Annotated in this window: 55 protein-coding genes and 1 pseudogene (2 of these 56 running past the window's edge); 28 read left to right on the top strand and 28 right to left on the bottom strand. The window is 37.6% G+C overall.

The features are described from left to right. From AsFPU1_RS18855 to cimA, 5 genes are all read right to left on the bottom strand, one after another. On the bottom strand, positions 1 to 894 hold the 5' portion of the coding sequence (locus tag AsFPU1_RS18855; protein ID WP_124972703.1) for an FkbM family methyltransferase. The gene continues 267 nt to the left of window position 1, outside the view; only the first 894 of its 1,161 coding nucleotides appear in the window; it begins with the start codon at positions 892 to 894; the stop codon falls past the left edge of the window. Positions 895 to 899: 5 nt separating this feature from the next. Continuing rightward, a complete protein-coding gene (locus tag AsFPU1_RS18860) occupies positions 900 to 3,887 on the bottom strand; it encodes a glycosyltransferase (protein WP_124972705.1) in 2,988 nt (995 codons plus the stop codon). A 459-nt stretch (positions 3,888 to 4,346) separates the two neighbouring features. Beyond that, on the bottom strand, positions 4,347 to 4,559 hold the full coding sequence (locus AsFPU1_RS18865) for a glycosyltransferase (protein WP_124972707.1): 213 nt from the start codon (positions 4,557 to 4,559) through the stop codon (positions 4,347 to 4,349). Between the two features lie 115 nt (positions 4,560 to 4,674). After that, entirely contained in the window at positions 4,675 to 5,655 is a 981-nt protein-coding gene (locus AsFPU1_RS18870) for a transposase family protein (RefSeq protein ID WP_124972709.1), read from the bottom strand. A 143-nt stretch (positions 5,656 to 5,798) separates the two neighbouring features. After that, positions 5,799 to 7,421: a citramalate synthase gene (cimA, locus tag AsFPU1_RS18875; RefSeq protein ID WP_124972711.1), complete on the bottom strand. Its 1,623-nt coding sequence runs from the start codon at positions 7,419 to 7,421 to the stop codon at positions 5,799 to 5,801. Between the two features lie 247 nt (positions 7,422 to 7,668). Here cimA and AsFPU1_RS18880 point away from each other — a divergent pair, with 247 nt between their 5' ends. Then, positions 7,669 to 7,920: a hypothetical protein gene (locus AsFPU1_RS18880; RefSeq protein WP_124972713.1), complete on the top strand. Its 252-nt coding sequence runs from the start codon at positions 7,669 to 7,671 to the stop codon at positions 7,918 to 7,920. A 368-nt stretch (positions 7,921 to 8,288) separates the two neighbouring features. Here AsFPU1_RS18880 and cysH read toward each other — a convergent pair whose 3' ends face one another. Beyond that, positions 8,289 to 9,110, bottom strand: a complete 822-nt coding sequence (gene cysH, locus AsFPU1_RS18885) for a phosphoadenosine phosphosulfate reductase (protein WP_124972715.1) — start codon at positions 9,108 to 9,110, stop codon at positions 8,289 to 8,291. Positions 9,111 to 9,545: 435 nt separating this feature from the next. On the opposite strand from cysH, the gene AsFPU1_RS18890 reads away from it, so the two are divergent. Next, the gene (locus AsFPU1_RS18890; protein ID WP_124972717.1) at positions 9,546 to 10,469 is read left to right on the top strand and encodes an NAD(+) kinase; all 924 of its coding nucleotides are present in this window, start codon (positions 9,546 to 9,548) and stop codon (positions 10,467 to 10,469) included. On the opposite strand, the gene AsFPU1_RS18895 is transcribed toward AsFPU1_RS18890, so the two are convergent. Continuing rightward, complete coding sequence (locus AsFPU1_RS18895) at positions 10,454 to 10,783, bottom strand: hypothetical protein (protein ID WP_124972911.1); 330 nt, start codon at positions 10,781 to 10,783, stop codon at positions 10,454 to 10,456. The genes AsFPU1_RS18890 and AsFPU1_RS18895 overlap by 16 nt on opposite strands. 244 nt (positions 10,784 to 11,027) lie before the next feature. Between AsFPU1_RS18895 and AsFPU1_RS18900 the strand changes: the two genes are divergently transcribed. Then, positions 11,028 to 11,855, top strand: a complete 828-nt coding sequence (locus AsFPU1_RS18900; protein ID WP_124972719.1) for a photosystem II manganese-stabilizing polypeptide — start codon at positions 11,028 to 11,030, stop codon at positions 11,853 to 11,855. A gap of 160 nt (positions 11,856 to 12,015) precedes the next feature. Here the strand turns inward: AsFPU1_RS18900 and AsFPU1_RS18905 are convergent, their stop codons facing one another. Together AsFPU1_RS18905 and AsFPU1_RS18920 are read right to left on the bottom strand one after the other, a co-directional pair. Continuing rightward, positions 12,016 to 12,699 carry an IS630 family transposase gene (locus AsFPU1_RS18905; RefSeq protein ID WP_124972721.1) on the bottom strand — a complete coding sequence of 228 codons (684 nt, stop codon included), beginning with the start codon at positions 12,697 to 12,699 and terminating at the stop codon, positions 12,016 to 12,018. A gap of 978 nt (positions 12,700 to 13,677) precedes the next feature. Further along, complete coding sequence (locus AsFPU1_RS18920; RefSeq protein ID WP_227873419.1) at positions 13,678 to 14,070, bottom strand: DUF1622 domain-containing protein; 393 nt, start codon at positions 14,068 to 14,070, stop codon at positions 13,678 to 13,680. Between the two features lie 155 nt (positions 14,071 to 14,225). Here AsFPU1_RS18920 and AsFPU1_RS18925 point away from each other — a divergent pair, with 155 nt between their 5' ends. The 8 genes from AsFPU1_RS18925 (at position 14,226) to AsFPU1_RS18960 (ending at position 18,863) form a co-directional block, all read left to right on the top strand. Continuing rightward, positions 14,226 to 14,939, top strand: coding sequence for a V4R domain-containing protein (locus AsFPU1_RS18925; protein WP_124972725.1), 714 nt, complete (start codon positions 14,226 to 14,228; stop codon positions 14,937 to 14,939). Next, entirely contained in the window at positions 14,939 to 15,307 is a 369-nt protein-coding gene (locus tag AsFPU1_RS18930; protein WP_124972727.1) for a hypothetical protein, read from the top strand. Before AsFPU1_RS18925 ends, AsFPU1_RS18930 begins: the two co-directional genes overlap by 1 nt. A gap of 9 nt (positions 15,308 to 15,316) precedes the next feature. After that, positions 15,317 to 15,811 carry a globin family protein gene (locus AsFPU1_RS18935; protein WP_124972729.1) on the top strand — a complete coding sequence of 165 codons (495 nt, stop codon included), beginning with the start codon at positions 15,317 to 15,319 and terminating at the stop codon, positions 15,809 to 15,811. A gap of 2 nt (positions 15,812 to 15,813) precedes the next feature. Further along, entirely contained in the window at positions 15,814 to 16,488 is a 675-nt protein-coding gene (locus AsFPU1_RS18940; RefSeq protein ID WP_124972731.1) for a V4R domain-containing protein, read from the top strand. A gap of 18 nt (positions 16,489 to 16,506) precedes the next feature. Then, the gene (locus tag AsFPU1_RS18945; protein WP_124972733.1) at positions 16,507 to 16,989 is read left to right on the top strand and encodes a 2Fe-2S iron-sulfur cluster-binding protein; all 483 of its coding nucleotides are present in this window, start codon (positions 16,507 to 16,509) and stop codon (positions 16,987 to 16,989) included. Between the two features lie 71 nt (positions 16,990 to 17,060). After that, positions 17,061 to 17,534: a bilin-binding protein gene (locus AsFPU1_RS18950; protein ID WP_124972735.1), complete on the top strand. Its 474-nt coding sequence runs from the start codon at positions 17,061 to 17,063 to the stop codon at positions 17,532 to 17,534. 42 nt (positions 17,535 to 17,576) lie between these two features. Further along, positions 17,577 to 17,900, top strand: a complete 324-nt coding sequence (locus tag AsFPU1_RS18955) for a 2Fe-2S iron-sulfur cluster-binding protein (RefSeq protein ID WP_124972737.1) — start codon at positions 17,577 to 17,579, stop codon at positions 17,898 to 17,900. A gap of 45 nt (positions 17,901 to 17,945) precedes the next feature. Then, positions 17,946 to 18,863, top strand: a complete 918-nt coding sequence (locus AsFPU1_RS18960) for a tetratricopeptide repeat protein (RefSeq protein ID WP_124972739.1) — start codon at positions 17,946 to 17,948, stop codon at positions 18,861 to 18,863. Positions 18,864 to 18,975: 112 nt separating this feature from the next. Here AsFPU1_RS18960 and AsFPU1_RS18965 read toward each other — a convergent pair whose 3' ends face one another. From AsFPU1_RS18965 to AsFPU1_RS19010, 10 genes are all read right to left on the bottom strand, one after another. Further along, positions 18,976 to 19,416 (bottom strand): DUF29 domain-containing protein, encoded by a 441-nt coding sequence (locus AsFPU1_RS18965; protein ID WP_124972741.1) that lies wholly within the window; start codon positions 19,414 to 19,416, stop codon positions 18,976 to 18,978. A 66-nt stretch (positions 19,417 to 19,482) separates the two neighbouring features. Beyond that, a complete protein-coding gene (locus AsFPU1_RS18970; RefSeq protein ID WP_124972743.1) occupies positions 19,483 to 20,280 on the bottom strand; it encodes a type 1 glutamine amidotransferase in 798 nt (265 codons plus the stop codon). Positions 20,281 to 20,285: 5 nt separating this feature from the next. Continuing rightward, positions 20,286 to 21,464, bottom strand: a complete 1,179-nt coding sequence (locus AsFPU1_RS18975) for an LptF/LptG family permease (protein WP_124972746.1) — start codon at positions 21,462 to 21,464, stop codon at positions 20,286 to 20,288. Positions 21,465 to 21,476: 12 nt separating this feature from the next. Next, on the bottom strand, positions 21,477 to 22,205 hold the full coding sequence (lptB, locus tag AsFPU1_RS18980) for an LPS export ABC transporter ATP-binding protein (protein ID WP_124972748.1): 729 nt from the start codon (positions 22,203 to 22,205) through the stop codon (positions 21,477 to 21,479). Positions 22,206 to 22,380: 175 nt separating this feature from the next. Then, positions 22,381 to 22,887: an LptA/OstA family protein gene (locus tag AsFPU1_RS18985; RefSeq protein WP_124972750.1), complete on the bottom strand. Its 507-nt coding sequence runs from the start codon at positions 22,885 to 22,887 to the stop codon at positions 22,381 to 22,383. 285 nt (positions 22,888 to 23,172) lie between these two features. Then, a complete protein-coding gene (locus AsFPU1_RS18990; protein WP_124972752.1) occupies positions 23,173 to 23,811 on the bottom strand; it encodes a cadmium resistance transporter in 639 nt (212 codons plus the stop codon). 54 nt (positions 23,812 to 23,865) lie between these two features. Then, positions 23,866 to 25,341, bottom strand: coding sequence for an SLBB domain-containing protein (locus AsFPU1_RS18995; RefSeq protein WP_124972754.1), 1,476 nt, complete (start codon positions 25,339 to 25,341; stop codon positions 23,866 to 23,868). Positions 25,342 to 25,427: 86 nt separating this feature from the next. Further along, the gene (locus AsFPU1_RS19000) at positions 25,428 to 26,744 is read right to left on the bottom strand and encodes a SpoIIE family protein phosphatase (RefSeq protein WP_124972756.1); all 1,317 of its coding nucleotides are present in this window, start codon (positions 26,742 to 26,744) and stop codon (positions 25,428 to 25,430) included. 32 nt (positions 26,745 to 26,776) lie between these two features. Beyond that, entirely contained in the window at positions 26,777 to 27,259 is a 483-nt protein-coding gene (locus AsFPU1_RS19005) for an ATP-binding protein (protein WP_124972758.1), read from the bottom strand. 20 nt (positions 27,260 to 27,279) lie between these two features. Next, entirely contained in the window at positions 27,280 to 27,633 is a 354-nt protein-coding gene (locus AsFPU1_RS19010; RefSeq protein ID WP_124972760.1) for an STAS domain-containing protein, read from the bottom strand. Positions 27,634 to 27,736: 103 nt separating this feature from the next. On the opposite strand from AsFPU1_RS19010, the gene AsFPU1_RS19015 reads away from it, so the two are divergent. Next, a complete protein-coding gene (locus AsFPU1_RS19015; RefSeq protein ID WP_124972762.1) occupies positions 27,737 to 27,997 on the top strand; it encodes a TIGR02450 family Trp-rich protein in 261 nt (86 codons plus the stop codon). A gap of 1 nt (position 27,998) precedes the next feature. Here the strand turns inward: AsFPU1_RS19015 and lpxD are convergent, their stop codons facing one another. The 4 genes and pseudogenes from lpxD to AsFPU1_RS19035 all read right to left on the bottom strand — a co-directional run bounded on the left by lpxD (position 27,999) and on the right by AsFPU1_RS19035 (position 31,535). Next, positions 27,999 to 29,045, bottom strand: coding sequence for a UDP-3-O-(3-hydroxymyristoyl)glucosamine N-acyltransferase (lpxD, locus tag AsFPU1_RS19020; RefSeq protein ID WP_124972764.1), 1,047 nt, complete (start codon positions 29,043 to 29,045; stop codon positions 27,999 to 28,001). 152 nt (positions 29,046 to 29,197) lie between these two features. After that, complete coding sequence (locus AsFPU1_RS19025) at positions 29,198 to 30,037, bottom strand: alpha/beta fold hydrolase (RefSeq protein ID WP_124972766.1); 840 nt, start codon at positions 30,035 to 30,037, stop codon at positions 29,198 to 29,200. 160 nt (positions 30,038 to 30,197) lie between these two features. Then, positions 30,198 to 30,299 (bottom strand): annotated as a pseudogene (locus AsFPU1_RS23470) (PEP-CTERM sorting domain-containing protein); the annotation flags it as partial. A gap of 429 nt (positions 30,300 to 30,728) precedes the next feature. Beyond that, positions 30,729 to 31,535, bottom strand: coding sequence for an inositol monophosphatase family protein (locus tag AsFPU1_RS19035; RefSeq protein WP_124972768.1), 807 nt, complete (start codon positions 31,533 to 31,535; stop codon positions 30,729 to 30,731). A 363-nt stretch (positions 31,536 to 31,898) separates the two neighbouring features. Here AsFPU1_RS19035 and AsFPU1_RS19040 point away from each other — a divergent pair, with 363 nt between their 5' ends. After that, positions 31,899 to 32,096 (top strand): hypothetical protein, encoded by a 198-nt coding sequence (locus tag AsFPU1_RS19040; protein ID WP_124972770.1) that lies wholly within the window; start codon positions 31,899 to 31,901, stop codon positions 32,094 to 32,096. Positions 32,097 to 32,176: 80 nt separating this feature from the next. Here AsFPU1_RS19040 and AsFPU1_RS19045 read toward each other — a convergent pair whose 3' ends face one another. Further along, positions 32,177 to 33,196 (bottom strand): DUF389 domain-containing protein, encoded by a 1,020-nt coding sequence (locus AsFPU1_RS19045; protein ID WP_124972772.1) that lies wholly within the window; start codon positions 33,194 to 33,196, stop codon positions 32,177 to 32,179. A gap of 175 nt (positions 33,197 to 33,371) precedes the next feature. Here AsFPU1_RS19045 and AsFPU1_RS19050 point away from each other — a divergent pair, with 175 nt between their 5' ends. Continuing rightward, entirely contained in the window at positions 33,372 to 33,638 is a 267-nt protein-coding gene (locus AsFPU1_RS19050; protein ID WP_368665960.1) for a hypothetical protein, read from the top strand. On the opposite strand, the gene AsFPU1_RS19055 is transcribed toward AsFPU1_RS19050, so the two are convergent. Together AsFPU1_RS19055 and AsFPU1_RS19060 are read right to left on the bottom strand one after the other, a co-directional pair. Further along, a complete protein-coding gene (locus AsFPU1_RS19055) occupies positions 33,584 to 36,748 on the bottom strand; it encodes a sll1366 family intein-prone helicase (protein ID WP_124972776.1) in 3,165 nt (1,054 codons plus the stop codon). The genes AsFPU1_RS19050 and AsFPU1_RS19055 overlap by 55 nt on opposite strands. A gap of 82 nt (positions 36,749 to 36,830) precedes the next feature. Then, positions 36,831 to 37,328, bottom strand: coding sequence for a YceD family protein (locus AsFPU1_RS19060; protein ID WP_124972778.1), 498 nt, complete (start codon positions 37,326 to 37,328; stop codon positions 36,831 to 36,833). A 160-nt stretch (positions 37,329 to 37,488) separates the two neighbouring features. Between AsFPU1_RS19060 and hisS the strand changes: the two genes are divergently transcribed. The 7 genes from hisS (at position 37,489) to AsFPU1_RS19095 (ending at position 44,362) form a co-directional block, all read left to right on the top strand. Further along, entirely contained in the window at positions 37,489 to 38,796 is a 1,308-nt protein-coding gene (gene hisS, locus AsFPU1_RS19065; RefSeq protein ID WP_124972780.1) for a histidine--tRNA ligase, read from the top strand. Continuing rightward, a complete protein-coding gene (locus AsFPU1_RS19070; protein ID WP_124972782.1) occupies positions 38,793 to 39,944 on the top strand; it encodes a hypothetical protein in 1,152 nt (383 codons plus the stop codon). The genes hisS and AsFPU1_RS19070 overlap by 4 nt, the downstream gene beginning before the upstream one ends. 324 nt (positions 39,945 to 40,268) lie before the next feature. After that, positions 40,269 to 40,481 (top strand): protein IsiD, encoded by a 213-nt coding sequence (gene isiD, locus AsFPU1_RS19075; RefSeq protein WP_124972784.1) that lies wholly within the window; start codon positions 40,269 to 40,271, stop codon positions 40,479 to 40,481. A 3-nt stretch (positions 40,482 to 40,484) separates the two neighbouring features. Next, a complete protein-coding gene (coaBC, locus tag AsFPU1_RS19080) occupies positions 40,485 to 41,699 on the top strand; it encodes a bifunctional phosphopantothenoylcysteine decarboxylase/phosphopantothenate--cysteine ligase CoaBC (RefSeq protein ID WP_124972786.1) in 1,215 nt (404 codons plus the stop codon). Between the two features lie 86 nt (positions 41,700 to 41,785). After that, positions 41,786 to 42,628, top strand: coding sequence for an alpha/beta fold hydrolase (locus AsFPU1_RS19085; RefSeq protein ID WP_124972788.1), 843 nt, complete (start codon positions 41,786 to 41,788; stop codon positions 42,626 to 42,628). Positions 42,629 to 42,691: 63 nt separating this feature from the next. Further along, entirely contained in the window at positions 42,692 to 43,141 is a 450-nt protein-coding gene (gene psbQ / locus AsFPU1_RS19090; protein WP_124972790.1) for a photosystem II protein PsbQ, read from the top strand. Positions 43,142 to 43,252: 111 nt separating this feature from the next. Then, positions 43,253 to 44,362 carry an NAD(P)/FAD-dependent oxidoreductase gene (locus tag AsFPU1_RS19095; protein WP_124972792.1) on the top strand — a complete coding sequence of 370 codons (1,110 nt, stop codon included), beginning with the start codon at positions 43,253 to 43,255 and terminating at the stop codon, positions 44,360 to 44,362. Between the two features lie 221 nt (positions 44,363 to 44,583). On the opposite strand, the gene AsFPU1_RS19100 is transcribed toward AsFPU1_RS19095, so the two are convergent. Further along, on the bottom strand, positions 44,584 to 44,961 hold the full coding sequence (locus tag AsFPU1_RS19100) for a hypothetical protein (RefSeq protein ID WP_124972794.1): 378 nt from the start codon (positions 44,959 to 44,961) through the stop codon (positions 44,584 to 44,586). Positions 44,962 to 45,116: 155 nt separating this feature from the next. Between AsFPU1_RS19100 and AsFPU1_RS19105 the strand changes: the two genes are divergently transcribed. From AsFPU1_RS19105 to AsFPU1_RS19115, 3 genes are all read left to right on the top strand, one after another. Beyond that, positions 45,117 to 46,469 (top strand): pentapeptide repeat-containing protein, encoded by a 1,353-nt coding sequence (locus AsFPU1_RS19105; RefSeq protein ID WP_124972796.1) that lies wholly within the window; start codon positions 45,117 to 45,119, stop codon positions 46,467 to 46,469. 20 nt (positions 46,470 to 46,489) lie between these two features. After that, positions 46,490 to 47,266: a hypothetical protein gene (locus AsFPU1_RS19110; RefSeq protein WP_124972798.1), complete on the top strand. Its 777-nt coding sequence runs from the start codon at positions 46,490 to 46,492 to the stop codon at positions 47,264 to 47,266. 274 nt (positions 47,267 to 47,540) lie between these two features. After that, positions 47,541 to 49,025 carry a cobyrinic acid a,c-diamide synthase CobB gene (locus AsFPU1_RS19115; RefSeq protein WP_227873421.1) on the top strand — a complete coding sequence of 495 codons (1,485 nt, stop codon included), beginning with the start codon at positions 47,541 to 47,543 and terminating at the stop codon, positions 49,023 to 49,025. A 594-nt stretch (positions 49,026 to 49,619) separates the two neighbouring features. Here the strand turns inward: AsFPU1_RS19115 and AsFPU1_RS19120 are convergent. Beyond that, the gene (locus AsFPU1_RS19120; protein WP_124972800.1) at positions 49,620 to 51,662 is read right to left on the bottom strand and encodes an iron uptake porin; all 2,043 of its coding nucleotides are present in this window, start codon (positions 51,660 to 51,662) and stop codon (positions 49,620 to 49,622) included. A gap of 431 nt (positions 51,663 to 52,093) precedes the next feature. On the opposite strand from AsFPU1_RS19120, the gene AsFPU1_RS19125 reads away from it, so the two are divergent. The 4 genes from AsFPU1_RS19125 to AsFPU1_RS19140 all read left to right on the top strand — a co-directional run. Next, positions 52,094 to 54,256: an AMP-binding protein gene (locus AsFPU1_RS19125; protein WP_124972802.1), complete on the top strand. Its 2,163-nt coding sequence runs from the start codon at positions 52,094 to 52,096 to the stop codon at positions 54,254 to 54,256. 22 nt (positions 54,257 to 54,278) lie between these two features. Then, positions 54,279 to 55,811, top strand: a complete 1,533-nt coding sequence (locus AsFPU1_RS19130; protein ID WP_172957459.1) for an SDR family oxidoreductase — start codon at positions 54,279 to 54,281, stop codon at positions 55,809 to 55,811. Between the two features lie 98 nt (positions 55,812 to 55,909). Beyond that, positions 55,910 to 56,830, top strand: coding sequence for a fatty acid desaturase family protein (locus AsFPU1_RS19135; protein WP_124972806.1), 921 nt, complete (start codon positions 55,910 to 55,912; stop codon positions 56,828 to 56,830). Positions 56,831 to 56,873: 43 nt separating this feature from the next. Then, on the top strand, positions 56,874 to 57,671 hold the 5' portion of the coding sequence (locus AsFPU1_RS19140; RefSeq protein ID WP_124972808.1) for a fatty acid desaturase family protein. The gene runs 336 nt beyond the window's last position; only the first 798 of its 1,134 coding nucleotides appear in the window; the start codon lies at positions 56,874 to 56,876; its stop codon lies beyond the right edge, outside the window.

Genomic DNA, 57,671 nt, shown 5'->3' on the forward strand with positions numbered 1-57,671 from the left:
AATTAGATATCGACCTTTATCAAGAATTAAGGGATTTTTGAGAGAGATTGAACCTTTATTTTTAGTTTCAAAATCTTCTACTATCAGAGTATATATTTCCTGAAATTCAAAGGGAGGTTGATAAGCCACTTCAGCTAACCTATCTTGATGAATATAAAGATTATTCCGAATTCCTGTACCTGGAGGATAATCATTTGAACTCTTAACTTCTTGATAAGTATTCAAATCAATCGAAATATATCCATTTTCTCTTAATAAATCTAAGCAGCGAGTATCATCAGGTTGAGTTTCTAGAATTAAGTGAGGTTTAGCGGTGGTGATGGTATTAATCATCCCTTTTAAAGCATCTAATTCAGCCCCCTCAATATCCATTTTAACAACAGTAGGAACCAGTCCCGTATGATTAACAAAATCATCTAAGGCAATGGTTGAAACTTGATAAGCAGCTGGTGCATTTTGAGGATTACTATAAATACTGTCATTGAGATGACTTCCCAAATAAATAGGAACCTTCCCATAAGATTTGTGATAAACGGCTGTATGAAAAAGCTGCACATTACTACAACCACTTAAGACGATATTTTGCTGACATTTATCCACAATTCGAGGACTAGCTTCAAAGGCACAAACTACCCCTTTTGGCCCTACCATTCGAGACATTAATGTAGTTAATCCGCCAAAATTTGCCCCGACATCAAAAACTACATCACCAGGACGACAGAGATCTCGTAACGCGAGTTGAACAGGAGGTTCCCAAAGGTTTTCTTGATACCATGGGGCAATACCATAGAGTCGAACTTCTTCTAACTTTTGATTGATTTGGAGTTGTTGATCAATTTCTCCTAATAGAAAGCGAGTTAAACGAACTTTTAACCAATTTTTGAGTTTATTCATGATTGTTATTTTTCTATATTAGTAAACCAAAGAAAAGCGTGTTGTTCGTGACGGTTATCATTGAAAATACGATAATTTAGTTGTAGTTCTAAATTATTATGCTGATGCCAATAAACTTGATGTTCTTGTTGAATTTGAGCAGCAATCTTGCGAGTTTCAATGATTCTATTTAATGGAGAGAAACGGGATAATTTAGGAATCCAATCCAAAGACCGATAAGCCTTTAATAAAGTTTCAATTCCTTTAAAATACCGCAAAGCTTGGGACTCAGGATGAACTTCTTTTAGATATAAACTTAGGTTATAAGCATATTCTAAATCCGTACTGATATGACCGCAGTAGGACTTACGATAACCCAGACATAAGTAAATTAATTGTTCAATTTCCTCGACCTTTCTATTGGCAAATCCATAACGAACCCCACCTAAAGTTCGATGAACATACCAGGCCCGCATATCTTCAATTTCGGCTGCGGGACTTTGGGTCGTTCTTTCATCAGGATAGTTCCAAAATACTCCTAATGTTTGGTCAACTACTTTACTGTTAATAAAAGGCAAAATCCGACTCTTAAATTCCGTATCTCCTGCCCCCCGGAAACTACCATCATAGTAACCAAAACGATCATGAATTGAACGACGATATAAAGCACCAACCCAAGACAAATAACAGGTTTCTAAATAAACTAAGTCCTGTTTATAATTCTGGCGATTATAAGACATAACGTCATTGACCCAACTGCCTTGTTTATCAACATTAGTGACTAAACTATGGCCAATGACCCAATCTAATTCTGGATCTTCATCTAATTCTTCGGCTAAAATTTCTAGACAACCAGGTAAGATGGTTTCATCTACTCCTAAAAATGACAAAAAACGTCCACTAGAAAGGTCAATTCCTCGGTTCCAAGCTGTCTGAATTGTTTCTCTTTTTTTGGATCGCGCGTAAACAATCGGGATATTAAGTTCATCCGCTAACTGTTGAAAAACCTGATATTCATCCCCCGGAGAACCACTATCAACTAGGATAACTTCTGCTTCTCCCCGTTGAATTAAAGTTTGATGCTGTAACGTTCTTAAAAACAAAGGAAGTTTATCTGCTGCATTGTAAAGGGAGACAATAACACTGACACGATAAACAGATTTATCTCGGCGATCATCAACAAATTCATAGTCCCATGCTTTATTGAGAACATTGTCTAATAATGACTGTTGAATTAATTCATAACAGCGATTTTCTCTTTCAGAATTTTGGACATACATTGCTTGTACTATCTCAGCTTCTTTAGTGAAACCTTGATGAGTTAAAGCCCGTTTTACATAGGAAATATCGCCGAATAAATCTTGATCTAACAGACGCATTCCCCTGAGTTTATAGGTAGCGGCTACCAGTTCATTCCCTCGTAATTCTTCAATTCTGGCAATTTCTCGCCATAAACGAACCCGATCTATCCGATAGCCATTTCCTAGTCTATCTTCTAAATTTTGATTTTCTCCACCAAAATCTGAACCTAACTTCCAACATTCTTTAACTTTGTTTCCCAAATCTTTTTGGGTTAATTCTGAAGCATTAAAAGTATATTTGTAGCGTTTAACTAATTTAGAAGATTTTAAAGTTTGAGCATTGCGAGTTTCTTCTAATGGTTTTCTAAGTTGCTCTCTTGTGTCTCCAATAGTGTTTTGAATCTGTTTATAAATTGGTTTAATTTGAGATTTAACAACTTTAACTACAGGTATTTTACCTAAACTAAATCCTGATCGATTAGAACCCCAATAAGTTACTAACTGACTATACCATTGAGCCAACTCTTCACTGGTTTCTGAATCAGACACTAAGGAAGAATTATAAATTGTTTCTAAATCGGGATCACTGGTTTCACGATTAGTAGAGAATAGTTGATTGACTAGATATTCTCGATATTCATCATAATTATCTAAAACTTTACTAATGAGAGGAAGAGCAGTATAGATATTATTAACATCAATTTTAATGAAGGGAATTTCTGGGAAAGTTTCTTCTAAAAAGCGACAAACTCCCGCCCCATTACCAATAGCCGTAGGACAACCAGAAAATAGAGATTCTAAAGCCACTAAATTTAAAGTATCGTATCTAGATGGCACAAAAGTAATCGATTTACTAGCAAATAATTCTACCAGTTCTGCTGGATTCATTGGTACACAAATCTTCAGATCTTTGTTTCGATTATTAATCATCTTCATTAGATAATCTTTAGAGCATTGGAGTTCGTTATAATTGAAACTATGAGGCCCAATTATTCTGGCTTCACTATAACTTTCTCTGGGAATCCACCACACTAAATCTACAAAAATATCAGGCCCTTTACGTTTTTCTGTGCGGCCAATAAAATTGATACTTGGGGGTTTTTCTGAGGGTAAACCTCTGGTGGGTTTAGGTAAATCAAGAAAATGGAGAGGATTATAATAATGAGAGTCTAAATCAGAAACTTCTCGCCATTCATCCAAATAACTATTACTAATCCCATAGCGAATATCTGCGGTTTTATATTGCATTTTTTCTTGGATATCTAAGGGAATATTCTCCAAGCCAAAATCAAACCAATCTAATCGCACAGTTGTAGAAATTATGCCATGCATTGAAAGAGCAATACGGTCAAAATTTACCTTAAAATAGTTAAGCGCAGGACGTAAAAAGATGCCCCATTGTTCATAGTCAGGCACATCAACTACATCAAATTGTTGATTAGCTGCGGATGCGGCAATATTACCCGCCATCACAAAAGCCCTTTCTACCCATTTTGGAGGTGTCACCTCGAAGAAATTTTTGAAATTTGTTAACAGAAACTGTTCTTGATAGGGAAGAACATGGGCGTTAGTCGGACGAGGGCTATCTAACAATTCTTTTACAGCAATATAATAGAAATCTATCTGGGGGTTTTTTTTGATAATACTGCGGTAAAAAGTTTGACCACCGCCAAGCTTAATAAATAAATCGAAATCAGCAATAAGGACTTTCATAAGATATTAACTAATTACCTTTTTTATATTTTGATCTTTGGTCACACACTTAATCAATTTTCTTATTAAATTTAGGGACGACATTGGTAAAATATTATGCACAATACGACAATAAGTCAACTAATCAATGGTCAGTAATTTTAATGCTTTACATCATTTTAGTTTACAATAACTAATAACTTTTTTTTGCGGTTTGACTGCAAAAAAACTATACAATGACACATTAATGCTATCCTTGACGTTTGTCCTTTCAGATAAGTTCCCTAACTCATCGAGGACTTAAGCATAGACTCTACCAATAGTGTCACAGTGGGTTACGCTATGATAATCCACCCTACTAATAGCGTATCTGCGTAAGTCGTGTCATCCTAATTTTGCTTGTTCAATCAGATCTTGATATTGACGATATAAGTTACGGTAATCATAATCTTGGCTAAATTTTCGGGCATTTTGTCCAATTTATTGCCGTTTTTTAGGATTATTCAAAAGTTGAGCAATGAGAGAAGGATATTCATCTAAGCGATCGCAGATAATTCCTTCTTTGCCAGATGCGACTGGATAACCCCGAAACGCTACAGTTGTTCCAAGAATTACTTTTCCATAAGCCATTACTTCAAATGTTAGTCTATCACTAACTTTGATTACGGTTTGTAAGAATGCCGAGAGATTCATAGAAAAAGCAATACAGAAGACATCTCCAATAATCTATAATCCAGTTACAGCAATGGAAGTAAGTGGGTTAAGACCTAATTGAAAATTTGGACTCAAGAACGATTTAATTAGAGTTTCAAGTATCAAAATCTAATTTTGCAGAAAAATTATGACTCATTACAACGTCAATTACTTGACCAGTATCAGCCGATTCTATTATTTCTAAAATTAAAGAACCAATTCTTAATCTTACTAAGCCACAAACGGTTAGAATAATTGAATCATATCGACTTTTATGTAAACGAAATCTTTCTTGAATAATTTTAAATATTTTCACGACTCTAATTAGATGTTCAACAAAAATTCGCTTCGATGATAAAATTTTATTTTCTTCTTTTTGTTCTTCAGTTAATTGCCCGTTCTTAGGCTTTTTCTGTGGGGTAGTTATTTGAGATTCTCCTACATAAGCTTTATCTCCACTGAAAGCTTGTTGAGAATCAAATTTATTTAGGGTTTGGCGACAGATTCTAATATCACTCATAGGACCGGGTTTTCCTACAACTACATCCACAATATCCGCTCCCTTTGGTAAAACCACAAACTGACTTTTAAAAGTATGTCTTTTTTGTTTTCCTGAATAATATTTTTTCTGAATTTCATAGTCGGAAGGTCTTTCTATGACTTGCTCAGCACTGTCTACTATCAATTCATGATTGGTTAATTCTTCCCGAATCTTTTCCATTTCTTCTTGACACTTTTTTACTTGTTCTAAGAGACTTGGTGGTAACTCATCTTGAAATATTTTTTGCCAATAATCAAAGAATTTATGAGCGGATGATTCACTGATCTGAAAAAGTAAGCCTAACAATTGAAAACTTAAGTGATGTCTTAGATAAACTAACATTAAAATAATTTGTTCTTCCTCAGAGAGTTTAGGATGATTTCCTCCTCCTGCTTTGATAATTCTAATTTTCTTTTTTTCGATTTCATCTTGTTTTCTTTGGCGCAGAATTTTTCCTTGTTCTATCAGTTGCCTTAATTGGTGATAATCAATTCCTAATAATCTTTTTGTTTCTTGAGGATGTTTCTGGATATGTTTCCAAGTGTAATTGTCCATTGGTCGGTGTTACTAAATTAGTTTTCACTTCAATTATACTCTATAATTTTAATCTTATAGTATTATAGAGAGGTCTAGAGTATTGTTCATCAAACTTACACAAATATAGAATGAATGAACATTAGTGATAAAATAATCAATATCTATTTAACAGTCTCTTTAATAGCAGAATTTAATAATAATCCATATTCAATTCCTTCTACTACTGCTTGATATGAGGCTTCTAAAATATTAGGAGAAACTCCTAATGTTGTCCAGCGTTCTTTGCCATTACTCGACTCAATTAAAACACGAGTATTTGCTGAAGTTCCTGACCCTCCATCTAAAATTCTCACCTTATAATCAGTTAGATGAAATTCAGCAATTTTAGGATAAAAATTAACTAAGGCTTTTCGTAAGGCACTATCTAAAGCCGAAACGGGGCCATTGCCTTCAGCAACTTCTAATCTATCTTCTCCATTCACAGTGACTTTAATCGTCGCTAAAGCATTAGTATAGGGCATTCCTTCCCCATACAACCTATCACAATGAACTTGAAAACCTTGCAGTTGAAATAAAATTTCTCGCTGTCCCAAAGCTTGACGCATTAATAATTCAAAACTCGCTTCTGCTGCTTCAAATTGATAGCCTTCATGTTCTAATTCTTTGATTTTTTCTAATATATTACGACAAGCAATATCATCCTTATTTAACTCAATTCCAAAGGTTTTAGCCTTGGATAAAACATTACTTAAACCTGACTGTTCAGAAATAACAATACGTCTTTCATTGCCAATTTCTTCCGGTTTAATATGTTCATAAGTTAAGGGATTTTTCTGCACTGCTGATACGTGAATTCCTCCCTTATGAGCAAAAGCAGAACGTCCTACAAAAGGCGCATGATCATCCGGGGCTAAATTGACAATTTCACTAATTAAACGACTGCTTTTTGTCAGTTGAATTAACTGATTTTCGGTTAAACAATCATAGCCCATTTTTAACTGTAAATTGGGAATTAATGTACATAAATTAGCATTGCCACATCGTTCCCCATAACCATTAATGGTTCCTTGTACCATTCTGACTCCTTCAATGACCCCGGCCAAACCATTAGCAACGGCCGTACCTGAATCATTATGAGTATGAATACCCAACTGCACAGAATCCGTATCCGGTTTAATCTCTAATTTTCTGGCCACATCCTGGACAATTTGGCTAATATCGTGAGGTAAGGTTCCCCCATTGGTATCACACAAAACTAACCATTCTGCCCCGGCATTTTTCGCCGCTTTTAGGGTTTTTAGGGCATAATCAGGGTTTTGTTTATAACCATCAAACCAGTGTTCTGCATCGTAAATGACCCGCCGTCCTTGACTAAGAAGATACTCAATAGTATCTGCTATCATCTTTAAATTTTCTTCTAGGGTGGTTTTAAGCCCCTCTGTAACGTGGAGATCCCAAGATTTTCCGAAAATAGTCACCCAACGGGTTCCGGCGGCTAGAATTGCTTTTAAGAGGGGATCTTCGGCGGCAATTTTATTAGGACGACGAGTAGAACAAAAGGCGACTACTTCAGCTTGGGTGAGGGGTTCTTCTTGTAATTTCCAGAAAAATTGTACATCTTTGGGATTTGCACCGGGCCAACCACCTTCAATGAAAGGAATACCCATTTGATCGACTTGACGGGCAATTTTGAGCTTATCTTCTAAGGATAGAGCAATTCCTTCTCGTTGGGCCCCATCTCTGAGGGTGGTATCATAAATCCAAATCCGATTAGATGCACACATAATTAGGATTAATATTCAATAAAATTTAACGAAACAAGGGTTAGTCTATCCCTTTCTTTTATCTGCGATCGCTCAAAACCCATTTGTTAGCGATCGCGGATTTAGATTAGCTTTCTTTGTTATACCATTTAAGTGACTTTTAAGGGTTAATTTCCGTAAAAATACAGCTTTGTTTTAAATAAAGTTAACAAACATTAGAACAAAAGTTAGGTTATGATCTAAAAAAATATAGTGGAGTAAAAATGAGATGAGTTTTAATAATAAGTTTTTAGGTGATTTAAAAGGATTCATCGACGATCTGGAAAATGTTTTTGATGTTAAAACTAATTCAACAAAAACTACTTCTGACTCAAAATCTACAGAAAATTCTCATAATTATCTAACAACAGAAGAAAGAAAAGCGTTTGCTGGTTTATGTGCTTTAGAAGGAAAATCTGAAGTTGAAAAGTTAGCAGAATTAGTTAAAGAATATATAGATATAAAGAGACAAAGATTATAAAAAGAACTCCTATTGTAGGTTGGGTTGAGGGATGAAACCCAACAACCTGAGGTCGGAGTTCGGATTTTTTCAACGAGAGAATAAGGGTTGCCAGACTCTTGCTTGTAGCGAATTTTCCACAAATTACCTTATGTCGAACTCAGGTCAACAATTAATCTTATACAGACCTTATGTCTGATCCTATAAAAACTAAGTCCGACGAGCGCGGACTAAATGCTAGGTTGCGTAGGCAACCTTTGTTTGTATAGCTTCACTCTGAGCGAGTTAAAGTCTATTATTTGTGATAATTTAGCAGAACAAGTTCGGTAGAACCCTGATTATTTCATTTTAATATTTGTTGGGTTTCGTTCCTCAACCCAACCTACATTTTAAAGGTTACTAGAATCCAAACTTTTAGCTGCTTCTGGACTTAAAGGAAGATGTAAACCACATTCTTGTTTAAGTCCATGAAAACGACTGTCTCTTTCATTTTCATCCCCGGCCATTACCGGACGACTAGAATGCCAATCACCCACAGAAACATATCCTTGATCAAAATAGGGATGATAAGGAAGATCATAAGCAGTTAAATAATGATAAATATCACGAGAAGTCCAAGTTAAAATCGGATGAACTTTATAATGATTTCCTTGTTTAGCAACACGAGAAAGAGATTTACGGTGATTAGTTTGATCACTTCTTAAACCTGCTAACCAAGCTGTCCCATTTAACTCTTGTAAGGCCCGTTGCATCGGTTCAACCTTGCGAATTAAATCGTAGCGATTGAGAGATTCCACATCATTTTGATCCCAAAGTTTACCATAAAGAGCCTCCATGCGGGCAGGACTGAGGGGAGATTGATAAACTTTTAAATTAAGCTGTAAGCGTTCGGTTAAGTCTTGGGCAAATCTATAGGTTTCCGGGGGAAGATAGCCTGTATCGACCCAAATCACCGGAATATCAGGAATAACTTGAGTCACTAGATGTAACATCACGGCCGCTTGAATACCAAAACTGGTACTCATCACTAAACCATCACCAAAGGTATTAACTGCCCATTGAACCATTGTTTGGGCATTAGCATTAATTAAGGTTTGGTTAATGGCTTCTAAGTCTAATTCAGGTTGATTGGTATAATGAGGGTGAAGAACCTGATAGGCTGTACCGTAAGTGTTATCTGTATGAGAGTTGACCAAGTTAGTATGGGTCATGCTATATTTTTCCTCTTGTGTTCAATAAATCTTGAGGAGCCATTGAAATATGACTAGGCTAATTTTGATTGTATCTTAGTTTTAGGGGGGAAAAGTACTCAACTTCTGACTTAAGAACTTGTATCGAGGGTGTCTTTCTCCTGAGCGTTCAATGTTTATACTGTAATAAGTTAAGAGATCTAGAGTCAATGGTTGGTTGAATGTAACATAATTGATACTACATTAGTGTTATAATAATTTATAGGTATTGCTTATATTAGTTAGGTTGTCCTGACTTAAAACATAAATGAAGTATAAGTGAAGTATTAACAAGGTGAGATATCATGATTTAAGGGGTTAAAACACCCCAATTGAAGTAATACAAAAGTTAAATACCTACTTCTGTTTATCTCAAACCTGAAAACCTTTATCCATATAGGATAAGACCATTAATCAGTGGAACTTAAACAAGTTATTATTGCCTATAAAGCGGGGGATGCTCAAAGTAAATCTTGGGCCCAGACCTGTTCTCGGCAATTAGAAGCCCGCAAATGTAAAGTATTAATGGGGCCGAGTGGGTTTAAAGATAATCCTTATCCAGTGTTTCTGTCTTCAGTAACGGATAAGATTGATCTAGCTGTTGTCTTAGGGGGGGATGGTACCATATTAGCCTCTGCCCGACAATTAGCCCCCGAAGGAATTCCTATTTTAGCGGTCAATGTGGGGGGACATCTAGGGTTTTTGACCGAACCTTTTGAACTATTTGAAGATACAGAAAATGTTTGGGATCGTCTTCAAGGCGATCGCTATGCTATGTTACAAAGGATGATGTTAGAAGCGCGTTTATTTGAAGGCGATCGCTTATCTCCTAAACAAAGTAGTGAACGTTTTTATTGTCTCAATGAAATGTGTGTTAAACCCGCCAGTATTGACCGAATGCCAACGGCGGTGTTAGAAATGGAAGTAGATGGGCAAATAGTAGATCAATATCAAGGAGATGGTTTATTAGTGGCCACTCCTACGGGATCAACTTGTTATAGTGCGTCAGCAAATGGCCCTATTATCCATCCAGGGATGGATGCTATCTCCGTGACTCCTATTTGTCCTTTGAGTCTTTCAAGTCGTCCTATTGTTATTCCTCCCCGTTCGGTAGTCAATATTTGGCCCTTGGGGGATTATGAATTAAATACTAAGTTATGGACAGATAGTTCTTTAGCTACGTCTATTTGGCCCGGACAATGGGCCTCTGTCAGAATGGCTGATTGTATGGCTAGATTCATTATTTTGCGGGAAAATTACTCCTTTTATCAAACCCTCAGAGAAAAATTACAATGGGCAGGTGCCAGAATTCGTTATAACAATAATCATCGAGTCTCTTGAAGTTCAGTGTTAGGGGGGGTTTCCTCAGATAGACATTGAATCAGGGTTTGCAGTTTCATCCGTTCGATGTAGGGCCAACCTCCAGTTTCCTCAATTTCTCTGAGAATCTCATAGAGAGAGTTACGAGTATTGGGTAAGGAAGGTTCAAACATATCACTACGAATTTCTCGGTGGAGAGTTTCTAGGATACGCAGTAAAGCTAGTAATTTCTGACTATCCCCCTCACATTGATGAGCTAAACTGTTGACATTGACAACAAGATCTTTAAGAGACTCCGAGAAAGAACTGCTTTCTGGGAGCAAAGACGACTGTATTGTCTGTTGTGTTTCTTGTTGCTGCATGGTTAATCTTGTATCTTTGCCCTAGTCTTCCCATCATAAGAGATTCTGAGTCCAAAGAATTCTCAACTTTTAAAGTAGGGGCGTTACGAAATTTTGGTAGAGTAGATCCCGATACAATTTAGCGAACTTGTCCGAGATGCTATCTGTTATCTCTTTAACGAGTGATGCAAATAGGGACAAGAAATTAAAATTTGAGATTGACAAAGCGAGGATGATCATGAAGTTTCGTGCATTAATTATTGCTTTTTTGGCTCTATGCTTAGGGTTAATAACAGCTTGTAGTGATGGGCCTGCTAATGCGGTTAATCCCCAGGATTTAACCTATGATGAGATTTTGAATACCGGATTGGCTAATCTATGCCCCCAAATGTCTGAATTTACACGGGGTTCTTTACCCGTTGAAGCAGGTAAAACTTACTTAGTTGAAGATTTGTGTCTTCAACCCGAAGAATATTTTGTTAAGGAAGAACCTGTTAATAAACGACAAAAGGCAGAATATGTTGCTGGGAAGCTCTTAACTCGTTATACAACCAGTTTAGAGCAAATTACTGGAAAAATCACCGTCAGTAACGATGGGGTTTTAACCTTTTCTGAAAAAGAAGGGATGGATTTTCAACCTGTGACAGTTCAGTTACCTGGTGGTGAACAAGTTCCTTTCTTCTTTACTATCAAAAACTTAGTGGGTATTACTGAACCTGGATTCAGTTCTATCAACAGTTCTACTGATTTTGAAGGCTCTTTTAAAGTTCCTTCTTATCGGGGGGCAACTTTTCTTGATCCTAAAGGTCGTGGGTTAGCTACTGGTTATGATAATGCGGTTGCTTTACCTGCAACGGCTGATAATGACGAATATGCTAATGTGAAGCAAACTCCTATTGGTAAAGGGTCTATTTCTCTACGAGTCACTAAAGTTGATAAGGAAACTGGAGAAATTGGTGGGGTGTTTGAAAGTGAACAGCCTTCTGATACTGATTTAGGCGCGCAAGAACCTCTTGAGGTAAAAATTCGGGGTAGTTTCTACGCTCGCGTTCAACCTGCATCCTAATCAGTTTCTTTAAATGTAAGCTACACATTTATCTACTGGGTTTTATTATACGGATTAAAAGACCCCTGTAACTCAGGGGTCTTTTTACCTCTATCTGCAAATCTGTCAACTTCCCATAATATAAATTGTAGATATTCTGGTATAGCAACCGCCAAGGCGGTTAGGACACTGTGCGAAGCACATCTTCCATGGCATCCCGGAGACAGTCAAACTGACTAATTTTTTTACGAATTCGACTCTTTAACCATGACCAGCATCGCTCAATTTTATTAAGGTCAGGTGAATAAGGTGGCAAGTATTTTAACTGGCAACCAGCAGCTTCAATTAATTCTTTAATACGTCCACCTTTATGAAAGGTAGCATTATCGGCAATCACTATTTGACCCGGTTTTAGTGATGGGATCAAACAAGTTTCTAGCCACGTTTCAAAAACGATTCTATTACAAGCTCCTTCAACAGTAAACGGAGCGAACAGCTCTCCATTACACAAGGCAGCAATCATATTAACTCGTCCTTCCCTCCTCCCACTTTTGAGTGCATAAAAACGTTTTCCTCTTTCATTATAACCATAGCCATAATCTTCTCTATTATCCATGCCCGCCTCATCTATATAAACTCTTTGCTCAGGTTTATATCTAGCTATTTCTTCAGAGAATTTCTGTCTAGCGAAGTCTCCTGTTTCTTTAAGACGCTTCAGCCATAAATCTATGGTATTACGACTAATGTTGAATAGTTCGCTTGCTTCACTCTTTTTGAGTCCATCAAGCTCGGTGCTTTCGCACTCGCGCAGCGAGACCGCATTAATGACTTTCTGGCGCAGGTCATAACTGTAGGGTTTAGCCATAGAGAAGAAAAGTTTAAGGGTCTTTCTCTATTCTATGTCCTAATCGCCCTGGCGATTGCTATATCTCTGAAAGGACTATTAATTCATGGGTTCTTAAGGAGAGAATGCCTAAGCTTGATAGTGCTGTGCTTTTATGCGGTCATCTTGGCGTATCCCTTAAAACTCTGGCCAAGTCATTAGATATCGATGTATCGAATGTTCGTAATGACTTACCCATCTCAGAACCATCAAACGAGTTAACCATCAGTAAAGTCTAACTGCTCTGTGTGTTCCCTAACTTGTGCCAAATGGCAGCGATCGCGGATTTGTTCCCTAAAAACATTCGTTCTGAAAAGGTAAGGAGTTTTTAGAAACTAATTAACTGTGCCAATTGGCAGAAAATTAATGACTATATTTTTTTGTGCCAATTGGCATCAACTCACTCCGATCCATCACCGCCAGAGCCTTATGCCAAACCCTGAAAAATCTCATCTATATAGAGGCGACAAAAGTATCTCTATATATAAAAGAGTTCAGCACTTAATCCTTGCCATCATAAATGACCAAAGCGGCCATCGGGGACACTCTAAGGTCATTTGCCATTGGTCAAATTTTGGTATCTTGGCCACCTTGGCCATGGTGATGGTGTGGTGCGCGATCGCTTACTGGTTTCCCCGCTTGTTTATTTTAATAAGCCGTGCTTATCACCACAAGTGCAGGAGAGCCCAATTTCAACGGTTAATGGCTACCTATCAACGGGCTGGCTTAAGTACCATTCCCCTAATTGTTGCTTATTTCTGAGGTGTTCGGGGCAATGGCGATCGCGGGCTTATTGTTCCCTAACTAATTGTTCGGAGACTGATTGTTCCCTAACTACGCGATTGCTATCAATACCAATTGTGGGGTATTTTTGTAGGGGCGTTTTTTGTAGGGGCGGGTTTTTTACATAAGTCCATTATGTTCACAAGAAAGTTAAATAAACCCGCCCCTACTTCAATATTAAGATACTTTATCTTGTGATCGCTTAGCATCTAGTTCTTTTGTTAAAAAATAGTTAAGAAAAGTCCGAATCACAGCAATGATACCTAATTTGCCTAAAGCCTCAAAAGAAGGGGCCACAGTAGTTGCCACCACATCCGCTCCTAATTGAAATTCTAAAGCTAAAGCCAGCCAAGAGGCAAATTCTAATCGCAGTTGGGCCAAAGGAAAAGAACGACTACGAGGAAAAGCGATTATGACCGAACGGACTGAAACAAAAAAACCATAGACAACACAAACCACAGAAACAAAGTCTAATAAGAGCTTAAACAACAGCACCCATTGATGTAAATTTGCTTCAAGATATTCGACTAATTTTATAGTCTGTGTAGTTTCTGTAATCAATTTTAGCATGAATTGTCATTTTCTTCTGTAATTCTACCCATAAATAAGGGCAATTAGCCAGGGATTTACCCAAAACTACAGAGGAAAAGAAACACAGAATTTTTTAGAATGAGATTAAGTTGACTAAATGTTTACGTTTTCCAATATTTTGAGGTTTTTATTCTATGGTCTTCACCTCAATTCCCACACAGAAACTCTCTCAACAAGCAGAGCATATTTTAAAGAAAAAATATCCCAAAAGACATCATCATTATGGACTAGACGATTTTTTCTGTTTTCAAACTAATACAGGTACTATTATTGATTGGAATGAATCCCGTAATATTCTCACCAGTGAAGATTTTATCATTGGTTTAATGGAAGGACTCGAACAAGAAGTAGGAAGTGCCGCAGGAGTTGTCCTTTATAGTATTGGTCTTGAATGGGGTAAACGAGATGCTGACTTTTTTCAAAAATGGTTTTATAGTGAATACGGATACCAAAAACCTCTTAATCAACTCAATCTTTTATATGTTTTAGAGGCTTGGTGGTGGCCTTTTACCGCTCAAGGTTGGGGTAACTGGGAAGTAGATATGAGCGAACAGAAAAACGGTTTCATGTTCGTCAATATTTTTGATTCTGCTGTAGCAAGAACTTTAGGAGATGTGGGTAAACCCGTCTGTCACATTTACGCCGGACTCTTAGCCGGATTTTTTGGCAATTTAGTCAAAAAAGACTTAAGCTGTATCGAAATTCAATGTTATGCCATGGGGGAAACCTTTTGTAAATTCCTCTTAGGGAAACAAAATCGCATTGATGCGGCTACGTTTTGGCTAAATGAGGGGGCCCACGCGAAAGATATCGAAAAACGCCTACAAAATGGGGAGTATCTCAAGTGATGAGTCAGCATACCTGGGCCGGGTTAAGGGTTGACTACTTTTTTAGTACCTATAATTGGTCAGGTATTCCCCAAAAATTAGAACCCTCAGCCATCTTAGAAGACCCTCCTTCTTGGTTATGTTTCAAATTAGGAGACTTTATCCAACAAGCAAATTGGACTGGTAAACCATCATTTAAACCGTTAGAAAAATCAACTCAAGAGGTTTCTGGTGCTTTAGTCACTCTCCCAGTTAGCACATTTTTGGGAGGCATAGTTTGGGGAAATAATAACAAAGTAGGAGTGGTTCCTAAGCTATCTTCTCCCTCCCCTAAACCTTCTATCACTCCTCCAGAATTCAATGTGAATAATTTATCAGATTTATTCTAAAGAAACACCATGCAAATAGACTTTCAAGAAGTATTTTATGCGGCTGAAGATCATTATCTTCAACCAGAAGAAATTGCCAACTTTAAAAATCAAGTAAATTCTCTAAAAGAACGGTTAGCTACTTATAAATGGTTACGAGATCAAGAGATTTCTTTATTTCAACCCATTGCTAATGGTTTATTAAGAGACTTTCCTAACACTAAGACTGAACTCATTGAAAGAGCATTAAAACATTGGATTGCGGTGATGCGTTATGGGTCTATGGCCATGTTACTCAATAACCCTGATTATTTCCAACATAGACTTTTAGAATGGTTAACCGATATCATTCATGCTCATGAAATGGTAGCCATAGAACAGCGTCTTTATGAGCGATTACAAGACAGTTTATACGAGATGCTACCTCAAGAACAATGGCAATTACTTAAACCTTTCTTATCTCAAGCTCATCATACTTTACTTGAATCTAACACCAATCTTCAACCTATTTTAGTCGGAGAATAAGCATGATTGATATTGCTAATTTAATCCAAGATAATCCAGTTAAGGGTAACTATTTTTCTCCTGATGCTTATGTTCAAGGTGACTTTGAATTTGGGTTGCTTGAAAACCGTAGTGGTTCTCGTCTTTTAGCTTTACCTGAAACCTTATTACAAGCTCTTTATGCAGCTTTAGAAAACGAATTAGGTCAAGGAAGTGGTGTTGCTTTGTTTAGTTGTGGCCTTTGGTGGGGTAAAAGCTTTTATCGACGGTTTGCAGAAGAAGTTGGAAAATATTATGGTAAACCTTTAGCAAGCATGGAAATGATCGAATTTTTGCAATGTTTAAAACAATGCTGGAAAACTCATGGATGGGGAACTTTAGAAATTGATTTTAAATATTATCAACAGGGATTTTTACTTGCTAAAATTATCAATTCTCCCTTTGCTCAATTTGCTCCCCAAAATAAACGTCCGATGTGTTTTTTTGAAGCAGGAATTTTAAGTGCTTTTTTAAGTGAAATTACTGAAGAAAAATTACATTGTATCCAAACATCTTGTGAGTCTATGGGAGCCGATTGTAATGATTTTGTGATTGGTATAGCTGAAAGAATTAATCCGGCTTCAGCTTGGTTAGAAGAAGGACATGATCATGGAACGATTATGGAACTTTTGTGTCGTAATCAATCTATTATTAATTAAAATAAGGAGACTTTTAAAATGGCAAAAATTGTTAAACTCGATCCGATGAATACAGAAGTTTCTATTCAAACTAATGACAATATTCTCAGTGCTTTATTAAAGAATGAACTTAATGTTTTGAAGGAGTGCGGAGGGCGAGGAATGTGTTCTACTTGCCATGTCTTTATTAAAGAAGGAACGGACGGTTTATCCCCTGTTAACCGACGAGAAATTAGAACCTTAGAAGTGATTACAACGGCTCAAAAATTCTCTCGACTTGCTTGTCAAGCACGGGTTATTGGGCCGGGAGTTGTGGTTGAAGTTCCTTCTGGGATGTATGTCAATCAAATTGACAATATTGAAGATTTAATTGGCCGTCGTGCTGAACAAGATATCTTACATCCTTTGACAGGTTCAGTATTAGTAGAAGCGGGTAAATTAGTCACTCGTTCTATGATTACTCAACTCAACAATACTAAGGTAGAAGTATCTGATTATTTGCAAAAAACTCAGGATATTTAAACAATAAAAAATTAACATTTTATAAATATTCTGAACTCAAAAATATCAATCAAAATGAGGAAAATTAGACAATGTTAACCCAATTATCACGGTTAAATTTACAGGCTGATGGTCAATATGCTACTGATCAAGAATTACAATTTCTTGAAGATTATTTGAATTCAGCAGAGCAAAGGATTCGTACTTATGAAAAAATTAGAGAAAATGAATCTTCTATTCTGGTGGAAGTAGAAACAAAAATGCACGAATTAAACAAAAATAATTCTTTATTTTTTATGGGACAACATGAAAAAGAAATTTGTCGGCGTGATCGTCAAAATGCTGTTCGTTATAGTAGTGCTGCCATGTTAATTAATGATCTTGATCGGTTACGAGATGGATTATTAATTTGGGTACAAACTATTGTGCGGGCCGTGGGTTATAAATACTTTGTTGGAACTCATTACCCAATTATTCAAGAAGTAATTAAACAATATCTTACTCCTGAAGAAGCGGCTCTTATTTTGCCGGCCTTACAAATAGATTGTACCATTCTTGGAGCTTAAATTTAAGTTCCACTTAATCATTAAATTTTGAGAAAATATACCATGAATAATACTGATAATCATAACTTTAATGTTGCCTTAGTTAATGAAAACAAAGGATTAGCAAAAACAATTGAAGTCTCAGATGAAGAATATATACTAGATATGGCAGAAATTCAAGGAATAAAACATCCTTATTCTTGCCGTGCAGCCTCTTGTTTTGACTGTTTAGCTAGAGTTGTAGAAGGAACAGTTGAACAAACAGAAAAAGCAATTTCTTTCCTCAGACCGGATGAACTTGATGCTGGATATATTTTACTTTGTGCTGCCTCACCTAAGTCACATTGTAAGATTATTACTCATCAAGCTGAGGAATATTTAGACTAGATTTGTTGTCATTATTATCATAAAATTGATTAGAATTTTAAGACTATGGAACCTCAAGTAGATAATCAAGAATTAGAAAATCAAGAAACAGAAAATAATCTGCCTGAAATGTTAGATATTATTTCAGGTGTTGGGTTGGTTGGTGGGATAGTTGGTTCTCTCTTAAATAATATGGCGTTTGCTACTATTCCTCTGTCGTTATCTGTGGCTTTGCAAATGGCTAACCGTAGACAAATGACGGTAAAAATGGCTCAAGTTCAACGAGCAAACACCGTTCAATTAAGTCAAAAAATTACTCAGAAAAATACTGTTCTATCACAACAAGTGGAACAAGTTAAACATCTGTTTAATGATCAGTTAATTCAGCAACAAAAAGATTATCAAATCCAATTTGTTAAGTTTTCAGATGGACTAGAAGAATCTAAGGCATTAATTGCTGATTTAGCACAGGAAAATCAACAACTTAATCAAGTTTTTACTTCTTTAGACTCACAACAAAAAGAAATTGAAGGTATTGTTAAAGAGTTACTGCAGATTCAAACCTTTTCCCAAGATCTTCCTCGTCATCCTGATAGCCCAGAAATTTACTATAAACGGGGTTTAAGTTATCAAAAATTAGGAAATAAAAAAGGAGCTATTGAAAATTATACAGAAGCTCTACATTTTGATTCTACTTATGCTCAAGCTTATCATAACCGAGGCATTCTCTTAGCTGAATTAGGTCAAAGAAGACAAGCAGTAGAAGATTTACGTCTAGCGGCAAAATATTATTTTGAAAAAGGGGACATAACAAGTTATGAAAAAGCTCGTAATCTCGGTAAAGAATTCTATCAAATAAGTGACAAAATAGAGGAAAATGAATCACTCTTAATAGAAGAAGGTGAAACTCAAGAAACTTTAGCTGTGGGTCATCTTTTCTCTCCTGATGCTGATAAGGAGGAAAGACCGACTATGCTGGGTTAGAATTTAATCAATTTAAAAAATATAGGGGTCAACGGCCGTTGACCCCTACAAAGATTGAAAATTGATTTGGGTTTGTTGGGTTTTGTTCCTCAACTGATGGCCACTCTAAACATTAAGGTAGTAGCTGCTCTAAGCTATAAGGGCATTGCTTAGGTAAGCTGATTTCATATTCAGCTTCGACAATTTCGACGGCATCTTGATAAATTTCTGAAAACTGTTTGTCGAGCTTTGGCTTCATACTTGGAGCTAATTTGCGTTTTAGATTTTTCTTAAAAGCAATAACCTCAGACTTCCACTTGTTACGACATTCAGGCAAAGGAACGTAATCAATCTTTAAACGATGTTCAATTTGTCTCATTAATAAGCTGACTACGGCGTTATATTCACTACGTCCCAAGGCTTCGATCTCTTCAATAATATTATCCCAGTCCAAACCCTCTAAATGTTTTAATTCCTGATGGGTGTTAACAAGCTCTCGTAAGGCTTGAGCCTGTTCTATTGTCCATTGGTGGTAATCTTTCTCGTAAGCCAATTCTATTATTGTCTGACTCATCGCTTAAACTCCTTAAATGAAAAAGATTGGGTCTATTCTAATGCCAACCTACAATATTTTAAAGTCTTATTTAATAGCTAAAATTTCTAGGCGTTTTAACATAGCTTTACGTGCTTCATAGGCTAAAGTATCATCTAAAGGAGTCAGATTGATTTCTGTTTGATATTTTTCTTCTAAAGCTTTCTTAATTAACCAATCTGCCAAAAAGGGATTTTTAGGTAAGAGAGGGCCATGGGAATAAGTGGCGATCGCATGATGATAAAATGCTCCTTCATAACCGTCTTCCCCATTATTACCATAGCCTTTGATAACCCGTCCCAGAGGTTGAACCGTACCTAAATAAGTTCTACCCCCATGATTTTCAAACCCGATGACGATGGGGGGTTCTCCCAGTTGTTGTTTTAGGTCATCAGCAATGGGTGAAGCAGTCAGTTCAAAGACCACATTACCGATACAACGGGGTGCATTTGGCCCAGGATGTTTACTTACGAGATCAAGTAATCCTAACCCTTCAATACGTTGTCCTAACGCGGGTTCGTAATAATGACCCAGGAGTTGAGGAGAACCACAAGTAAAGACTCCGGGGGTTCCTTGATCAAGTTTTTGGCGTAATGCGTCTGCTTTTGCTCCTTTTAGGTCCCGCATGACAATTTCTTGTTGACGATCTTGGGCCCCACCGCCGACAATGAGATCAACTGTAGAAAAGATAGAATCTTCGGTTTGTTGATCTAGGGGGATAATAGTAACAGGAATATCCCGCCATTGACAACGGCGTTGTACACAGATGACATTACCGCGATCGCCATAGGTACTCATGAGATTAGGATAAAGCCAACCAATCCTTAATTCTGGGGTTTGGGACATAAAAATTATCGTAAACGTGCTGATTGAAATAATAATAGACTTCCTGCGCCTAATCCCAAGAGATTAGGCATCCAAGCTCCTAAAAAGGGGGTTAATATGCCCCAAATACCGAGAGAACTTGTGACAAAGGAGAGGAGATAATAACTAAAAATTAACCCGACACAAATGCCGAAACTGGTAGCTTTGTTGGTGTTTTGAGGTCTAACCCCTACAGCGGCCCCGACTAACCCAAAGACTAAACAAACAAAGGGTAGAGCATACTTTTCTTGGATACGTACTTGTACTTTACGCACTCTTTGTTCATTGCCGCTTAACTTCATAGCTTTTAAGTATTCTTTCGTCTCACTAAGACTCATTTCTGTGAAGTTTTGACGGCGATTGGCTAAATCTAGGGGAATACGAGGTAGAGCTAATTGTTGATGTTCAAAGCGTACAATATTACGATAGGAACCATCAGGAGCAATTAAATAGATAGTACCATTGAAAAAATCCCAGGTATTCGTAGAAATATTCCAGGTAGCTGAATCTGAGGTAACAATTTGATTAACCCCTTCTTGGGTACGATCAAGAATAGTTAATCCTGCCATTTTTTCCCCATCGAATTCTTCGGCATAAAAAAGACGAGTTAAGACGCTTTCTTGTTGGCCATCAGGTTGATCGATGGTTCGATATTCAGGATAAACAATATTACGTTCTTTAAATGTGGGACGCTCTTTACTAACTGCTTTTTCTAGGGTAACTGCTGCTTCGTGAGTGGCAGCAGGAGCGACCCAATCATTGACAATAAAAGCTGCTCCACTGACAATTAAACTAAAGAGAATAGAAGGGATGACTAAGCGATAAACACTGACTCCTAGACTCCGCATGGCGATTAATTCACTATCACTTGATAGACGACTATAAGCCATCAAAGCTGAGAGTAACATGGCCATGGGAAAAGCCAGAACAATAAACCCTGGCATCTTTAATAAGAGAATTTTTAGAGCAACGGTTAATAATAAACCAGATTCAGTGACACGACGTACTAAATCAAATAAAGTCCCGATGGAAATTCCTAATGAGGTAAAAATCCCCATACCAAAACAGAAAGGGAGTAAAAGTTCCCAAAAAAGATAACGATCCATGACTGAAAAGCCAGGGAGTCGTAAACTCATTTTAAATGCTTTAACTTGGGCCGTATTCATGGGGATTTATGGTTAAAATTGGAAATTTTCTCCCAAATAGTATTTACGGACTAAGGGATTAGTATAAAGTTCTTCAGCACTACCGGCCGCGAGAATTTGGCCGTCACGCATAATATAAGCTCTATTGGTAATCGCTAGGGTTTCGCGTACGTTATGATCTGTGATGAGAATGCCCATCTGACGTTCCCGTAATTGAGCGATGAGGGTCTGAATTTCTGAAACAGCAATGGGGTCAACTCCGGCAAAGGGTTCATCGAGTAACAGAAATTGCGGCCCATCTAACCCGACAGCTAAGGCCCTTGCTAGTTCAGTACGTCGTCGTTCACCTCCAGAAACTTGAGAACCTTGGGTATTAGCAACTTTTTCTAGACTAAACTCTCTAAGTAGTTGAGATAAACGTCTAGTGCGTTCCCGAAACGGAACAGACGTTTGTTCTAGGGCTAATTGGATATTCTCTTGAACGCTCAAGTAGCGAAAAATGCTGGCTTGTTGCGTCATATAACCAATTCCTAAGCGGGCCCGTTTATTCAAAGGTAAACTGGTAATATCCCGTTGATGAAGCCAAACTCGACCAATATTTGGTTTAACTAAACCTGTGGCAATATAAAATGTCGTGGTTTTGCCCGCACCATTGGGGCCGAGAAGTCCCACAATTTCGCCAGGGGCCACTTGTAGGTTAACGCGATTAACGATTGTTCGTTTGCCGTAAGATTTATGGATGTTTTCTAGAACCAGTGTCATTTCAGTTATCAGTTATCAGTTATCAGTTATCAGTTACTACCGCAAACGAGTCGTTAGCTTGAAGCAACGAATAAATTTATTTCTATCCTCTTGCTCATAGGAGGCTTGAAACCTCTTTTTTTGGTCATTATTAAGTTGGGAGTTGAAGGAGTAAAGCGTCAAGGCTAAAATGTGTTTATCTTAGGGGAATAAGTCCATCTGATGGTATTAGAGGGGGAGGAGAGGTAACAGAAGCGGGTTCAGGGGGTGTTTCCTCAGCTTCAGTGACAAGATAGATAGATTCTACCTGTTGTTTGGTGTCTGGGGTAGCAATAAATCGTCCTTCATCGATTAAATAGGTCATACTTTCTGCTCGCATACTATTGCCTTGTTGCAAGACGTAAACATTGCCTGTGAGAACCAGACGGCGTTCTCGACTAAAATATTGAGCTTGAACGGCTGTTCCTTGAAGTTGACGGGAAGGATAGAAGATTTGCACGTTCCCTCTTGCTGTTACCACTCCGGTTTCTGAGTTGGCTTCTTGAATATCAGAACGGACGGTTAAGGGGCTGTTAGGGGGCTGGGTTTGGGCTTGGACTGTTTTGACATCCCCGTTGAGGGGAACTGCCCCTAAGATGAGGGCTAAGGTAAAGCCCAGAGCGGTTAAAGAACCTTTTACCATAGAGACTGGAACAGAAAACATGATTGATCCTATGAGCTAACGATTCAAAATTATTCTATTGTTAGTTTACTCAATCCTTTCCCAATCGACAGGTTTAGTGGTAACTTTCTTTTACGAAAGACGTTCATAGGGTTGGTTTGTTGCTGATTTGTAAATTATTGGTGAGACTTTCCGGGTCTATAAATTATAAGTACAACCCTTATTTACAGACCTTATGTCTGAGCCTATAGAAACTAAGTCCGCCTTCGCAGACTAAATTCTAGGTTGCGTAGGCAACCTTTGTTTTTCTAGCTTAACTCTTTAGAGTTAAAATCCATCAATCAAAATAAAAATTCCTAAGCTAATTAAAACAAACGGGGTGATAATACGGCCATATTTTAGGAAAATTTTCGCAATAATTTGATGGCTAACAAGCCAATAAGCTAAAAAACACCATACCCCAACCAAAAAATAAAAAATCAGCAAAATAATAGTTAAATCTAATAGGTTTTTCTGAGAAAATAAGGAAAGATAAATACTGATGTTATCCCCTCCATTGGCAATGGTTACTGAGGCCACATACAAAACTGTAGAATTTAAGTATCTACGAAAATATCTTATCCAAGAATTAGATTTCTGTTCACCATTAAAGACAGGTTGAGTTAATTTAATTTTGATGTCATCATTATTATCTTCTTGATTAAATAAACTTTTTATGCCAATAATTAGAGGAACTAATCCTAAAAAACCAATCCACTCTTTAGGAATCATTAATCCACCTAAAAATCCAGGCAGACTGGCTAAAATGATAATGGTAAATCCCAGATATTGACCAATAACAATAGAATAAACTTGTGATTTATGCTCTTTTTGAGAGAAAAATAGAGTTAAAATTAAAAGATCATCTAAATTAGTCGCAATAAAACTAAAAATTCCCGTTAAAACGATAGAGAGAAAAGTTGTCATTATTTGACTAATCCCAATTTAAATGCACAACAGCTTATTAATTGATTATTGAATTTAATTGTTATTGTTACTGTCAAACAAATTAGCAAAGTTAAAAAATCCAGTTAAAGCTCCAAAAGGACTAAAAATAGTAGTCAAAGTATCTGAAGCAACCGTTAATAAATTACGGTTAACCAGGACAACATCATTATTTTTCAGCATAGGATTGTCATTTTCAGCAATCCCTTGAGCAAAGTCAATATCAATATCTTGTTTAGTGACTGTCCCGTTAAAATTAAGACGAATTAATTCAACTGTACCTTGAGCGGCCCGTCGTTGATCAAAGCCACCGGCCGCTAAAATTGCTTGGTTTAAGGGAGTATTTGGGGGAACCTCTACTGTCCCTGGCCGTCTCACCTCCCCCACGACCTGGACACGGATCGTAGGTGGAGAAAAACTAGCTGTGGCTAAAGATTGTGCTTCATCTGAGGGCAAATCTTTAGCTAAAGGAATGGTAATAGTATCTCCTTGTTGTAGAATTACGTCTTCTTCAAGATTTCCTGTTTCTAATAAGTTCCACAAGTCCACAGGAATGATCTGTTGAGAACCATCACGGTTAAAGCGACGAATCTCTACTTGACGAATATCCGCTAAGGGTTTAATACCTCCAGCTTGTTGAACCGCTAAAGTCAGTCTAGGGGGTTGTCTGCGGGTGGTATTCCCTGTAGTCCCTGCATTCCCTGTATTACTTTGGGGAATCACTCGATAAGAACCAGGACGGTTCACTTCTCCGACAATAGCTACAGTGATTTCTTGATTAGCAGAAATGCCAAAATTAGCATCTGATAGTAACCGAGTTTGGGCAACATCAATAGTAGCTTGAGTGGCAATAAAAATACTGTCACCGTCTCGTAGGGTAATATCTTGGGTTAGATTGCCTTCTTTGAGCAATTTCCATAAATTGAGGTTTAATATCAGGGTTTCTCCTTTAAACTGACGACGAATTTGTACGCGGTTGAGATCTGCGACGGTTGTAAGTCCCCCTGCTTGTTGAATTAGTTGGGTGACACTGGGAAATTTTTGTCCTTCCGCAACTGAAAGTAGATAACTCCCTGGACTATTTATTTCTCCTGCAATTCCTATTCTTAGGGGACGGGGTGCCGTTAAACTAACGGTAACGATAGGACGTTTGACATATTGGGCGTACTGTTTGCTGAGAATATCTGTTAGTTGAGTAATGCTTAATCCTTCAACCCTTATGTTCCCTAAAATGGGTAAGGCTAAGGTTCCATCCACTAATACTTGGTAATCTCCCCCATATTCTTGTACTGGAGAAACAGTGACTTTAATGCGATCGCCGGCCCCTAAAGTATATTCGGTTTCGGTTAGTAACTCTGAGGGTTGAGATGGTAAGGGTTTGAAGGGGGGTACGTCTTCTAAGGGCCGTACTGATGTCTGAGCCAGTATCGGGAGGGAAACTAAGGGGGAAGTCAGTATCCATCCCATCCCCACTAGGGACAGAACAATTCTTTGGGACAAATTATAAGGCATAACATTAACACTCACACCAGATCAATCGTTTAATGACTCGCTTGATTATAACGACTCAGACAAGGAAATTAGGGCGATTGCACGAACTAAGTGTTTTTCCCAAGATAACGTAAAACTAGAATTGTAATGTCGTCTGACTGAGGAACTGAATGGGAAAAGTCAAAGACGGCTTTTTGTAAGGAGTTAACCACTTCTTGGGCGGTTATTTCTTGTTTAAGGGTATTCAAAATTTCCCCAGTTTTCTCTGTGGAAAAAAAACATCTTTCTTGATCTTCTGCTTCCGTTACTCCATCGGTATATAAAACTAGAGTGTCCCCCATTTCTAAGTTTAATTCGGCGGCTTTATATTCAGCGTCTTCATAGATACCTAGTAACATTCCGTTGGGAACATTAAGTAACTCAAAATCATTCCCTTTTCTGGCAAAAAAAGGCTTATTATGTCCCCCATTCACATAAGTTAGTTTACCGCTACTGACATCGAAAATTCCGACAAACATTGTGACAAACATACAATCATCATTACTCTCACATAAATGACGATTAATTGATTCTATAATTGTTCCCAGAGGATTAATTCTTGAAACACTAATTCGTAATAAAGTAATGACTCGGATCATAAATAATGCGGCCGGAATTCCTTTTCCTGAAACGTCACCAACCGCAATACAAATATGTTTTTCATCTAAAGCAAAGGCATCAAAAAAATCTCCTCCTACTTCTTTTGCTGGGGTGATAGCTGCTGCCACATCTGCTTGAGTATGGTTAGGAAATAACAGCATATCATGGGGAAGAATATTAGTTTGAATTTTACTGGCTGCAGCTAATTCTTTTTGTAAATGCTCATATTCTAAATGTTTTTGTAAGTTTTTTAGAGTAATTTCATCCCGTTTTCTCATTCGGTTTGATAACCCTTGTAATAAATTTTTTAGTACCCCTGGAAGACAAAATAATTCTCCCCAAAAAACTTGTTCATGTATGGCTAATAATTGACAATCTTCGGCAGCTACTACATAGGCTGATACTGGCTTATTTTCAATAATTGACATTTCTCCTATATATTCTCCTGGGATAATTTTAAACCCCATTTCTCGGTTAAATTTTGCATCTCCAGAATCAGTTAAATATACTCGTAAATGTCCTGATAATAATAAATATAAATATTGATTTTCTTCCCCTGGACTCATCAAAATTTCTCCCACTGTCAAATTTCTTAATTGACATTTTGAGAGTAAGAGTCTAATTAATTCTGGTTCAACTCCTAAAAAAAGCTCAAATTGGCTAATAAATTCACAATCGAGAGATTCGGCAGAAATTAGATTTTTTGACTCTGCCTTATTGTTATTATTTTCTCTTATTTTCTGGTTAATAATGTTGCTTTCTGTCTTAAAGTTATAGTTCTCCATTTTTTTAACCAGAGTTTTTTTGATTGAATGAATTATTCTGCCTTGATTTGTTCTTGGGGTAAGTCGTAAATTACGACATCTAATCTATTTTTATCGTTTTTTCTACGATAGTGGCATTCATCACTATAACTACGAATTAAATGTATTCCCAGTCCTCCAATTTTAACGTCTTCTAGGTTATTCGTAAACTCAAATTCAGGTCTTTCTAAGGGATTAAATGGTATGCCCTCATCTTCTACTCTTAGGGTTATTCTACCATGACGATATTGTAATTTAATTTTGATTAAGTGTATTGGCTCATCATCATAAGCATTCTCAATAATATTGGTAACTGTCTCTGTTAAAATTAAGTCAATCCTAAAAGCAGTTTGTGGCGATATTTTTAAGTCCTCAGATAATTCATTTAACCAGTCAGTCAGCTTTTCTAATTCTTCAAGTTGATTGCTCAAACTGATTTCATAAGTGTTATAATCAACTACTGAATTTTGGTGCAAGTCTATAATTAACATATTCATTAGTTACTTTATTTCTATTGTTAGTCAGAGATGGCTGTTTTTAAAGCGATACAAGCTGTTTCATAATCATTGTATATCTCAATGAGTTGATCAATTCCTGAAGTTTTTAGGACTTCTTCTACCATCGGTTGAGGATTAAGAATTACCATTTTTCCTCCTATTTTCACTAACTTTTTAGCATTTGACAAAAGAAATCTTATGCCAATTGATGCTAAAAAATTAACCTCGGATATATCAACTAAAACAGGACTTTTTGAACTTTCAACCTGAGTCTTAAAAGGTTCTTCAATTTCATTCGTTCCTTTAAAATCTAGTCGTCCGCACAGTTTAACCTGTTTAATGCCATTATCAAGATCATTCAATTCGAGCTTCATGGTTTATCTCCTGGTTTATCCTTTATACTATATTTGATTACAAAATAACCTATTTTCAGCCTTTAGGCAGTGATCACAATCACAGTTATGATCGTTCAGGTGTATGATAAAAAAACAAAGGTTTCCTCATCTGTTAGGCTCGAAATGGACAGCTAAACAAACAACCTGGGGATGGCGACATTTTCAAGTAATAAACCGTAAAAATCAAGGACAATGGGTCTTTGCTGAAATGGTAGCATCTTGTGATCCCCAGGTGCGTTTTTGGATAAATGCTCAACAATTCAAAGATCGTTCTCTTTGGCAACCCGGATGGCAAACTTTAGATGAAATGGATCAACGTGATGAAGAACTTGACATTTTTTAAGTTAACTATCTTCTAGTTTTTTTTGCAGTCTTTTTAAGGTTTGATACATCTCAGGTAAACGTTTATAAATTGCTGAAACTTTTAAATATAATTTATTAGGAACAGCAGGGCTACTAGAAACAATTTCTCCGGCAGCTACATCACTGGGAATTCCTGTCTGAGCAGTGGCAATCACTCCATCTCCAATTTTAGCTTGATTGGCAATGCCTACTTGTCCAGCCAAAATGACCCGTTTTCCTAATTTTACCCCACCAGCTAACCCAACTTGTGATGCCATGACACAATTTTCTCCGATTTGGCAACCGTGAGCAATATGTACTAAGTTGTCTAGTTTTGTATTCCTGCCGATGCGGGTTGTTCCTACGGCAGGGCGATCAACGGCACTATTACAGCCGATTTCTACTCCTTCTTCTAGGATGACATGGCCTGATTGTTCCATCTTAAACCAACCTTCTGGTGTCGGAACAAAGCCAAACCCTTCTGCACCAATGACTGCACCACTATGAATCACACAGTTAGGCCCGATTTGTGTCCGTTCGTGAATGGTACAATTAGCGTGGAGTAAAGTGCGATCGCCAATGGTTACGTTTGGATAGATGACGACGTTGCCATGAAGACAAGCGCGATCGCCAATGGTAACACCAGGATAAATCACTACATGGGGGCCAATAGACACATCTTGACCGATTTTAGCGGTCGGGTCAATAACTGCAGTGGCATGAATACCTGGGGTAGGCTTAAAAGGTTGATAGAATAAGTTAATCGCCTGAGCGAAGGTTAAACGGGGTTCTGGGGTGCTTATCCAAGCAAGTCCTTTTTGGGTTGCTTCTATTTGCAAGTCTTCGTCACGGGGCAAAATTAGGGCATCGGCGGCGGTTTTTGTGACCATAGGCGCGAATTTTGATCCTTCAATATAGCTTAACTGTCCGGCGATGGCTTCGTCAATGGCGGCGATTCCGATAATATCTGGGTTGCGATCGCTGTTAGTGGTTAAGCTAGAATTAGTGACTAATGGACTGAGTTTTTCTACAATTTCACTGAATTTCATTGTCAATATTTTTTTAAGACTGAGTTAATTTTAATAGGACTTATACGAAGATGGTTAAATAGGTTGGAGATATACACAGATGGGTTCCGATGCGTTGGGAAGGCATGCTACATTTAGAGATATAGAGGATGCATTGGGAACGCATCCTACGTTTAGCTTTTCTGTTCCTTTAAAAATTTCTCAACTGTCTGATTAAATGGGTTTGGTTCTACTAAAAAAGCCCAATGATTTCCTGGTACTTCTTGTATTTGTAATTGTTTTAAATATGTTTTATAAGGTTTGAGTTGCCATTCGGTTCTATTAAGTCCTTTTTGGGGTTTAATAAAGAGAGTGGGAATGTTTATAGGTTGAGTTAATCCGGCACATTTCATGACATCATCAAAAATTTCATTGCGGGCTTGTACGACAAATTTACTTACCCATTTTTTGTTAGATTTCTGTCTCATTCCTTGTTGAAAAACTTCCTGTTGTAAGGGACTCCATCCCTGATATTGTTTTAATGTTTTGGCTAGGATTTCTGCTTGTTCATAACTGTTAAATGGCCCCATTGCTTTGAGGAAAGGTAATACTTTATATAAAATAGGAAATGTAATTTTAAATATTGAGGGCATTTTATCAATAAAGAACGGATCTATAAGAATTAAATTTTTAAATTTATCGGGATTTTGCGTTGCCCAAATTGTGGCTAATTTAGCTGACCAAGAGTGAGATATAATATGAGCATAATTCCAACCTAAATGATTCATTAATGCTTCTAAATCTGTAATATAATCGGAGAATTTGTAACCTATTTCTGGTTTACTACTTTCTCCATGTCCCCGTAAATCTGGGGCAATAATATGATAATTAGGGGCTAAATATTCTGCTAAATTTGACCAAACTAAGCCATGATCCGCTAATCCATGTAATAGTAAGAGGGGTTCTTGTCCTTGATTCCACTCCAAATAGGATAATTTAATTGTTGATAATTCTAATGTTTTACGATTAACCATATTAGTTACTTAATAATCAACTAAATTTGTATTTTATCCCATTACACCCCTCTCAATAGTGACTAATCTTTAAAAACTTATTAGCTTTTTTATAAAAATTGCATTCAATAATAATTTATAATTATTGAATGCCATCTCGTCTTCACCAATATTTAGCTATTTATTTCATCATTTTTTTTGATTGAGTAAGTTTGCGTTTAAATTGTGTTCCAAAAGCTACTGCCGTTACTGCACCTAAAATTGTTAAAGGTTCAGGAACTCCTTGAGGTGGTAGTACTGGGTTAGGTTTACCATCCTTACTTATAAAAATAAAACGATCATTAAGCGGAAAACCTAAAATTCCTCTTTTCTCTGCCTGTCCATTTCCATTTTGATCTGTTATTAAATCAGTAAAAATATCACTTCTATCCTCATATCCATTTAGATTACTAGGTTTTCCTGGTTTAGAACCTATAAAAATACTATATTTAGTATTAGGTTCTAATCCCATAACTGAAATACTAGTCTTTACGCTTCCACTAGTAACTTTTATACTTGCAGCGTAAGCAGATGTACTCGAAATCAATAAAGAACTTATGGCAAAAATGCCTAATTGTCTTAATTTCATAATTTATGTTTCTATTTTGAACATATCAAACGCAATTTAATGTAACAGAAATTGATCAATCAGTCAAGTCAAACTCAACCCAATCTACACAATACAGTCTACTAATGGTTTAAACAAAGGAATTAATTCAGACCGACTAACGGCTAAACAAGGAAGGGAATAAGTCGCATAATTACGACCTATTTCTAAAGGAAAAATTGCTTCATCTTTTAAGGAAATTAATGAGCCTCCTGCTGCTTGAAGAATCACCCAAACTGCAGCAATATCCCAAATTTTAGGAGTCGCTTCCACACCCCCTAAAGCTGCGCCAGAAGACACTAATAAAATGTTATAACTGGCGATACCAAGCATCCTAATTTTACAGGGAAAAGGTTGTCTAAGAATTTTAATACTACGAGCGCATAAATTAAACAAATGACTCTTACTAGGAGTATCAGAACTGGTGTGAATAGGTTCTCCATTCAGATAAGCACCTATAGGGCCAGTTAACCCACTTTTTCCATACCAATAACCATAAAAAGATTGTTGTACTTGAGGTAAATAAACAAACCCAAATACGGGTATTCCTTGATAAAGTAGTCCGAAAGAAATAGCCCAAAGAGGAATACCTCGCGTAAAATTTGTCGTTCCATCAATAGGATCAATAACCCAACACCAGTCAGTATTAGGGAAAATATGGGCGGTTTCTTCAGTTAATACCCCATGTTCAGGAAATTTAGCCGCGATCGCTTCTCTAATAGCTTGATCGGCCCAGCGATCAGCTTGAGTTACCAAGGAACCATCTTCTTTAAGGGTTGGAGACAATTTTCCCACATCCGCCATGAGTTGATGACTGATCTTCTGGGTGGTTATCTGACAAAAGGTTAGGATTTCGTACCAAAAATGTTCCATGTATTTTTTATTAACCGATATAAGTAGGTAAACAAAATTAATTACACAAAATTTGTAGGGGCGGGTTTTGTAGGGGCGGGTTTTTTACATAAATCAATGATTCTCACAAAAAATTTCAATAAACCCGCCCTCTATTACTCAACCATTACGACTATATCAAAACCCGCGCCTTGACTGTGCAATTAATTTTGCGCACGGTACTTATATGATGAATTATTGACAAAAGTGTTATGCTGGGAGGCAATATCAATTTAGTTAAGTCTACCCTATCCTTTGAATTGGGGTGGTATTAAGCCAAACCTCACTATTCATAGGCGTTTTACTCATAATATCCAGGCTATAATTATAAAAGCCTAAATCAAGATGCTATCAAGTACCACTGATAAAAACATCATTATCCGCAATTATTTGATCCTTATTCTCACCGTTATGGTTTTGGGGGCCGGTTTAACAGATATGTTTAAATCTCCTGACAGAATGGGACAACAGGATCGTCTACATAACTATGGCCGCTATATTAGTGTTGGATTAGTTAATCAAGCGCGAAAAATCGGTCGTTAGTAGCAAAATCAACATCAACCCTTATTTTTCTGACTCTCTAGCCTTATTAGGGGGTATTTTGGCTATGAAAAAGCAGTTAATTAAGGATTGGGACTATCTGATCGTATTTCTCGCACTAGACTAGCACGAAATATCAGGGTAAATTTTCGATTGAACTCTCTTTTTAAGAGGTCTTCCACTAAACTAACTTGAGTGGGAGTGATCGGACTATCAGTATTTTCTCGAACTGTTAACAAGACAATGGGAGGTTGACGACTCCAAGGGAAGGAAGGCCATTGAACCTCAAAACCGACTAATTCTGCTTGTTTTCCCAAGGTAATGGTTTCATTCTGTAGAATTTGTTTGATTCTAGCTGATAATTGTTTTTGTTGGATCAAATTACCAAAGCTGAAAAATAAGGGTAAGGTAAGCATTCCTGTCATCAGCAAAAATCCGACTAAAGCTTTGCTGGTTTGACGAGACTCAAGAGAATAGCCTCCTAAAACAAAGACAATGAGACAGGATAAGGTAATGCCTAAAAAATTGGTCATATAGAGCAAAAATGCCCCATTACCATAGCCCCAAGCCCCCTGAGACCAAGAAATTCCTACTACACATAAGGGGGGCATTAAAGCCACAGCAATAGCTGTACCTGCCACAGCATCGCTTAGCTTAGGTCTAATTTTAGCAAAACCACTAATTGTACCCGCAGCCATCGCTACCCCTAAATCTGCTAAATTTGGTTGAGTACGGGCTAAAATTTCTGGGCCAAAAGAACCGGCCGGAAGGTTAAATAATCTGCCCACTAACCCAGAGATAATGATAGCTACTACCGTTCCAATAGCCAAGGTAATTAAGCTACTTTTGACTAATCTTTTATCTGTATCTAACACACCTAATGCTAGTCCCCGTAAAGGTAGCATGAGGGGGGCGACAATCATAGCACCAATGATAACAGCAGCACTATTAGTGAGCAATCCCAAGGTGGCAATGAGACAAGCACTGATATTTAACACCAGAAAATTAGTATCAAGGGTAGACTCTTCTGATAGTTCTTTTTGTAACTTTTGACGGGTTTCTGGGGGAACTTTAGGTATTGTACTATTGATCCAATTTTGCATGGCTAAAAGAGAAAGCCCCTAGTTAAGTAGCAGATATTTATTCTTTAGCATAGCTTTGACTGACTGAGTAAATAATAGTATAACAAAAAAAATCATAAAAATATCTCTGATCTACCTAGTTTTGCTTATATAGTTTTGTTAATCTGGATAACCCTAATCAATGATATATCAGATAATGATCAATACTGGTAATATTTACTGTTTTCAAGCAGATTATAAAGCTTCTACTAACTTCGATGAACACTCTATTCCTGACTGGTTATCTCTTGAGATAAACTGGCAAGGTTATTGTATTTCAACAGTCCCTTGGGTGGCAGATGTTGCTCGTGTTTTAGGTATTTTACAAAATAACTCCTGTAAAAAACCTGCCCCTACGGAAACCCGCCCCTACGATTCATCAATAATAGCATCCCGATCAAGGAGTAATAAAGTGCGTAATTGATCTGTATCTAATTCAGTTAACCATTGTTCTCCTGAATCAACAGTTTGTTCTGCTAATTGTTTCTTACTTTCTAACATATCATGAATTCTTTCTTCTAAAGTTCCTGTACAAACAAATTTATGTACTTGAACATTGCGAGTTTGTCCTAAACGAAAAGCGCGATCAGTTGCTTGATTTTCTACCGCAGGATTCCACCATCTATCAATATGAAAAACATGGTTCGCACGGGTTAAATTTAATCCTGTTCCCCCTGCTTTTAAGGAAAGAATAAAAATACGGGGGCCATTAGGATCATTTTGAAACCTATCAATCATTTCTTGTCTTTGTTCTCGACGAGTTCCCCCATATAAAAATAGAACATCTTGAGCAAATTTTTTCTGTAAATAAGGCTGCATAAGTTTGCCCCACTCGGAAAATTGGGTAAAAATTAAAGCGTGATCGCCTTCTTCTAATACTTCTTCTAACATTTCTTCTAGTCTGAGAAATTTACCAGAACGTTGGGCAGAATTTAAGGTTTTTTCCTTTAAAAATTGGGACGGATGGTTACAAAGTTGCTTTAGTTTTAACAAAAGAGTAAGAATAAGTCCTCGTCGTTGAATTCCTTCGCTTTCTTCAATTTGTTGTAAGGAATGATCCACTAATTCTTGATATAATTTACCCTGTTCTGCTGATAAACCACAAAAGACATTCATCTCTTGTTTTTCGGGTAAATCTTGAATAATATCTTTGTCAGTTTTTAAACGTCTTAGAATAAAAGGACGTACCAAAGATCTTAAAATTTGTAAAGAATCTCGATCTCCATATTTTTCTATTGGGGTGGCAAAACGACGTTGAAAAAATTGCTTTGTTCCTAAAAATTCTGGATTGAGAAAATCTAAAATTGACCATAATTCTGATAAGCGATTTTCTACAGGGGTTCCGGTTAAAGCAACTCGAAATCCTGTGTTTAATTGTCGCACAGCTTGAGACTGTTTCGCTTGGGAATTTTTAATGTTTTGTGCCTCATCTAAAACAATACCTTGCCATTGAATTTCTTGCAAAGTTTTTAGATCTCGATAGACTAAAGAATAACTGGTAATTACTAAATCTTTTTTATTAATTTCTTTAATAAATGCTTTACCTTTAGCTCTTTTTTCTCCATGATGAATGAAAGTTGATAGACTTGGTGCAAACTTTTTAACCTCTCTTTCCCAATTATTTAAAACCGAGGTAGGACAAATTATTAAAGTCGGTTTTGTTAACATTTCTTCTTCTTTTAATGTAAGAAGAAATCCGATCATTTGAGGAGTTTTTCCTAACCCCATATCATCCGCAAGACAAGCACCTAATCCCCATTTCTCTAAGAATGCTAACCAGCCGACTCCTCTCTGTTGATAAGGTCGTAATTCTCCTTGAAAATTAGCTATATGGGTAATAGGTTGAATCGATTGATTATTACTTAAATTATTAATTAATTCTTCTAAAACTCCTGAAGTTTTAAAATTAACAACAGGAAGTTTTTCAATGATTTGATTATCCCCCATACTCAAGCGTAAAGCATCTTCTACTGATAGTATAATGGGGTCATAAGACTTAGCTAAAATTTTCTGTGCTGCCTTAACATCACTCGGTTGTAAAGCGATCCATTCCCCATTTATTTCCACTATAGGTGAGCGTTGTTCTAATAATTTTTCAAACTCTTTTTGAGATATTTCTTGCTCACCTATAGCTACTTTTAATTGATAATTTAGTAAACTTTTTAAACTGAGTCTTTCTCCTTTTTTTGCCTCTAGTTTAGCTTCAATACTAACCCCTAGTCGCTTCTCCTCTACTCCCTTAGCTAAACTAGACGGTAAAATAACCCCTAAACCATTGTCCTCTAAAATACTACCAATTGATCTAATAAATTCATAAACTTGAATCGGATTTAATTCACAATAAGTCGGACAACTTTTTTCTAAACTTTCTGCTATCATAAAATAAAGACGAGAAGCTAATCCTAAGCCTTTTAATAAGATTTCTTGACCATTATTTAAAGTTCGTCCTTTCCAGAATAATTGTTCAATGGGATTTTGCCAAATCGTTTCAGCTTCTACTAAAAAATCTGACTCATCTAAGGCTTGTAAATAATACTTTAGTTTCCAGTTATCCTTGCCTGTATTTTTTTCTTGTTCTGTGGGTGGTTGTAACTGAAAGCAAACCCTAAATTGATTAATTCCTAAGTTTTTCTTATCAGGAGTGATAATATATTCTTGTATAGATAAACTCCAATTTTTTAAGGCATTATCCAGTCGTTTTATTTCTGTTTCTGACGCAGTAAAATTAGAAGATATTTTTGTTAATGATTGTAACCAATTTTGAATTAATGAGGTTTGGGTTATACTGTTTTTTGCACCTGATAAAGATCTAATTTTCCCGTCAAGGATGTATTCAAGAAAATCAAGGATTAATTGTTGTTTTTCTAAAAAAGATGTCTCTTGATCAAACTTAAATTTATCAATTTGCTGATAAGCGATACAAGCTGTTGGCATTAGTTGAATAAATTTAGCAAATCGAGCTTGATCTAGGGTACTATCTAATAAAGGATACCATTTACTTTGATAGGTTTTATTCTCTAAACTCCTGATCCCTGGTAAAAATTTATTGCGTGTAATTAAATCTAGACTCCATCGATAAATATGAGTCCAAAATCTTATATCTTCTCCTAAATAACTGTCAGTATTATCTGATAAAACTAGCGGTAATTTTGTTAATAATTGAATGGTTTCACTCGCAGAAATACAAAAACCTTCTACCTGCCAATCTTGTAAAAAATATGAATCTTTTAGATTAGTTGTATGTTCTGGATTAAATTGAGACGATAATAACGGAATATTAATTTTTTGCTTTGATATAGTTTGACTAGGTAAAGTTATAATTTCAGTTTGCCAAGAAGAAAATTTATTGACAGTTAAATATAACTTTTTAGACTGTAAATACTCAATTAATTCAGATTGATTTAAAGTAAAGGGATGAGAATAAATTAAAGAATCTAATGGTGAATAATCAGATAAATTACGCCAAGCTTCTGCCCAAATAAAAAAGTAACTATGTTGAGATTTTTTGAGCCAACTTCCGTGTAGTATTGCCATAAATAATTGATAATTTATAATTGATAATGGACAATGGACAATTGATAATTATTCAATGTCCATTCCTTGGCAAATTTTAGGATCACAATTGTCGTTTAAGAGACTCTAAAGAAGCCCAACGACCATCCATTACGGTTTGAGTCTCATTAGAAATAACAGTGGGTTGTTGACAATTCTTACCACATAATCGTCTTAATGGCATGGCTAGAGACAATTGTTCATAAAGCCAGGTATCAACTTCAAAATGTCCATCAACAGAAAGAGACTCTGATAAATCTTCCCAGGCAATTTCTCGCTCTTGAGGAATATTTTGCGGCAAATCGGTATTTTTGTCTAGCCAGATAATTTCAGAAGTCTGGAGAGGGAGACGTTGATTATACTGTTGCAGACAGCGATCGCAAGTCAACGTAATAATGGTTTCCGCTTTGACAATAATCTCCAAAAAGGTTCCACCGTGTCTAATACTCATTTTCCCACGAAGGGGAGTTAAAGTATCTAAACCAGAGATAAAGTCATCTAGTGTTAGGGTTTGGGTTCTATTGGTTGTTTGCAGTAAATGGGGAATGTAAATAGCTTGCATGAGATCACGCCTCCTATCCGTGGCTATTGGGGCTAAACTTATTGTAACAAGAGTATTACCCAGATTTTTTCTGATTTTAAATGCGTATAGGCTTAGCTGCATTTACCCTCAATTCGCGTTATCTTGTACGTTGAAAGTTTTAACACAAAGTACAACCCCAATGGGTACAATTCAAACATTACCAGGAACAAGAGATATTCTGCCAGAAGAAATTGGTTACTGGCAATATGTAGAAACTATTACCGGCCAAATACTCGGTCGGGCCATGTATCAAGAGATTCGTCCCCCCATTTTTGAGCAAACTTCCCTCTTTGAACGGGGTATTGGGGAAGGAACCGACGTAGTTGGTAAAGAAATGTATACTTTTAGTGATCGCGGATCTCGTTCTGTTACCTTACGTCCTGAAGGAACCGCAGGAGTAGTTCGCGCTTTCTTACAAAATAGTCTTTATGCTTCCGGTGGAGTCCAACGACTGTGGTATACAGGGCCTATGTTTCGCTATGAACGACCTCAAGCGGGTCGTCAAAGACAATTTCATCAAATTGGGCTAGAATTAATCGGTAGTGCTGATCCTAGAGCCGATGTAGAAGTCATTGCCTTAGCTACAGATATCCTCAAAACCTTAGGGTTGCAAAGTCTCACCTTAAATCTAAATTCAGTTGGCGATCGCAGTGATCGACAAGAATACCGTGAGGCCTTAGTTAATTACTTTTTACCATACAAAGACCAATTAGATCCCGACTCACAAGATCGTCTAGAACGCAACCCCTTACGCATCTTAGATAGTAAAAATCAGCGTACCCAAGAAATTAACGCTAATGCCCCCAATATCCTGGAATACTTGGGAGAAAAATCTCGAAAACACTTTGACCAAGTACAACAACTGTTAACCGATTTAGGCATTGATTATCAACTAAATCCTGCCTTAGTTCGGGGTTTAGACTATTATACCCATACCGCCTTTGAAATTCAATCAGAAGATTTAGGGGCCCAAGCAACCGTATGTGGCGGCGGACGCTATGATGGACTAATCAGCGAATTAGGTGGCCCAGATACTCCAGCCGTTGGTTGGGCCATTGGGTTAGAACGGCTAATTATTCTCTTAAAACAACAGCAAACTGTGCCTAATATGTGCTGTGATCTGTATATAGTTTCCAAGGGAGAAGCAGCAGAAGCACAGGCCTTAGTTTTAGCCCAAAAATTGCGTCATGAAGGGTTAACCGTTGAATTAGACCTAAGTGGGAGTGCTTTTGGCAAACAGTTTAAACGGGCTGATCGTAGCGGGGCAATCGGTTGTTTAGTATTAGGAGATACAGAAGCAGCCACTCAGACTGTGCAAGTCAAGTGGATGGCCACCAAAGAACAACAAGAACTATCTCAAACAGAGTTACTTCGCCAAGTCGGGGAACTCAAAGCCCAAATTGAGCGACATAAAGCAACAACGGGTCACTCTACACATGAACCATGATGAAAGCCTGGGAATTTATGCTGCAAAAAGAGGGCGATCGCCTCTGGTATCCCCTCACCTCCTCCACTTGTGAACTCGAAGCGGGAAAATATCGCATTATGGCTCGATCTAATCGAGTTAACAGTGATATTGAGGTTCGTTTCACCCATAGACCTATTATAACAGAAGAAGTTCTCCATCAGAATCAGTATAATCGTCATATTAATGCACAAGGGTTAGTTATGATTCTTCCCTTTACTGAATTTAATGGGGGAAGTTCTTGGGAACTTCGCTGTTGTGGGGATGTCATGTCCGAATTTTTAGGAGATACTTGGCAAGAAAGTCTCATCCTTAATATTTTAGAGACACCAGTTCAAATAAAAAATGAGCAACCGGAGGATAAACCCCAAGAAGTTTCTGTATCTATAGCTGATTCTTCTAATCCTCAAGCTCAATATTATTTGGAAAAATTAAAACAATTATTACGAGAACAAATTGAACCAAAATTAACTAAAACTAATGAGTGTTTAGAAGTTTCTTTAGATCAAAAAGAAGAAGATAAAATCTGTTTTATTAATCTAAAATTAGAGAAAACTAAGTTAACTAGAGATAAAGGACAACCCCTTACAGTATCAGGTAGAATTGAAGCGACCGATACTCAAGCTGACTTAGCATTAACAGGGAAAATTTGTTATCAATTGAAACATCCCGAAACCGAAGAAATTGTTTTGACTGTAGAGGCTGTATTATATGATGAAAAACTCCCTTATTATTTTGAACAAATTTTAATGATTTCTGAGGAAAAAGAAGCAGAAAATTTATCAGGAGAAGTTCGATTAGAGGCAATGACAGGAGTAGTAATTAATCAAGATAGTTTCACTCTTAATACCAATGAATACAATTCAGTTAATTATACAATTGAATTATTGAGTACAGAAGATAAGACTTCTTATATATTTGATATTGAACTACCACAAAAAGTCACCGCTTTTCCTGCTACAATAGAATTGCCAAAACCGAGTAAAATTAGACAACCATTAGTATCTTCCTTCGCTTCATCTAGACAAGTTCTACCCCCTAAATTAAAGCCAGGTAAAACCGATGTTAATCAAGATAAAAAAAGTCTGAAATTACCACAAATTTATTATGAACAAATGTCATCTTTTTAGTTAAACTGGCTCTCCCGACATCTTGGTATAAAATGTATAATAAGCTACAATACTTAAGATGATGGGTTACGACGCGCCTTAAAAGTTATGCGTTTTTCATCAAAATCATAGCAGTGTCTAACCCATCCTAGGAATTATAAGCTTTACTTATCACCACAGGTACGGGAGAGGCATATTTTCAAGGTTAGACACTTGTTGCGATCCCCATTAATATGAATTAAAATGGTAAAAAATAAGATTAATGTAAATCAAGCTCGGAATCTCGATTAATAAGGATACAATAGGGAAGGCTGTATGTTTGGCAGCTTTGACAGGAGGTACAAGATGACTACATTGACTTTAAGTCGTCAAGATATTTCAAGGATGACTGCCCAAGATGTAGCTAATCTAGCCGGACGCTTAGAACAGGATGATTATATCAATCCATTTGAAGCCCTGCAAGATTGGCACATCTTACGGGCCATCGCCTTTCAACGAGAAGAATTAGCTGAACCCTATCTTTATTTGCTCGATATCGAAGCTTACGACGAAGCATAATCTATGCTTAACCAACAAAACATCCTCATAGGCATGGGTGGCGGTATCGCTGCTTATAAGGTCTGTGAGGTTATTTCTTCCTTATTTCAGCAAGGGGTAAATGTCCGGGTCATTCTCACCAACACGGCACAACAGTTTATCACTCCTTTAACGGTTTCTACCCTCAGTCGTCATCAAGCTTATACGGATGCTGATTTTTGGCAACCTATCCACTCCCGTCCCCTACACATAGAATTAGGAGAATGGGCGAATTTGTTCTTAATTGCCCCATTAACGGCTAATACCTTGGGAAAATTAACCTCTGGTTTAGCTGACAATCTCTTAACTAACACGGTTTTAGCCTCTAATTGTCCGATTTTGCTTGCTCCCGCCATGAATACGGATATGTGGGAACAACCAACGGTACAGCGTAATTGGCAGCAATTACAGGAATATTCTCGATATCATACCATTGGGCCAGGGGCCGGTTTATTAGCTTGCGATCGCGTGGGATCAGGGCGTATGGCGGAACCTTCAGAAATCATCACTAAACTCCAGTCATTATTATATACCAAAGGTCAACAAGATTTCCAGGGAAAACGGATTTTAATTAGTGCTGGAGGGACAAGAGAATATCTTGATCCGGTGCGATTTATTGGCAACCCTGCTACGGGAAAAATGGGTTTAGCTTTGGCACAAGCAAGCCGCGATCGCGGGGCAGTGGTTACGTTAATTCATGGTCCCATTGCCTCAGAATTACTGCCTACTCCTTCTAATTATAGACGAATTCCGGTTGTAAGTGCAGGGCAAATGGAAAAGGAAATGCTCACTCATTTTTCTGAGGCTGATATAATTATTATGTCGGCGGCGGTTGCTGATGTTAAACCCGCTCAATATTCGCAAGTCAAATTACCAAAAAATACCTTACCAAAATCTTTAGAATTAGAGAGTGTTTCTGATATTATTGCTCAATTAGGAAAAATTAAAGAACCTCATCAATGTTTAATTGGATTTGCGGCACAAACGGGAGATATTGTGACTCCTGCTATAGATAAATTAAAACGTAAACAATTAGATATTATTGTAGCAAATCCGGTTGATCAAAATAATGCAGGGTTTGGGAGTGATAATAATCAAGCCATATTTATTCATGCTAAGGGACAACAAAAAAAGATAGATTCTTGTAGTAAATTGGAATTAGCTCATCAGTTATTAGATTTTGTGGCTAAAATAAGATGATATTTTAAACTTTTAGCAAATCGATTAGCCACTTCCATAAAAGTTTTATCATGGGGTATCAACTAAGATAACAAAATCACGAGTTCATGACAGAAAATTCCCTCATCGTTGACTCTCTAAGCTGGTTTTATCGGGAAACTACCCCCCAAAACCCTAGTGATAAACCCCCAGTGTTGATGCTGCACGGGTTGCCGTCCCATAGCTATACTTGGCGTGATGTGATGCTTAATTTAGCTGATAATGGATTTGGGGCGATCGCTCCTGATTGGATCGGGTCAGGAATGTCAGGAAAGCCAGATAAACGGGAGTTTGCCTATACTGCCCAAGCTTATCAACAAGGGTTAAGTGCATTTATCGAAGCTTTAGGTCTAGAAAAATTCTCTTTAGTGGTTCAAGGGTTTCTTGCATCTGTAGGCATACAATATGCTTTTACTCACCCGCAGAAAATTGATCGCTTGATTATTCTTAATACTCCTCTGTCTCCTAGTGTCAAACTGCCTTGGTTGATGAAACAGTGGGGAGTTCCGTTTATGGGAGATATGGTGACACAAGATCCCTTATTGGTGGATCGTACTCTAGAAGGGGGTAGCGGGTTTGTTATTCCCGATGAACATTTGAACGTTTATCGTAAACCCTTCTTAAAAAGTTCTGCGGTCGGTCGAGCGTTATTAAGTACCACCCAAAACCTAAAACTCTCCCAAACGATGACAGAGATAGAGACAGGGTTTAGCAACTGGCAACATCCTACCCTAATTATCTGGGGAATGGCTGATCCTTGGTTATCTTCAGAAGTTCCTGCACAATTAGCGACCAAATACTCTAATGTAGAATTAAGCCAACTTAAAGAAGCGAAACATTATCCTCAAGAGCATTGGCCCCAAGAGGTGAGTGAGGAGATTGTAAACTTTTTGCGTCGTCAGGCTTTGTAAAAGGTCTAATTGTTGAGAAAATCAATAATACAGTAAATCATTGTCAATAGTAACAATAGAATTATGTCAAGTCTTCGGTCTATTTTATCGGTTCTCTTGGTAGCTATTACCATTTTCTGTGTTAGTTGCGGTGGTGGCCCCCAAGCGGTTATCCCCACAACTTACTCTCCTGAAAAAATTGAACAACTGCAAATCTTCGTTGAACCTATTGCAGAAGCTCGTTCTAATATGTCAGTGTTAAAGGGATTTATCGCTGAGCAAAATTGGATCGACACCGGAACCTATATTCATGGGCCTCTTGGTGCTTTACGTCAACAAATGACCAGTTTATCTCGTTCTTTGTTAACTAAAGATCAAAAACCAGCGGCCGAACTCGCTAAAGAGTTTTTTGGTCACTTGGAAAGTATTGATGCTGCGGCTAAAGATCGTAATAGTGCGGTCGCCCAACGTCAATATCGTGAAGCTTTGAAGGATTTTGATGCTTTCTTAGATATTGTCCCTCAAGCTAGTTAAATTTAGGGTTTAGGGGTTGGGGGTTAGGTCTTAGGGGTACGAAAAACTCAGACTCCCCCCACACCCCATCACCTCATCACCTCATCACCTCATCACCTCATCACCCCATTTATGACAAAAATTGTAATAATCGGTGCAGGTATCATCGGGGCCGCGATCGCTTATGAACTCAGTTTGATCGAGGGGTTAAATATTACCTTGATCGATGAAAAAAAACCTGCATCCGGTTCAACAGGAGCAGCATTAGGGGTATTAATGGGAATTATTAGCCATAAAACGCGAGGAAGGGGCTGGAAACTGCGTCAAAACAGTTGGCAACGCTACGAAACCTTAATCTCTGAATTAGAAAGTCTCATCGGAGAATCTATCCCTGTTAACCGTCAAGGTATTCTTTCATTACGGTTCGTAGATGAATCTTTAGAATCTTGGGAAAGTTTGGCAAAAATTCGCGCTAATCAAGGTTATTCCTTAGAAATTTGGGATGCAGCAAAATTACATCAAGTTTGTCCTCAAATTCAAAGCGATCGCGTGGTAGGGGCCATTTATTCGCCTCAAGATCGTCAGATTAATCCCACAGTCTTAACTCAAGCGTTAGTCAAAGGTGCGTCTCTGAGGGGTGTTAACTGTAATTTTGGGGTAACAGTCCAAAAAATCCTAACAACCGACATAGAAGGGGCAAATAATCGTCAATGCTACCAAGTTCAAACCACAGAGGGAACCTTGGATACTGATTGGTTAGTAATAGCGGCCGGGTTGGGTTCAACTGGTTTGACTGCTTCTTTGACTCCATCGGTTGATATTCGCCCCGTGTTGGGACAAGCATTACAAATTAGTTTAAATCAACCGTTAGGAAATCCTGAATTTCAACCTGTAATTACTGGGGATGATGTACATATTGTTCCGGTGGGAAAAACCGATTATTGGGTCGGTGCAACTGTAGAATTTCCTAATACTATGGGAGAGGTAATTCCAGGAGCAGAATTATTAGAAAAAGTTAGACAGCAAGCGATTAGTTTTTGTCCGAGTTTAGGTCAGGGAGAAGTAGTTTATACTTGGTTAGGTAAGCGTCCTCGTCCTGAAGGAGAACCCGCTCCAATTATTAAAGAATTACCTAATTATTCTCATATTTTATTGGCAACGGGTCATTATCGTAATGGGGTGTTATTAGCTCCCGCAACCGCTTTAGCAATTCGAGATAAAATTATGAATTATGAATTATGAATTATGAATTATGAATTATGAATTATGAATTATGAATTATGAATTATGAATTATGAATTATGTACGGGCGGGTTTATCTAACTTCTTTGTGAGTGATAGAGGGCAGGTTTAGGCAAAACCTTTGTTAATCAACCATTACGACTATATCAAAACCCGCGCCGGAGGCTGTGCAATTAATTTTGCTCGCGGTACTTATCGCAGAACAAATTAGTGAAATTGTCTTAAAATTCAGCTAAAGGGAAATCAGCACCAGTTTCTTTAGGATCACCTCGATGAAGATTTTGCCACTCTTGTTCATCTTTTTGATAATCAACAGAAGGAGTTAATTTAATAGTATTAGGATTAACTTGGTACTCGATCTGATTTAGATTAGCTTCATAATCTTTTCCAACTTCCCATTGCCATTGTTGGGTATTTCTTTCTTGTAGTTCCCCCAAATCTTGTAAATTTCCTTTAGGGATTTCCAAAACTTTAACGTCTTCTACGGGTTTAATCGGGACTTCATTAGCTAAAGTAGGGAAAGCAGAGAAAAGAGAGCTTAATATTAATCCATTGATGATGGCTGATGTTGACAAGTGCATGAGGCGAAAAATCTTCATAATATTAGGACAAAGATATAGGCTTAATTCTAAGGATACTCAAAACCACAAAAAACGGTCAAGGTTCTAAGAAGTAATTCCTAAAAATGATATTAATTAAACAATATTACCCTGAGTATTTGCTTAAAATGAAGAACAACCTCTAAACTGACACTATGAAAGCGTCTCAAGTCCTAAAACTTTATGATCAAGGAAAACGAAATTTTCAGGGAGAAAACCTAATTGGTCAATCTTTTAAAGGCAAAAACCTCTCCAATGCTGATTTTAGCGGGGCCGATATTCGCGGGGCCGATTTTACGAACGCAACCCTAACTAAAGTTAAATTTTGTCACGCTAAAGCCGGACAACCCCCATGGTGGACAAGGAGTTTAGTGATTATTTCCTGGCTCATGGCAGCATTATCGGGTTTATTTGCCGGATTTGCCAGCAGTTTTATTGAGTCAATTTTTGATAGTGCTGATGCCACCAATCAAGTCGCGGGTTGTTCAGCCTTGATTATCTTAATCATCTTTTTTATTTGTAGTTATTATTACGGGTTAAAAGGAGGACTAGAAGCCGTTGTTTTAACCTTTATGGCTATTGCTGTCATTGCCTTAATTATCGCCCAAAGCTTACCTTTTTCTTTGGTTGGGGCCTTTATTTTAGCCCTAGTTTTTACCTTCCATGTTATGCTGGCGATCGCGGTAGCGGCTGGCGGAACAATTGTCGGAACGGCGGCAGGGGCAGTGGCGGGAACCTTAACTATTACTAGAGTTTTTCCTTTAGTTGTGGCGATCGCTATGGCCATTGTGGTGGCAGAAGCGGAAATATTTTCCCGTGCTATTTCGGCATTAGGTGCGATCTCCATCACCTTATTGAGTGCTTATCTCGGTTGGCGTGCCATGAAAGATGATCCTAGAGATGCTTGGCTTCGTCCCCTGGTGACAGCCTTTGCTACTATTGGCGGAACCAGCTTTTATCAAGCAAATTTGACAGATGCTGACTTTAGTGAAGCCACTTTTAAAAGCACTGATTTAAGGGAAGCTAATCTCACTCGGACTCGTTTTTATCAAGCTAAACAACTCGATTTGGCTAGAGTTGGTAAAACAATTTTGGCTGAATCTTTTGTTAGAGACTTATTAATTAATCCCAGTAGTGGCTATAAACAATCTTACCGCAAAGTTAATTTACGAGGGGCTAATCTTGACGGAGCTAATCTTAATTCTGCCAATCTTAAACAAGCTAATCTGACAGATGCTAGTCTTAGAGCCGCTAATTTAGAGGGAGCTAATCTAAGCAAAGTTTGCGCTATTAATACAGATCTTACTGGAGCGAGTTTAACAGGAGCTTGTTTAGAAGATTGGAAAATTGATAAAACAACTCAATTAGATCGGGTTAATTGTCAGTATGTATTTCTCTTAGAAAAACCTAATCAATATGGTAGTCGAAAACGTCGTCCCAATAATTCTGATCGCTTCTTTAAATTAGGAGAATTTGAGGAAGTTGTCTACAGCACAATTATACAATAAACTAAGCAGGAGTTAAAACGATGATTCAGGTAAATAAACCAGAAGAACGTCTCATTACTAATATAACAGGAGAACCATATCAACCAGCTAGAATTTATTATCAAGTGTCTAATAAAAAGACGGTTTTAGGAGTCTTTAAAAAACTCAAGTGTATGGATTATGATTCATCTAGAGATCGCTGGTATTGGTTATATACTGCAGAATCTCAAAAAATTATATTTGATGAATCTTATAATAAAATTCCTAAAGAAATGCAGCCCATAGCATTAGGTTATTTTATCTTTCGTAGTGACGAAGAAATGATTTTAGAAGTAAGATCTTTTCAAAGAGTTATTGAAGCTATTAAATTTTTTAACAAACGAATTAATTGGCGAGCGGCTGAACCTATGAGACTTCGCCTAGTTAATAAGCTATTTAGTACACTTGAAGATGAAACTCCTACGCCACCTAAATCTTTTGATGAATTCTTTGATAATAAGAATGTTTTTATTCAAAGTATAGAAGCCTTAGAATTAGAATTAATGGAAGTGGAAAGTAATTATGATAATGATGAAGATAAAGAGAAAGCTGTGATTGAATATATGGAGGAAAAATCTAAGTATCCTTTACCAGAAATTGAAGAAATTGGACTTAATATTCATGGTGATGGAATTAGTTTATTAGAAATGGCTTTAAAAATGAAGAATATTGAAGCCTTGGAACATTGGAAAGGAAATGCTAATTTTACTCAATATGATTTAATTCAACAGATGTTAGCTTCTATGCCTGATGATATCCCTAATTTAGAAGAACAATAAGCACGGCCAGGACAGGTTTATTTATTTGCTGAAAATCATCGAAGTTTTGTCAAAAAACCAGGTCGGGTTGATCTAGTTTTTTGGTGAGAATCAGGCCTCTCCCATACCTGTGGTGATAAGTAAAGCTTATAATTCGTAGGGTGGGTTAGACGCGGCTATAATTTTGATGAAAAACCCATAACTTTTAAGGCGCGTCGTAACCCACTATATTAAGTATTGTAGCTGATTATACATTTTATACCAAGATGTCGGGAGATCCCGAAAGTAAAAAAAAATGGGGGACATAAATAAAAAAGTGACCTTAATTATTGCAGGTGATCGCAGTGGTGTAGGGAAAACAACCATAACCTTGGCCCTGCTTTCGTTTTTAGTTCAAAAAGGATATAAAGTTCAATCTTTTAAAGTGGGGCCAGACTATATTGACCCCATGTTTCATACTAAAATTACGGGTCGTCCCTGTCGTAATTTAGACCCAATTCTCACCGACCAAACCTATGTTAAATCCTGTTTTAACCAACATAGTCAAGGAGTAGACTACGTCCTAATAGAAGGGGTTATGGGGCTATTTGATGGTGTTCCCTTTCAGAAAGCAGAAACTTGGCAAAATATTGAGTTAAACAGGGAAAAAGACCATTTATTTAATCATTATGCCAGTACAGCCCATATTGCCCGACTTTTAAATATACCCGTCGTTCTTGTCATTGATTGTAGTCGTTTATCCGGGTCAGTCGCCGCGATCGCCCAAGGTTATCGTTCTCTTGACCCTAATATTAATATTATTGGCGTAATTTTGAATCGTGTAGGTAGCGATCGCCATCTAGAATTACTCGAAAATGCTCTGACTCCTCTCAACCTTCCTATCCTGGGAAAGTTATATCGTCAAGATTCCCTGACAATTCCTGATAGACATCTCGGTCTAGTTCCTACCGATGAACTTCCAGAGTTTAAGCATCTAGTTAAAAAATTAGCTCACATCGCTCAAACTAGCTTTAACTGGGATCTCCTTTTTCCCCTCCTCACATCCCCACAATCCCCGTACGGGCGGGTTTTTGACAAAAATTTTGATGTTGTAACAAATATGTTAGATAAACGCGCCCCTACATCACACTGCCCAATAAAAATAGCGATCGCCCGCGATCGCGCTTTTAACTTCTATTACCCAGATAATCTAGAAATTCTCGAAAAATTGGGAGCAGACTTACTACATTGGAGTCCCCTAGAAGATGAAAGTTTACCCTTCAGAAGCAGTGGACTCTATTTAGGAGGGGGTTTTCCCGAAGTCTTCGCCCAAGAATTATCAGCTAATAAACAAGCTATCAAAGTCGTTCAAACCGCTATTAGGCAAGGAATGCCTACCTATGCCGAATGTGGGGGATTAATGTATTTATGTCAGGAAATCATCAATTTTCAGGGAGAAACCTGGCCAATGGTAGGGATATTACCAACAACAGCCAAAATGGGCAACCGTCTGACTTTGGGTTATCGTCAAGCGATCGCCACTGATAATAGTCTTCTGTTAACATCAGGTGATACTCTGTGGGGTCATGAATTTCATCGTTCCGAGTTGACCATTAACTCTCCTAAACCCCTGTTTAAGTTACATAGCTGGCATTCTCAAAGTCCTTCTCATGCTGAGGGATGGCAACTATACAATGTTCACGCATCCTATCTACACTTACATTTTGGAGGATGTCCGACTATTGCTACAAAATTTTTTCGTCATTGCCTTGATTTTTCTGAGTCAGTTGAGTTAAGCTAAATGGAGTTGTTTAGAGATTAACCGTTTAGGTAATAAGGAGGTGATGCCCATGATAGATAGTAGTGATAAAAACATGGGTCTCCTGATTGAAGTTAGCCGGCTGTGTGCCGGAGCCGTTCTCTAGAAGTTTGATCCCCTTGGATAAAACTTGCGCTGGAGTTCCTTCCGGCAGTTAGGTTTCAATCAGAAGGCCCGTCAATATTTGCCCCCTAACCCCCACTTGATGACTGAGTTCAGCAAAAAGGTTTAGGGGGTATTGTTATTATTGATAATTGATAATTGGTAAGTAAGTGGACTAAATTAATGGCGTTGCATCACTGCGGGATGATTTATAGCAACCGCCAAGGCGGTTGCTATATTTGAAAGAGAAAAAGCTTTCTACAATAATTAGGGGTTAAAGCTTGTTATTTGATTATTTGGCGATCGCCGCTAAAATTAGAAACTTTAAAAATTAGGAAAAAATCAAATCATCCCGCAGTGATGCAACGCCGAAATGTCTATTTTTCATTGCCCGACAAAAAGCCCTGCTAATTAATAACAGGGCTAAATCAGAGGTTAGATTAGGTCAGGATTAAACGAGAAATCTCTCTACTCTTAGAAGGAGAAAGTACCCCGTACCGTTCCGAGAATTTCACTGTCTGACCCTTGTAAGTTTACAAATTGGTCAGGTTTGGAAATCCAAACTACACCAGGAGTGATAGAAATATTGTCTGTCACTTGGTAACGATAGAACATTTCCACCGTAACCGGGTTTTGGCTAGTAAAATGGGTGAATTGAGTAGTTGTAGGACGACGACCATCACCAAGGTAAGGTTGAACCCCAGCAAAGATACCTAACAGGTTTCCTTCTTTGAACAAGTCGGGGAAGGCAAGACCGCCACCACCAGTCCAGATTTCACCACTTAATCCACGACCGATAAAGCGGACGTTGTGGTAAGAACCAAAGGCACTGAAGTTAACCCAATCCGCAATTTTCCAAGTTAACGCACCACCATAACTGTTGGTAACTTTACCGCCGATGTCAAAGGGGTTGACTTCTAAACCACCTTGTAAACCACCAGGCGCACCTTGACCACGCGCGTTTCGGCCATTAGTGTTATATTCTTGGGTCGGGGTTCCAGGAGCTCCGACAGAACCACCCGCAAACGCATTGTTCAACTGAGAACGGGAGAAGTTAGCAAAGGAAGTACCTACACTTCCAGGACCGGTAGGCGCGCCTTCGCCGAAGATGGGACTATCTGGTTTGTGGTAAGCGTTGACGTAAGTAAAAGCAACGTTAACAGTGTTAAACAGATTGGTATTGAACTGGGCTAGTACGCCATAGTTACCATTGAATAAGCCGTTACCGCCATCACTTTCTTCATATTGTCTTCCAGTGGCGGGGTTGATAGCATTACCTGTTTGACAGCCACGAATACTACCATTAACGTTTTCACCACTACCATTTAGACAAGGATCATTGGCAGTTCCCGCTAAGTAACCAAAGCTAATGGATGAGGGCCCGAGTATGCTTTGTAGGAAACCCAATTGAAAACTTCCACCAGCACCAGCACCACCACCAATCCGGTAGATGGGGTTACGTTGTGCGAAAGTACCAAGAGAACCTTTACCACCGTCAAAGTCTTCAAAGTAAGGGTTGAGGGTAGGAACGAAGTCATACCATTTACCACCCCAAGCAGCTACATAGGTATCTAGCTTAAAGTTGTCATAGATCCGGATTGGTGCATAGTAACCAACCCAGTCAATAACCACATCGTTATCTGACTCATTCCGACGGGGCCCAATATTAAAGGTTTGGGTAGCCGTGGGGTTAACCAGGGTATTTTCAGCGAAAGCAATCCCGATAGGTTGTCCCGTGTTGGGGTTGATTACCTCTAGGTTTGGTTTGGTCAGTGTAAAGCGATCTTGACCTTGACCTGTACTAGCTGTTAAACGGGTGACTAACAAGTCTTCCCCGCTAAAGCTGGTGTTGAAGCTTAAACGAACCCGATCTTGTAAAACGGCTTGGTTATCTTCAGAAGAACGGCTACCACCAGAAGCAGTAGCAGCAAAAATTACTTCCCCAACTAATTTGGTAGTGGTAGAAAATTGATGATCTTCTAAGAAGGCAACCCGACCTTCTAAGTTATCTACCCTTGCGCCTAAAGCCGCTAATTCAGCCTCAAACTCCTGCATCAGACGTTTGAGTTTTTCAATATCTTCCCGTAATACGGCTACATTCTCTTGAATTAAACGCTCCATCGTATTCAAACAAGCGTTTAAACCAGCCGCAAATTCCCAACGAGAAGTAGCGCGGTTGCCTCGGAATGTCCGGTCAGGATAACCGACAATACAACCATAACGTTCAACCAAACTCCGCAACGCTTCATAAGCCCAGTCAGTAGGAGATACGTCCCGTAATTCACTGACACTGGTTACTTGGTCGTTGGAGTTGGTTACGCCTTCTTCACCGTAATTTTCCAGTTGATTGATTAATTGATCGTCTTTGAGTTGAGCAATTTCAAACCCGGCGGTTGCCTTTTCGGGGGTTTGAGCTTGTGTTTTGCTCTCTACTGCGGTTGCCGCAGATGAGATAGTTAGAGCAACTCCTAAGAACGCTGGAGTGACCAGCAATGATTTCCATAATAATTTTAGCATTTTCAGCTTTTCCTCACACCTTAGATTGACTACAAAATTTATAGTCTTACTTATCTCAATATTATACACAGCTTTTTTAAATCGTCACGGGGATGATTTATTTTTTTTTGTAGGTTGACTTTAGGCTCTCTAACTGCCTTAAATATGGACAAGTAAGACTTTTAACTTGGATTTAATCGATTGAGTTTAGCTGTGTACAGTATCGATAACTCTAGAATGACTCAATTATAGGGGATCTGACATTAAATTTTTATAAAGAGATATAGTTCATCAAAACCATACGTAAATATAAGTAGTATAAGCAGTAGTAAAAAATAATAATCTTAAGTGATACTGCGGATGACAGTTTGGGAATACTCATCGTACCATAGTTTAAAAGCTAAATATTTTTTTAACTTTTTTGTTTTCTATCTTCTTCTCACACTAAAAATATGGAATTACAATCTCTTGAGCTTGCTGCTCATAAGTCTGATTTGAGCAGCAATCACGGGCTATTTTGCCTTGAAAAGAATCAGGGTAGTAATGATGATCTTTGTTTTAATAGTTTAGGGGAAGTTCTTGCTTATTGGGCTAAGGTAAAACCTGATGGTAAGGCATACACTATGCTGAATGCCAACGGTTTAGAAGATAGTTGCATTACCTATGGAGAGTTACATTCTCAAGCTCTTAATGTAGCCCGATGCCTATTATCTCAAGGACTGCGATCGCGTAATGTCGTTCTTCTTTATCCACCTGGGATTGAATTCATTGTGGGATTCTTTGGTTGTCTGTATGCGGGTGTTGTGCCTGCACCTATCCATACACCAAAACGTAATCGTTCCAACCAAAAGATTGCCAATCTTGTTCTGTGTGCTAATGCAGCAGCCATCTTGCTTCCTGAAGCTCAAAAGCAAGAATTTCGTAATATTTTGATGAAAGAAGAAAATTGGCCTAAGGATCTGATGTATGTTTCAACAGATGCGATCAGTGAATTACCGACTTATGGAGAGGGTCAACTCCCAAAAATTGATGGTTCGATGCTTGCCTTCTTGCAGTTTACCTCTGGTTCTACCTCATTACCGAAAGGTGTGATGATTAGCCATCAAAATTGTCTCAATAATATTGAGATGATTGTCTCAATGAGTCAGATAACATCTTCTTGCACGACGGTATCTTGGCTTCCCCATCATCACGATCTAGGATTAGTCGCCCATTTATTACACAGTATCTACAGTGGGGGACACTGTGTAATACTTGCACCAACTACTTTTGTCTCCCAACCCATCCAGTGGTTACGGGCCATCACTAAATACCGTGCCGAATATACGGGGGGTCCCAACTTTGCCTATCAACTATGTATTGATAAGATTCCTACTACGGAGCAGCAAAACCTCGATCTATCTTCCTTACGCATGGTAATTAATGCTGCAGAACCAGTCAATCCACAAACCCTATGGGATTTCAGTCAAAAGTTTGCCAAGAATGGATTTAAATCCCAGATGTTCCTTCCTGCTTATGGTATGGCTGAAGCGACAGTCTTCATATCTTCTGGATTTGTAGATGGAGAGCCAGTTTTTAAGACGGTTGACTGGACAAAATTAAGTACAGATAATATAGCTAGTGATCCCATCAATGGAGCCAAAGAAAAGGTTTTTATCGGTTGTGGTCACGCTTGGCTGGATCAAGAGGTTCATATTTTCAATCCTGATCTTAGTTATAAAGTGCCGCCTAATCATATCGGCGAGATTTGGGTAACAGGTTCTAATGTGATGTCTGGTTATTACAACAATTCAGAAGCTACTGCCAAGACTCTTGTTTCTGTGGAAGGGGATCACCGACTTTACTTGCGTACTGGTGATCTGGGCTTTATGGATGACAAAGGCGAACTTTACATCACTGGCCGACTCAAAGATATGATGATCATCAACGGGGTAAATTATTACCCTCAAGACATTGAACTGTGTGTCGAACAAGCACATCGTGACATTCGCTCCAGTGGTGTCATTGCTTTTAGTGTGTCAGGTGCCACAGGTGAGGAATTAGTGATTGTTGCTGAGTTGAACAAAGCGGGCATAACTAAGATGAAGCAATCTGGTTATTTAGAAGAATTAGTTGAAGCTATTAGTTCAAAGGTTGGGGAACAATTTGAACTCTCTTTAAATCAACTTATTTTCTTAAAAATTGGGCGTATACCTAAAACATCTAGTGGCAAACTTCGGAGACAGCAATGCAAACAAGAGTGTTTACAAGGCATTCCTGATGCACTAGCAACATGGACTCAATATGACTCCACAAATCAATCTCAAGAGGCAGTTGATACCGAAAACCTAGAAAAGACATTTCAAGAGATCATGTCTATGGGTTTTACCCATTTAAAAGTTTTTACCAATCTGATCAAGATATTGACCAATGAATATGAGGTAAAAATGGTTGATTTTGATCTTGAAAAATCCATGCTTGTTTATGGAATTGAATCTTCCCAACTGATGGAAATTCGTTGCCAACTAGAAAAGCAACTAGAATGTCCTATTCCGGTTGAAGTATTTTCTCAAGAAAATAATGTGAAAGGTCTGCTTAATGACATTGTTTGTGCCATGTTTAATCACAATAATTAATCAATTTCAAGGAAACATTAATATGTTGAATATCGAAAAAACGTTTGACCAAATCACTGCGATGGGGCCAATGCATCTCAAGGTATTTACTTACATCATGCAGATGCTTACGGATCAATATCAAGTTTCAATGCTTGATTTTGACCTGGAAAAATCTATCTTTTTCTATGGTATCGATTCTTTAAAGATCATTGAAATTCATAGCACCCTTGAAGGACAATTAAATACTAAAATTCCTACTGAGGCTTTTTTCCAAGCAAATACTTTCAAAGAGATGATTGATGATATCGTCAAATCGATTTCTAATCAGGATGATCCTGGAGTTAAAACGAGCAACTATTCTTTACAAGCAGAAATTGAAGAAGCTTTAGAATATCTTCTTCGAGATCGTGGCGATGGTGCAACAGAAAACCAAGGCAGTCAGACTAATACTACATTATTGACTGGAGCATCAGGATTTGTCGGTACTTTTTTTCTCAAAGAACTGCTTGAACGCACTGATCTTAAAGTTTTTTGTTTGGTACGCGCTGCTGATGAAGAAGCTGGGTTAAAAAGGATTAAAAAGACAGCATTAAAATACAATGCTTTTCTGCCTAGTGGATGGGAAAACCGCGTACAAATCGTGATTGGTGATATGTCCAAAAAGCGGTTTGGACTGCCTGAAAGTGTCTATGAAGATTACGCACAAAAAATAGACAGTGTCTATCATGTTGCGGCAGTAGATAACTTTTATTTACCCTATAACATTATTAAGAAAACCAATGTTGTCGGAACTATTGAAGTAGCAGATTTTGCCTTGTTCCGAAAAGTTAAACCCTTCTATCATGTATCGAGTTGTGCCGTTTCTTTGCTTGAAAAATGCAGTGACCCTCCGACTATTATTGGTCTGGTCAATGGATATGCCCAAACTAAGTATGTAACGGAGCAGATTATCTTACGTTTGGCAGAAAAAGGATTACCTTGGATCAGTTTTCGCTTAGGATATTTATATACATTGGGAATTTCCGATGTTGATCTTGATCCCAATATTTCCTTGAATAAACTGCTTCAATTAGTTACTAAAACCTATGAAGGGGTTGAAGATGATTTCTTCATTGAAGCTGATGCTTTTGAGAATTTCCTCATGTCTATTTCTGAAATTGGCTGTGTCCCAGATATGGACGCTAATTTTGATCTCATACCTGTTGAATATGGGGCCAAAGCGATCATTAAGACCTCATTACTACCGATGAGTGAGAAAAAAGACTGTTATACTTTCTATAACCCTCATCCCCTCAATTGGTCTGATGTCATCAGCCACTTTAAAAAGATTGATAAACGGATTGAAACGGTTCCTTTGACAACATTTGTTGACAAGTATCAAGAGTATGTTCGACAGACCAATAACAACAGTATTAAGCTTTTGAAATCTGTAGTATCTCGTGAGTTAGATCAACAATTTAATACTATGTTCTGCAAGATTAATACAGATATTGTTAAGGAGGATATTCATTGGTGTCCCCCTTGCGAAAAGCAATTTACTAATACCTATGTGGATGTCGTTCTTAATGGATGATTTCTGAGTAAATGCCCCATTTTTTAACATTTATATTTTTACAATGGGGCATCAATACTCACTCGATATTGTTCTATAAATCCTAAGGAGATAATTTAATGACAGCAACAATTTCAACAACAATGTCACCCAAAAAACCCATTGATTTTGTTGAACGTAATAATCTGAAAGCGTTCCGAGAAATTCTAAGAGATTGGCTCGCTATTGCTTTAATTATAGTCTTTAGTATATGGGCAAATAATATCTTTGTTTATGTTATTTGTGTTTGGTTAATTGGGGCTTTTCAATTTGCTCTTGCAGAAGCTATTGCTCACGAAGCAGCCCATTATAATTTATTTACCTCAAAAGTCTGGAATGACCACCTAGAGTTTCTATATGCTTTCCCATTTTTTCGCACCCTTTATTCTTATCGGAAACATCACTTTCCTCACCATACATATTTAGGAAGTGAAAAAGATTACCTCATTGAACAATATGAATTTTTAGGATTAAATAAAACAAACAAGAACGTTTTTATGATCTTGTTTGTTAAACCGATATTAGGCTTTTCTGCCATTTTCTTTGTTGTTGAAACTATTCATGATACTCTTCTAAACTTTAAAACAGGGCTACAAGAAAATAATGAACGTTTGCTTAAAAATCTCCTTCAACTTTGTTTATTCTGGCTAGTCGTTATTTTCGGGTTTTATTGGTCAGGACATTTAGATATTTTATTACTTTACTGGTTTGTTCCTTTACTATGGTCTTATTCTTTTTTTTCAGCTTTTAATGAAGTGCAGGAACATTGTAATACTGTGTCAGGAACAAGATCAAATGTCAATCCTGTTGTTAATTTGATATTTCACAATGGAGGTTATCATTATGTTCACCACTTATGTCCCACAATTCCTTGGTATAACCTGCCCAAAGCACATCAGTCTTTATGTCCAAATAACCCAGATGTATCAAGAAGTTTTCTAGATAGCTATCGGCAAATAACCCGTGACAATTCAGCAATAAAATCATCAGAAGCTAATTAAAATTTATCTGACCAGAAAAAATCATAAAAAGGAGTTGAATCTCATGACACAAACAGTAAAACAAACAGTATCTTATCCATCTTATCCATCAAATATTGAATCTATTAAAAAGCTAAAATTTGCTGAAAATACAGAGTTTCGAGCCACTTTAAACCGACGAGTTGATGATTTTTTTCAAACCACTGGACGACAAAAACGAGACTGTCCCCAGATGTATTTGAAGACAGCTATTCTAGTCCTCGGTTTTATAGCTATTTATGTATCTTTAGTTTTTCTAGTACAAGAATGGTGGCAAGCTCTAAGTTTATCAATTTTACTTGGACTGTTCATGGATGGCATTGGTTTTAACCTTCAACACGATGGTTCCCACAATGCCTATTCCAACCTTTCTTGGGTGAATAAGCTGATGGCCATGTCGATGGACTTAATTGGCTTAAGTTCCTATTATTGGAAGATGGGACACACTGTACTTCATCATAAATATGTCAATTTAACAGGGTATGACCAAGATTTTGAGTTTGGTATTTTTGCTAGAAAAACACCCTTTCAGAAGCGGCTTCCTCATCATCGTTGGCAACATTATTATATCTGGTTACTTTATGGGGTGTATGCTATCGAATGGTCATTAATCCGCGATATTAATAATTTATTAAGCAATAAAATAGACTATCTCGATTATCCTAGACCAAAAGGAATGGATCTAGTTATCTTTTGGCTAGGAAAGTTAATCTTTTTGACTTTTGCTTTCGGTATTCCCTTAATATTTCATTCGGTCTGGAATGTTTTATTGTGCTATGGAGTTGCCATATTTAATATGGGTTTCTTCATGAATTGTATTTTT

The sequence above is a fragment of the Aphanothece sacrum FPU1 genome (assembly GCF_003864295.1).
Classification (GTDB): Bacteria; Cyanobacteriota; Cyanobacteriia; order Cyanobacteriales; family Microcystaceae; genus Aphanothece_B; species Aphanothece_B sacrum.

Bases quoted from the DNA above. Each gene is read 5' to 3' on its own strand.
- AsFPU1_RS18930 (WP_124972727.1), top strand. From the start codon at position 14,939: ATGAGTCAGCATACCTGGGCCGGGTTAAGGGTTGACTACTTTTTTAGT.
- AsFPU1_RS19070 (WP_124972782.1), top strand. From the start codon at position 38,793: ATGATGAAAGCCTGGGAATTTATGCTGCAAAAAGAGGGCGATCGCCTC.
- AsFPU1_RS19120 (WP_124972800.1), bottom strand. From the start codon at position 51,662: ATGCTAAAATTATTATGGAAATCATTGCTGGTCACTCCAGCGTTCTTA.
- AsFPU1_RS19025 (WP_124972766.1), bottom strand. From the start codon at position 30,037: ATGGTTAATCGTAAAACATTAGAATTATCAACAATTAAATTATCCTAT.
- lpxD (WP_124972764.1), bottom strand. From the start codon at position 29,045: ATGAAATTCAGTGAAATTGTAGAAAAACTCAGTCCATTAGTCACTAAT.
- lptB (WP_124972748.1), bottom strand. From the start codon at position 22,205: ATGACACTGGTTCTAGAAAACATCCATAAATCTTACGGCAAACGAACA.
- hisS (WP_124972780.1), top strand. From the start codon at position 37,489: ATGGGTACAATTCAAACATTACCAGGAACAAGAGATATTCTGCCAGAA.
- AsFPU1_RS18940 (WP_124972731.1), top strand. From the start codon at position 15,814: ATGATTGATATTGCTAATTTAATCCAAGATAATCCAGTTAAGGGTAAC.
- AsFPU1_RS19110 (WP_124972798.1), top strand. From the start codon at position 46,490: ATGATTCAGGTAAATAAACCAGAAGAACGTCTCATTACTAATATAACA.
- AsFPU1_RS19060 (WP_124972778.1), bottom strand. From the start codon at position 37,328: ATGCAAGCTATTTACATTCCCCATTTACTGCAAACAACCAATAGAACC.
- AsFPU1_RS18950 (WP_124972735.1), top strand. From the start codon at position 17,061: ATGTTAACCCAATTATCACGGTTAAATTTACAGGCTGATGGTCAATAT.
- AsFPU1_RS19055 (WP_124972776.1), bottom strand. From the start codon at position 36,748: ATGGCAATACTACACGGAAGTTGGCTCAAAAAATCTCAACATAGTTAC.
- AsFPU1_RS18955 (WP_124972737.1), top strand. From the start codon at position 17,577: ATGAATAATACTGATAATCATAACTTTAATGTTGCCTTAGTTAATGAA.
- AsFPU1_RS18905 (WP_124972721.1), bottom strand. From the start codon at position 12,699: ATGGCTAAACCCTACAGTTATGACCTGCGCCAGAAAGTCATTAATGCG.
- AsFPU1_RS19130 (WP_172957459.1), top strand. From the start codon at position 54,279: ATGTTGAATATCGAAAAAACGTTTGACCAAATCACTGCGATGGGGCCA.
- psbQ (WP_124972790.1), top strand. From the start codon at position 42,692: ATGTCAAGTCTTCGGTCTATTTTATCGGTTCTCTTGGTAGCTATTACC.
- AsFPU1_RS19085 (WP_124972788.1), top strand. From the start codon at position 41,786: ATGACAGAAAATTCCCTCATCGTTGACTCTCTAAGCTGGTTTTATCGG.
- AsFPU1_RS19000 (WP_124972756.1), bottom strand. From the start codon at position 26,744: ATGGAGAACTATAACTTTAAGACAGAAAGCAACATTATTAACCAGAAA.
- AsFPU1_RS18990 (WP_124972752.1), bottom strand. From the start codon at position 23,811: ATGACAACTTTTCTCTCTATCGTTTTAACGGGAATTTTTAGTTTTATT.
- coaBC (WP_124972786.1), top strand. From the start codon at position 40,485: ATGCTTAACCAACAAAACATCCTCATAGGCATGGGTGGCGGTATCGCT.
- AsFPU1_RS19050 (WP_368665960.1), top strand. From the start codon at position 33,372: ATGATCAATACTGGTAATATTTACTGTTTTCAAGCAGATTATAAAGCT.
- AsFPU1_RS19095 (WP_124972792.1), top strand. From the start codon at position 43,253: ATGACAAAAATTGTAATAATCGGTGCAGGTATCATCGGGGCCGCGATC.
- AsFPU1_RS19105 (WP_124972796.1), top strand. From the start codon at position 45,117: ATGAAAGCGTCTCAAGTCCTAAAACTTTATGATCAAGGAAAACGAAAT.
- AsFPU1_RS18995 (WP_124972754.1), bottom strand. From the start codon at position 25,341: ATGCCTTATAATTTGTCCCAAAGAATTGTTCTGTCCCTAGTGGGGATG.
- AsFPU1_RS18860 (WP_124972705.1), bottom strand. From the start codon at position 3,887: ATGAAAGTCCTTATTGCTGATTTCGATTTATTTATTAAGCTTGGCGGT.
- AsFPU1_RS18985 (WP_124972750.1), bottom strand. From the start codon at position 22,887: ATGTTTTCTGTTCCAGTCTCTATGGTAAAAGGTTCTTTAACCGCTCTG.
- AsFPU1_RS19040 (WP_124972770.1), top strand. From the start codon at position 31,899: ATGCTATCAAGTACCACTGATAAAAACATCATTATCCGCAATTATTTG.
- AsFPU1_RS19045 (WP_124972772.1), bottom strand. From the start codon at position 33,196: ATGCAAAATTGGATCAATAGTACAATACCTAAAGTTCCCCCAGAAACC.
- AsFPU1_RS19115 (WP_227873421.1), top strand. From the start codon at position 47,541: ATGGGGGACATAAATAAAAAAGTGACCTTAATTATTGCAGGTGATCGC.
- AsFPU1_RS19100 (WP_124972794.1), bottom strand. From the start codon at position 44,961: ATGAAGATTTTTCGCCTCATGCACTTGTCAACATCAGCCATCATCAAT.
- isiD (WP_124972784.1), top strand. From the start codon at position 40,269: ATGACTACATTGACTTTAAGTCGTCAAGATATTTCAAGGATGACTGCC.
- AsFPU1_RS18880 (WP_124972713.1), top strand. From the start codon at position 7,669: ATGAGTTTTAATAATAAGTTTTTAGGTGATTTAAAAGGATTCATCGAC.
- AsFPU1_RS18920 (WP_227873419.1), bottom strand. From the start codon at position 14,070: ATGCTAAAATTGATTACAGAAACTACACAGACTATAAAATTAGTCGAA.
- cimA (WP_124972711.1), bottom strand. From the start codon at position 7,421: ATGTGTGCATCTAATCGGATTTGGATTTATGATACCACCCTCAGAGAT.
- AsFPU1_RS18960 (WP_124972739.1), top strand. From the start codon at position 17,946: ATGGAACCTCAAGTAGATAATCAAGAATTAGAAAATCAAGAAACAGAA.
- AsFPU1_RS18935 (WP_124972729.1), top strand. From the start codon at position 15,317: ATGCAAATAGACTTTCAAGAAGTATTTTATGCGGCTGAAGATCATTAT.
- AsFPU1_RS18900 (WP_124972719.1), top strand. From the start codon at position 11,028: ATGAAGTTTCGTGCATTAATTATTGCTTTTTTGGCTCTATGCTTAGGG.
- AsFPU1_RS18975 (WP_124972746.1), bottom strand. From the start codon at position 21,464: ATGAATACGGCCCAAGTTAAAGCATTTAAAATGAGTTTACGACTCCCT.
- AsFPU1_RS18970 (WP_124972743.1), bottom strand. From the start codon at position 20,280: ATGTCCCAAACCCCAGAATTAAGGATTGGTTGGCTTTATCCTAATCTC.
- AsFPU1_RS18945 (WP_124972733.1), top strand. From the start codon at position 16,507: ATGGCAAAAATTGTTAAACTCGATCCGATGAATACAGAAGTTTCTATT.
- AsFPU1_RS19015 (WP_124972762.1), top strand. From the start codon at position 27,737: ATGATAAAAAAACAAAGGTTTCCTCATCTGTTAGGCTCGAAATGGACA.
- AsFPU1_RS18865 (WP_124972707.1), bottom strand. From the start codon at position 4,559: ATGAATCTCTCGGCATTCTTACAAACCGTAATCAAAGTTAGTGATAGA.
- AsFPU1_RS18965 (WP_124972741.1), bottom strand. From the start codon at position 19,416: ATGAGTCAGACAATAATAGAATTGGCTTACGAGAAAGATTACCACCAA.
- AsFPU1_RS19135 (WP_124972806.1), top strand. From the start codon at position 55,910: ATGACAGCAACAATTTCAACAACAATGTCACCCAAAAAACCCATTGAT.
- AsFPU1_RS18925 (WP_124972725.1), top strand. From the start codon at position 14,226: ATGGTCTTCACCTCAATTCCCACACAGAAACTCTCTCAACAAGCAGAG.
- AsFPU1_RS19035 (WP_124972768.1), bottom strand. From the start codon at position 31,535: ATGGAACATTTTTGGTACGAAATCCTAACCTTTTGTCAGATAACCACC.
- AsFPU1_RS19010 (WP_124972760.1), bottom strand. From the start codon at position 27,633: ATGAAGCTCGAATTGAATGATCTTGATAATGGCATTAAACAGGTTAAA.
- cysH (WP_124972715.1), bottom strand. From the start codon at position 9,110: ATGACCCATACTAACTTGGTCAACTCTCATACAGATAACACTTACGGT.
- AsFPU1_RS19125 (WP_124972802.1), top strand. From the start codon at position 52,094: ATGGAATTACAATCTCTTGAGCTTGCTGCTCATAAGTCTGATTTGAGC.
- AsFPU1_RS18870 (WP_124972709.1), bottom strand. From the start codon at position 5,655: ATGGACAATTACACTTGGAAACATATCCAGAAACATCCTCAAGAAACA.
- AsFPU1_RS19005 (WP_124972758.1), bottom strand. From the start codon at position 27,259: ATGAATATGTTAATTATAGACTTGCACCAAAATTCAGTAGTTGATTAT.